Raw genomic sequence first — 57,671 nt, 5'->3', positions numbered from 1 at the left:
CGGCATGAGTAAAAAAACTATCAAAAACGACGTAAGAGATGCCATCAATGTCCTAAATGTTATGTATTTGAACAAATTAAAACCAAAAAATAAATCTCTCAACGGAAAGAATATTTCATAAAGCATTTATATACTACCCCCACTTGCTAGTTCTACTGCTTTTAAAACCACTTTTGCCTTATTAAGTGTTTCAAAATATTCACTTTCAGGCACAGAATCATAAACTACCCCTGCTCCTGCCTGCACAAAAGCATTGTTACCTTTAGCAACCATACTTCTCAAAGTAATAGCTGAATCCATATTACCATTAAATCCTAGATACATAACAGCACCAGCGTAAGGTCCTCTTCTAACATTTTCAAATTTATCAATTATTTCCATAGCTCTTATCTTAGGTGATCCAGAAACAGTACCTGCAGGAAATACCGATTTCATAATTTCAATAGGTTTTATACCCCTTCTGGCTCTTCCTTTAACACTCGAAACTATATGCATAACATGAGAGTACCTCTCTACAACCATATATTCCTCAACTCTAACACTACCATACTCTGATATTCTACCTATATCATTTCTACCTAGATCTACAAGCATTACATGCTCAGCAAGTTCTTTCTGATCCGAAAGAAGTTCTCTTTCCAACATTCTATCTTCATCAGAATTCTTACCCCTAGGTCTGGTACCCGCTATAGGTCTTGTCTCAACTATACCATCCCAAAATTTAACTAACATCTCAGGTGAAGACCCAGAGATAACCACATCTTCAAAATTTATATGGTACATATAAGGGGAAGGATTTATCATTCTCAATCTTCTATAAACCTCAAATGGATCAACATCAATGTTAAAACTCAATCTTTGGGACAATACAACTTGGAATATATCACCATTTTCTATGTACTTTTTAGACTTCTCAATCATATTGACAAACTCATCTTTAGTGAAGTTAGACTTCCAAGAAATAGGCCTACTACCAACATTTCTATCTGAGTAGATATTCAAAGGAGACTTTATTACTTCAACAACCTCTTCTATCTTTCTATTTGAATTAACTACAGCATCACTCTCGTAAGATAAAATTGGCTCAACTGATATAACCTTAATCAATTTCGATATATTATCAACACATAGAAGTATTGATGGGAATACAAAGTAAAACTCAGGAAGTCCCATCGGATCTGGATTTTTATCAGGTATCTTCTCTATGTATCTTATTGCATCATAAGAAAGATAACCTACAGCACCCCCGTAAAAAGGTATCTCAAAAGGATTTCCAAAAACCTTTACAATTTCAGCTTCTGAAAGTCCCTGTAACACTCCAAAAGGATCATCTGTAATACCAACTATACTCTCCACTCCATCTACACTATAACTCGCTACACTTCTATTATTAATTGTTTCTTTTTTCAAAGCTTTAAATACAAGAAAAGGTTTAATCCCTATAAACGAATATCTACCCACGATCTCATTACCGACAACGCTCTCAAGAAGAAATGAGTAGAGAGATAAGTCTTTTAACTTCAGATAAAGTGAAACAGGAGTTTCTACATCTCCTGGAAGTGTTTTTTCATTAATAACTAGCTTCATAAAACTATTTTGAAAGCAATTCTTCAACTATTCTCTTTACAAGATTCCCATCTACCCTACCCTTTACTTTAGGCATAATTTCCTTCATAACCCTTCCCACATCAGAAGGAGATGCTGCACCAATTGAAGATATTATCTCATTAGCAATGTTTCTTATTTCATCTTCAGATAGTTGTTTAGGTAAATAACTTTCAAGGATACTAACCTCTTGTTTCTCTTTCTGCACTAAGTCATTTCTACCACCTTTTTCATAAAGTTCTATAGCTTCTTTTCTCTTCTTTATTTCCTTTTGTATAACTGATATAATCTCTTCCTCAGTTAATTCCTTATTGCTTACTCTCAATTCTATCTCTCTGTACTTTATAGCAGACTTAAGCATATTAAGAGTTTCCCTTTTAACTTCATCTTTATTCTTAACAGCATCCTTGTAGTCTTCATTTATTCTATCAAGTATCATAGCTACCTCCAAACTGAAAATGAATTTTAATCTTTATCACCTACATTTTTCTAGTTGATATCTTGCTAGAAGTAAACCATAAAACTAAAAAAGATCACTTTTAACAACACCCTAAGAAGTAAGTAATTCCTCAAGAAATAACAAATATTAACTACTGTCCTTCTGGCTTTTTAGCTTTAGGGAAAATGTATTTTATCTTGTCTTTTCCCACAATATTATTATACCTAACTCTGACCTCAACATCAACTACCCTTTCATCAGGATATACAGTCTCATAAACACTTTTGAAAACAACAAGATATCTAAAAACTTTATTCTTATTAAAATCCTCTAAAAAAATGTCAGGTGAAAGAAAAACAGTCTTATTGTAGTACTTACCACCAACAGAAGAGGTCAACATTTCCATTTCCTTGCTATTGTTTATTGATATTACATAAATAGGTATATAGTTGTAATATGAATAATCAATAACATTATATATATTTCTATAAGATGTATCCCTTTCTAGGTTTCCAGATGTTATTAGCAAAACCACATTATTTCTTACAGAATAAAATAATTCAGTGATTGCTTTAGAAACACCATCAAAAGTGTTATAACTACTATCAGGTTTTGAAAAATTTTTGTCTATAAAATCCAAAGGATACAACACAGAAATATTTCTTTGTCCCATACTTACTAAGTTTTCACCAGCAATAGTAATATTAACGTAATCAGAAGCATCAAGCCTATTTAGAATGTATCTAACAAAACTCTTGATTTCATCAATATACTCATAAACCTCTCGGCTTTTCTCTATAACTATATGTAGATTTTTCTTTTTCAAAAAAGAATATGTCATTTCAACTTCTGGCATAAAAACATTTACTCCAGATTCTAAAACCTCAAAGTTTCCTCTATTAAGATTATGAATAATATTTTGATTAATATCTCTAACACCCACTAGCATTCCTATAACTGGGAACTTACCAACGAAAATTCCTTTGATATCAACATCTAAGTTATGAGTCAATTGATAAACATTACCAAAAACTTCCATTTCATTTCGTTTGGTACTTATAGCATATATTTTATCTTCATTACCCATTACAACATCATCGTAAGGTTTATCACTTACAATTTGGTACTTATTATCTCTTAAGTTGTAAATTATCAAACCATTATCCGTAGCTAGGATAAACCCATCCTTGTAAACACAAAAACCATTCAAATTATAGGGAAACTCAAATTGCCTTAGTATTTCACCATATTTACCAAAAACTTTCACTGTCTTGCTATCCGAAACTAGTATATTTTCTCCATCTTTCTCAAGATCAGTAGGTGCGTCAAAAGGTCTTTCTGGGAATGTCATCATAACTTTACCATCATACTTACTTACAATCAGTATCTTCTTTGAAATCTCATCAAGCACATACAAAAACTCTCCAATTTCAACTATTCTTTTGAAATTAACACCGCTATAAGAAAACTCCACAAGAGTATTTAAACCGAAGACATTAAGGTTAAACCATCCTGGCTGATATTTATAAATCTCTGAAAATGTTATAATCCAAAAAGAATTATCACTATCTTGATAAACTACATCAATAACCCTCTTACCAAGATTAAAGTTTTTAAATGAAAGTTGGTTATCCACGGTAAGAAACAAATTGTCAGAAAAAGAATTCAAAACAATTCCCAGATCCTTTGCAAACCTTATACTGCTAGGCAACGCAAAAAATCTGTTTCTACCTTGTATACCCGAAATATTGGTTATTGAGTAATATTCTATTGGAGGATTATATCCAAACGATAGTGACAATCTAGAATAAATAGAGGATAATTTGGGTAATACAAAACTCGATAAATCGGTATTCTTTATCTCTTCGAAAATATCTATAGAGTTTTTAATAAAACCAGCGTTAAGATAAGACTTTGCCAAGAAATACTTAGTCTCTGGAGGAATAGGATTGTAAAAAATTGACTTATTAAATGAATATATAGCTCTATCATAGTTCATAGTAGATAAGAAATCTACTCCCTCTATAAAGAACTTTTCCCCTAAACCAAACTTCACATCTTTAAACTTCTCAACTTGCTCAAGTATTGATGATCGTTTAGAAGTATCAGACCCCGAAACAATATTCTCTGAAAAATGTGCTTTAGTCTGTTCATCCGTAACTTGCTCACATCCTAAAATTGCCACTATTAGTAACAGAGATAATAATCTATACCTCAATTTCCATACCTTCCCTAGCAACATAAACCCTATTCTCTATGCCTTTCATCTTAAAGTAATTTTCAATGTAATGCTCTATAAGCATCATATCTTCATCCTTCCTAGAAGGATCTAAATGAAATAATACTATTCTTTTGGATTTTGCTTTAAAACCTATATTTATAGCACTAGGAATAGAAGAATGTCCCCACCCCCTTTTGGTTTGATACTCAGCCTTAGTATATTGAGCATCTATGATAAGTACGTCAGCATCACTAGCAAAACTTACAATATCCTCTATCTTTGGAACTTTTTCCCTACCGATTATCCTAACCATTTGATTGAAATAATTACCACTAATTATTAAATCTCTATCAATATCAGCCTCAAAATCAAAAAGAACAACAACTTTTTTACTCTTATACTCAAAGGAATACCCTAAACAAGCAGTTGGATGATATAGGTATATGGAAGAGATTTTTGTATCTCCTATTCTGAAAACTTCTGCTTCTAGCTCCCTAAACTCAATATAAGAAGCTAAGTCATCAGTTTTAACTGGAAAGTAAATATATCCCATCTGGCCACTTATTGTATTTTTCAATTTTCCTAACATACTTGGCCCATGTATAATGATTTTGTACCTATAATCGAATATAGGAGAAAAAAAAGGTAATCCTTGAATATGATCCCAATGAGTGTGAGTTAGAAATAAATTTATCTCGTACTTTTGTAAGTTAGACTTTATACTATCTCCTAATAACCTAATTCCGGAACCAGCATCAATTACAAATATATCCTCTCCATTTTTTATTTCTATACAAGATGTATTACCTCCATAGACAGCAGTATGAAGCCCAGGAACAGGTATTGATCCTCTAACGCCCCAAAATTTTACAATCATTATTACTATTTCTCCTTTTTAGCCCCTCCTAGGTATACAATAGCATTCTCTATCTCTAAATTCACCCATTTCTCAAATTTACCACTTTTCAAAACCTCAGATAATGTTTTAATAGCTTCTATTTTACCTATATTCTTGAATGCTTTTACTACTTCAAAAGCAATCATATTATTATCAGTAGTCCTTATGATAGTATCTAGAAAAACAAATGCTTTATCGGAATCTTTACCTAGCTTTGATACTGCTCTTATTGTCTCAATTCTATAAGGCACGGAGTTAAACCTATTATAGTTATCGATTAATGGATCTAATGCTCTCTTATCACCTATCTCCCCCAAAGACCAAACTGAAGCAAGTATAACATCTTCAAATCCTTTCTGAACAAATGTACCAAACGTGAGGAATATCGAGATAAGTCTATAAAAAGCATTTGTAGCTTTTATCTGCCCAAGCCTATACACTGCTTTTTGAGCTATTCTGAAGTTATCAGAATACGTAAGGTCTATAAGTAGCTGAGTATCTTCAAGCCCCATAGAGAATATAACATCCGAAGGATCATGTTTATCTTTTTTATCTTCTTTGATTTGAGAATAACCCAAACCACAAGATATTAACAAAATAGCAATCAATAAAACAACATTTTTCATACCCCCCCCAATTAACTTACTTATTACTTCTTCAGAAAGACCTTTTCAAACCAATCCATAGTAGTTTGCATACCCTGTGTAATAAATAAAGTCATTATGAAATACGACTGGAGTAAAAATACACTCCAAAATGCTCTAGATCTTTCGACAGGTTCACCCTGAATAAACAAAGCAAATAAAACAACAAAAGTAAGCCATATAAATAATAGAGAAAATGAAAAGTTCATATCTTTTTTGACAAGCCCTATTAGTCCAGGTATCAATAACACATATAAAACTATATGAAACTGCTGTAAATGTATCTTTATAAGATCCCACATCTGCAAGAGATTGTAATAAAGTGGAGTACCTGAAATACCACCATACTGCTTTCTTAATATATGCGTCCATAAAACATCCAGAGTTCTTATCTCCCCCCAAGTCAGTATTCTTATTTCTGCTTCAGGCATCTCATAAATCATAACACTCCTTATCCAAAGATATCCATAGAAAACAACTATGGGTATCATAAACAGTAAAATACCCCAGAAAGACACCTGTAGTATTTCTTTGATCCATTTATCTTCTTTTCTTTCAGGGTAAAGATAACCAGCAATACCTGCAAATAACATGGGTATGAAAGGTGCTATAGTAATTATGTATGCTTGCTGAGAAGATATAGGACCTATAACACGCCATCCATTATAGTAGAAAAGTATTATAGCAACTAATAAGAGTATTAAAAATCCTATAAGCAACAAAAATCCTGTTGATAAAACATCTTTCCAGCTTATCGACACCTTACCCCACAAAGCAGAAAATATAACTAATACTATAACCAAACTTATAGGTATTATGTAACCCGCAGACAGATGATGATCTGTCAAACTTAATCCCATAGTAAAAAACAATAACATTAGGTATCTACTACCTATATATGGCTCTTTAGTATGATAGTAGTTAAAAACTACATCTTCATACCATAACATAAAAACTATGAGAATAAGTCCATTGAGAAAACTGTGTAACGAATAAACTTCACCTATTATAGATTGATCCCAAAGAAGATTTGAAAAACCAAGCAGTAATGCTCCAAGTATAGCAGGTATATATATCCTTAAGTCAAATCCCTGAGTATTTCGTACAATATCGGGTTTTCTAGTTATACCCAATATCTTCAACGCAAACAAGAAGAAAACAAATACGGTCGAAGCCCCAGCAAAAGCTGACATCATATTAATCCTATATGCTACGTTACCAAAAGGAAAGTATGTAAAAAACTTACCTAAAACGGCAAATATAGGGTATCCAGATGGATGAGGTGCACCAAAAGCATAAGTAGTAGCCGCTAACTCTCCATGGTCTCCAGCAGCAACTGAAGGAGTTAACGTAAGCAGATAATTAACAAAAACTACTATAAAAATTCCTACCCCTATGAAAAAATCTCTTACCCTGTAAGAGTAAAACTCATAATTTTGATACATTCCCTCCGGTATTAAAGGATTTCTAAAATTAGACATTAACAACCTCCTATAGTTACCTTATCTAGAATTATAAAAACCCTAATATCTTATATCAAATTCCAACACTAAAATCACAAAATCAACTAAACTATCATCACCAGCAAATACTATCTGTAAAAAAAAAAACCAAGATCTACTCACTCAAACAGAAAAGCATCATAAAGTTATATACATCGGAATAATCAGTAAACATAAAAAGATAAAACTCTCAAGGTATAGGTTCTATCCATTCAAAATCCCTTAATCTTTTAAGCTTCTCTCTGTTTAAAGAAATTTTTTTCAAAAGTCTTTTTATAGTAACATCGTAATAAATCTCACCATTCAGGAGTTTTCTATACTCATCTTCCATATAGTATAGAGTAGTAGCATAAACTTGAGAATCAAACTTTGAAACCAATTTAGCATATCTCTTCGCAATTTCAAACCAACCTAAGGCAGATTTAAAATAAGTTTCCGCTATATCATACCCCTCCAAAAGCTCTTTCTCATACTCTTTGCTATAAAAGTGTATATTATCCTTGTAGAACTGCTTTCCAAAGTCAAGATAGTTTTTAGTAAGTAGCAATGCTATATGAGTTTTCACAAGTAACTTGTACCTTTGCCAATGCATCTCATTGCTTATAGGTGTCATAGCTCTAATAGGATGATCAAATGGCAAAACCCATGCAAGCTCAAGAAAGTATATATTCCTTGAAATGTTGTCAAGATCTTGGTACAGCCATTCATTGTATATCTTAAAAAAATCCTCAACATACTTAAGACGTTTATTTATAGCCTTAAACTTAAAATCATCAGAATCTGAAAAAATATTTCCCATATTGAAAATAACTAGTAAAGTTAAAATAAATATGAAACAAAAAAATTTTCTCATACACATAGATATTCGGATTAATACAAATTAATAAAATTTAGTATTTGGAAAGATTAGAATAACATTGTATAAAATATCGCATACCAGTAGTTATATGTTTGAAAAAGAGTTAAAAGAAAGAATTTTTATTTCCATAGTCATAGCACCACTCGTAATAATTTCGTCGCTACCTATTTGGAATATACCTATATACATAGCATTCATATATTTGTTTTTCATCTCAATCCTACTTATAATAATGTTTGAAACCATTAGAATGTTTGAAAGCAAATATTTCTACATACCAAAAATTAAAAAAACACTATTTATTATTTTCTCACTAATCTCAGTTGTTACTATATCCTCGTTGAGCCTTTTTAATATAGAGTTTTTTGATGTAAAAGCAGACATAGGTTCAGTCTTTACAATAGTTTTCTCACTATACATAATCTTTGTATTGCTAAACTTAGCTATTTCATCTTTGAACGTATCAAAACACAATTATCTTATTGTAGACGGCGTTTTCTCAACCTTTTTAATCTACTTGGTAGTAACAATAGGATCAATGTTAGTTCTAAGACTCATCGACATAGAAAATGGAACATTTTTCCTAGCTTTTACGCTTGGTGTAGGATGGTTTTCAGAAGCAGGTGGTTTGATAATAGGCAAAACCATAGGAAGAATAAAACTCTCAGCAATCTCAAGTTCTAACAAAACATTAGAAGGTACTATTGGTATGATTATATTTGGAATACTAGGTGGGATAATTTTCAAGTTGGCAGTTAACATCTTTGGATATGAAAATCCTATCTTCCTAAGCTCGTATGAAGAAACCATAATCTTGTCTTCTATAGTAGTTTTATTCTGCTTCTTTGGAGACATAATTGAATCCACAATCAAAAGGTTTTTTGAAGCTAAAGACTCTAGTAATATACTTATGTCACTTGGTGGAGTTTTTGATGTATTTGACGGGGTAATGTTTGCTAGCTTCGGAGTTTTACTATACTATTTCGTAATAATAGTGTAACAATCAAAACCCACACAACTATCATCAATTAACTATGCTTCTCTGAATTCATCCGCAACTTAGAAAATACAAACCTGGTAAGTAGAAACATAAAAATCGAAAAGCTAACCTCTTATTGAAACAAATTCTTTCAAAAAATACCTAACATCAAACAAAACTCAATACAGCTTAACAAGTTTTACATCATCGTAGTAATACATAATTATTTCTTTATAGCTATACCCTTGTTTAGCCATTTTATTGGCTCCCCATTGAGACATACCAACCCCATGTCCCCATCCAATCCCTCTGAAATTAATAACACCACCATTTATGTCAATCTCAAATTTAGGACTCATTATAACAGGAAAAATTCCTCTCAACTCACTGATAGATAATACCTTAGAATAAGTAGTCCTATTATCCTTTACTAATACTTCAACTTGTGTTACTGATCCTGAAGGAAGTCGCTTAGGTAGATTTATACTAACAAGTTTGAGATCTCTCCTACCAAAAAGTTTATAAACAAACTCATCACTATCTATACTACTACTCCAATAAGACCTAAAAGTATTTCTTGAAAAATTGTCCCTCATAGGCTTGAGATACGGTAATTTTCTACCTCCTATTACCTCAGGAGTTTCTATAAGTCCTCCAGAATTCGCATGAAAAAATGCCAATATTATCTCATCGTTGTGAGTAATAACTACACCGCGAGTATCTCTAACTGCTTTCGTAGTCCTCGGGTGAACCCTTTTTCTACCTGAGTAAACTTGAGACATATACGTTGAAACAACATCATAATCTTTATTTTTATTATCTATCATCTTTCTAATCGCGTATGTCCTTGAAACAATTGCTTGAGCCCTAAGTACTTCTATAGGCCACAGAGCTGGTACCTCAGAAGGTACCACAGATTCTAAATATTCCTCTATATCAACATTATTTACAACCATTACAGATTTGTTTGTAAATATAAGAGTTATGGTACCCGAATACTCTGTACCTCTGTAAGATATATAATCATCAGAATATATTTCTACCTTCTTATCCTTCTGAATACCATTTATAACCATACATGAATTACTAATTTCTACTACAATTTCACCATCAAAAGGAATACCATCAACAAGAAAAAATCCTCTAGACAATAAACTAAACCTCTCTTTCTCATTACCTATCAAAACTCGTATAACTTGATTATCAACGTAAGACTTTAAACTACTCTTGGGAATACAACTAAATATCACAGTACTTACAATAACCAACATAATACCAACAATTATGTGTCTTACACAACACCTCATAAATTCCTCTAAACTAAAAATTATTTATAGAATCATAAACAAAAGCTAACGGTTATGGCAATATAGAAGTAGGAAACCAAAAACAAAACACCCAGAAAGAACTTAAAACAAAAGTAAAGAAAATATTTTTGAGATTTATACTTGATGTTTTATTTTTTCAATATACTTCTCGGCGGCAACAGCTGCAATTGCTCCTTCTCCTGCAGCAGTTATTGCCTGTCTTAGGAATTTATCAACACAATCACCAGCAGCAAAAACACCCGGTATATTAGTACTCATATCATACAAATTAACCTTGATATAACCATTTTCATTCTTCTCAATTTCAGTAAAAATAGACGTATTTGGAACCATACCTATAAAAACAAAAACACCTTCTGTCTCTAAAATCTTCTCCTCTCCGTTTACTAGATTCTTTATCCTAACTGCTTCAACTCTATCGTTTCCAAGTATCTCTTCAACAACACTATTCCAGATAAATTTGAATTTAGGATGATTAAACGCTCTTTCTTGTAATATTTTTTCAGCTCTTAGAGTATCCCTTCTGTGTATTAAAGTTATACTTTTTACAAATCTAGTCAAGAAAAGCCCTTCATCTAAAGCAGTATTACCACCGCCAACTATAACAATATCCTTGTCCTTAAAAAAGGCACCGTCACAAGTAGCACAAAAAGAAACCCCTTTACCTAAAAACTTATCTTCACCCGGAACTCCTAACTTCTTATAATTAGCCCCAGTAGATATTATAACAGAATAAGATTTCAAAGTTTTACCGCTAGCAAGATTTACTCTTTTTACTTCATCCCCAAGATGAACCGAAATAACTTCATCCAACAAAACATTAAGACCGTGCTTTTTTGCTTGCTCTTCAATTCTAATAGAAAGCTCATATCCGTTTATTTCAGGAATACCAGGATAATTTTCAACTAAATCCGTAGTTGCAATCTGCCCCCCAGGTCCTAACTTTTCAACAAGTATAGTATCTAACTTTGCTCTAGAAGCATACAAACCAGCAGAAAAACCAGCAACTCCACCACCTATTATTATAAGATCATATATGTGATCTTCACTAATTTCAGATTTACTAGGCTTTACAAAAGTCCCCAACTTAATATCCATAAAACATCCTCCATACTCTATACGGGGTATGTAAATATAACAATTTTCCAACTCCATGTCAAATTAACCATAATAATTCTGTAAACTTTATTATTTTTTCAAATAGTTTTCACCCAAACCAAGATGTTTCTACAATTGCCCTCTCGAAAATACTCTTAGTACTCTACTATAGACAGGTGAATAATAATTAAAAATTGTTTTATTAACAAGGTCAAGTTTTATAGAAGATGAATTTTGCGTATAAAGGTATAAATAATATTAATCTAAGGTGGTAGAACATGAAAAAGAATAATTTCTATTTAGTTATTCACGGACATTTTTACCAACCTCCTAGAGAAGATCCATATACACAAGAAATAGACTTACAAGATAGTGCTCATCCTTGGCACGACTGGAATGACAGAATAACAGAGGAATGCTACACTTCAAATGCATTTTCAAGAGTACTCGACAATTTTGGTCACATCCAAGAAATAATTAACAACTACGAGTACATAAGTTTTAATTTTGGACCTACTCTACTTACATATCTAGAGAAATATCACAGAAGAACTTATGAAAAAATACTCGAGGCAGATTTCAAAAGTAGAGAAAGAAACAACGGGCATGGAAACGCAATAGCTCAAGCATATAATCATATGATTCTACCATTGGCATCAGATAAAGACAAAATAACTCAAATAGAATGGGGAATAAGAGACTTTGAGAAACGTTTTGAGAGATATCCTGAAGGAATATGGTTACCAGAGACTGCAGTAAATGACGTTGTGGTACAATTTTTGATACAATATGGAATAAAGTTTATAATACTTTCACCACATCAAGCTGAAAAAATACGATTTATAAATGGAAAAGAGTGGATTGATGTTTCAAAAGGTAACATTGATTTTTCTGAACCATACATAATAAGGCAACCTAACGGTGAAATCGTAGCATTCTTCTATAATGGCCCCTTATCACACGCTGTTAGTTTTAATCATCTCCTGAGGAATTCCGAAAGTTTTAGAGATGCTATACTATCATATAGAAATCCTAACAAAGATGATTTCTTACTCTCAATAGCAACCGATGGTGAAATTTACGGACATCACGAACCATTTGCAGATATGTGTCTTTCATCACTCATCTATAGGAATAGATTTGAAAACAACTTTATTTTCACAAACTTCGGTAACGTGCTTGAGATTATAAAGCCAAGGTATGAGGTAGTACTCAAGAAGGGAAACAATAACCTTGGTACTTCCTGGAGTTGTGCACACGGAGTTGACAGATGGTACAGAGATTGTGGATGTACAACAGGATCACAACCGGGATGGAATCAGTCCTGGAGAGAACCTTTAAGAAATGCTCTTGATTACCTAAGAGAAGAATTATACTCCTTAGCAGAAGAAGAAACAAAAGATCTAATAAACAATGTATGGAAGGCAAGAAACGACTATATTGACGTTGTCTTCATAAGATCTTCTCTCAAACCCAGTAAATGGAAGTCAAAGTTAGAAGAATTCCTTTCCAAACATAAAAAGAAAGAATTATCAATAGGCGAAAAAATAAAAGTACTAAAGTTTATGGAAGCACTCTATAACGAAATGCTTATGTATACAAGTTGTGGATGGTTTTTTGCAGATATATCAGGTATAGAAACAGTACAAGTAATGAGATACTCATCATATATTTTCTTCCTACTAAATGAGTACATAAGACCTGAGATAAAAGAACACTTTCTGGAAATACTATCTAAAGCCAAAAGTAACATAAGACAATTCAATGACGGTAGATGGATATTTGAAAACTGGATAGAGAAATATAAATTTACTCCCGAAAGACTACTTTCTCAATTCATACTATATAAATTCTTAGTCAACGATGGTAAAATATCATCAAATGAAGATTACTACTTCTATACAATATCTGTATATAACCCTTCTTCTTTTGAAATACACAACTTTAAAGTATTTTCAGGAATAGCAGATATATTCAACAATATAACATTAGAGAACCAAAAATTTATCTACTATATATTTGTTTCATTCGCTACAGGCGAAGTACACATATACGCAAAAGAGTACATGTACGAAGGAATAGAAACATACATACAAAAAGTGGTAAAAGAACTACCTTTCAGCAAGGTTAGAAGATTTTTTGATGATTGGTTTTCAGGAGGATATTCGCTAATAGATATCAAGTATGAAGTAAGAGAAAAAATTCTATACAAAATATTCGAAAGCAAGTTCAAATCTCTCAGAGCAAAGTCTGATTTTGAGATGGAAGAGTATATAAAGATAATAGAAAGTTACTCAATCCTAGGAGTTAAACTCCCTAAAAATGAAAGAACGCTTATATCCTACCTTTTCAAAGAATACATAGATAAACAAGCAGAAAACATACTGAAAGGACAAGACATCGACACAATTTACCTATCTAAAGTTATGAAAGTCATAAAAGAAAACAATCTCGATATATCATTCCTAAACCTAGAAAATTCATTGTATCATTACCTTCTGAACAAAATTGAGAAGGTACTTATAAGTCTAAATGAAGATGAGATTGAAAAACTGTCAACAGTCATGGATTTCATAACAAAAAACGGTATTCAAATACATAACAGAAGAGAGTTAGAAAATAAAATATACGAATTTCTATCTTCTAAAGATCTAAAAGATAAAATGGAAATTTGGAGAAGCCAGAAAAGAGATAAAGATATCTTAAAGCTACTTGATGTGTTTGAGAAATTTAATATCTCAACACTAAAATTTAGAACAATAGTGTAGCATTAAAAATCCCGATCTTATATTGATTAATGTATAAAAACCCTAGAAGGACATTGAAACTCAATCCCCAGTTTGAAAATTCCAAACCAAATATAGATAAATTTACCTAAATATCTTCTAGTAGAGAAATAACTACTCTTACAAAAGATAAAAGAGGAGCTTTGCTCCTCTTTTAAATATTACATAAAACTATACTCAAAACCAACCCATAACCATCTACCTGGCATCTCTACCCTATTTATGTCTTCGTACTTTACATTACCTAAATTGTACCCTTCAACAAACAATCTACCCCCAGTTATAACTTCGTAAGAAACCTTTCCATTAATCAATGTGTAAGTAGTATAAGGTAATAAACTACCATCCAAAGCCTTTCCTTCAAATCTGTTTCTTAAGCTTGTCATCAAATATAACTGAAAACCTTTAAATTTCTGTAATATAGATAAATTTAACTGATGCTCAAGATACTTGTCGTATCTGAATGTAAATTCATTAGGAGCTCCAGAATCAAACTTTGAATAACTATAAAATAGCTTTATATTACCGTTCTCACCTATAACTTGCGTAGTATCAAAATTCAAACCTACTTCAACTCCACCACCACTAATCCATCTTATATTAACAGCTTCAAACCTCGATCCCGGAATAGTCTTATTATCGGCAAAATCAATTATATTCAGAGCATCACGCCAAAATCCTGAAATGTACAAAAAGGTTTCTTTACTTCCATCAAAGTAATAATTCATGGTCATCTCATAGTCCCACCCTTCCTCTGGCTTCAAGTTGGTATTACCAAATGCAACTCCATCATAGTAATACAACTCAACATAAGTAGGCACTCTGAAAAACCTATTAGCGTTAAGAGAAACTTTAAACTCAGGAGTGATATAGTAATAACCTTTGAAAGAAGGCGAAACAATCGTTCCATATTGCCTATCACCAAAATACCAAAAGTCACTTCTTATCCCAAAACCAACAAAACTTCCATCTACTGGCGAAACTCCATATTCCCCAACAATAGCCATAGGTACATCATACCTATTACCTAAAAGATTTGTGATATTGCCAGAAATATTCGCAGTACTATCTATACCATTCCATCTAGCTTCTAACCTTACAAATAGATTACCAAAATTTCCAAAATCAAACAAACTACTTACATCAGTACCTACAGATTGTTTGTAGTGATTGTTAACCTGTGAAGAAGGAATAGTTATATTAACAACATAGTTATCTAAACTAGATTTGTAGAAAAAGTTAAATTTTAGCATTCCATAGTCAACATTCAGCATTGCTAAGTTAACAAACTCTTTTTCTTTTGCTTCGGTACCATAAAACCTACTAGCTCCATATTTCTTCTCGAGATGTCCTAAGAATAGCATAGTATTAGCACCATAGAGTTTGGATACTATTTTTGCATTTACAACCCAACTCTCAAATTCAGTATTGAACTTATATCCATCACTTCGTTTCTTATCAAACGAAAGTACAACTCCAAAAGGACCAAATCCCTTAGAAATAGAACCAACACCTCCAAACAATCCATAGTCGCCAGAGTAAATCTTAAACTTTAAATTCTCTTCTACTGAATCAGAAATCCTAAAATCCACTACTCCACCTATAGTATCACTACCATACATGGTAGAATTACCAGACTTCTGAATTCCTACATGATCAATATCATATACAGTAATAGGTAAAGATAAATTCAAATGCCCGCTCTGAATATCATTCAGAACAACCCCATTTAGCGCAACAGACGTTTGACTAAACCTAGTACCTCTTATAGTTAAGTCACTTTGAATATCAAAAATTTGCCTATTCTGTAAGTAAATACCAGCCTCTTCAAGAGGTGACACTATACTACCACCAATGGACCTCGAACTGAAATCCTTAACCACTTCAACATTAGCACTACTCTCTAATCCTACCTTCGTATCAATCACATACTTTTCAAACATCCCAAACCCTAAGCTAAACAAACAGCTAAACATCAAAATCAACACTACTTTCCTCATAACTACCTCCTTAAAATCGAGTACAATAATAATTGTTAACTTTTATTCTTTTCAAGTTAACTAAAAATACATCAAACAATGCATACTTATCATACCAAACTTCTAGCAACTTTCACATCCTTCACTTCTAATCTCCTCACAAATCTCTTAAAATGAGTTATCACCTGCTCAATCTTGTATTTATCTCTATCGTACTGGTACTTGCAATTCCTAAAATCTCTCTCGCATTTCTTCCTCAAAGGATATTTCATCTTGTTATGTATTCTATTCCTGATAAACATGCTATATTGTTACATACTCTCTCCTTCAATGCTTTCTCAATAAAACTCCTCCTGTCCAGAAACACCTTCTTCTACTCAGAGCATACTACTCTTGTCAAACTTTCAACAACCCTAGCCTTACCCTTTTTTACTAATACCTGTCATCACACCAATCTTGATATCTCTTTGACTTTCCTAATATTTATTTATTCTAACACTCTCATCACCATCATAGTATGCTAAAAAATTTTTGTTTGATATGTATATATCTATCCCCAATTGTTCCTACACAACTAACCTTACTTCCCTACAAGAAAACTTTCTAACTCCACAAAACACCTATTCTGCATCTATTTTTGCGGTAATCTTCATAGATTATTCTCTGTATATAGATATAAATTTCTCTGATATTCCTCATAAGAGAGATTATATCCGATTTCATAGAAACGTCAATTTTAATATACTTTCACAAAAACATTTCTCTCATGCCTAATTTTAAGGTATACAGCAATTCTTTAAACACACTTATCAAAAGTTGATAAAAACAGAATGCATTATATATAGTGTTTTTATGAATACAGCTAAAATTCCGCTAACAACTTTTTATATTGTACTTCTCTTAAGTCTTTCTCAAAATATTTTTCCGCAGTATGGTGAACAATATACGGAAGTTGGTGGTTTCCCACCATCTCCCACATACTCCCAGGTTTCTTCTAAAAAAGTACCTAAATTTTATTTTCTTGAGCTATCAAACATACTTACAAACAAGATAAACATTAATTTTGATAATGTAGATATTAAGTACATTTTGAACTTTCTTAAAACTCAAATACCTATACCAACAATTATATCTCCACAGATACCATCAAAAAGCATATCTGTTTCCTCTAAGGATGTACCAATATTCAATGTTATTCAAACAATACTCAAAGTATCTGATATTTATATTCTATACGATGGTAATACACTAATTTTTTTACCCTACCAGGAGTATGAAAAAACTCTAAGAGAAAATTTCCTTTCAACCAAAGTCTACGATATGAAGTTTGTAAACCCCAAAGAAATAAAAGAAATCATAAAACCCTATTTAACTCCTCTAGGTGAAGTTATAATTGACATAGAAAACAACACTATGGTAGTAAGAGATGTAACGATGAACTTTGAAAATATAGAAAAATTTCTAAGAGATGTCGGAGTATCACCTAGGGTAGTCATGATAAAAGTTGATATCATACAAGTTGACAGAAACAACACTTTAGATTATGGATTTGACATAACACTTGATAATATAATAAAAGGTATAACATCTCTATCTTTCCAATCTGCTCCTGTTAATGTTTCTGGGACTGGTTTATTCAGTGTTAAATTTTCTTCTGGAACTTTGGAAAGTGGCAGCATTGTCTCAGGATTAATAAAAACTCTATCAACATATGGTGATGTAAAACTTCTATCATCACCTAGAGTTGTCTGCAGAAATGGTCAAAAAGCAAAAATACTCATAGGCGACAAGGTACCATATGTAAAAAGTATAATTCAAGAACAAACACAAACTAGTACGACAACATCACAAATTGACTTCATAGAAGCAGGTATAAAGCTGGAAGTAGAACCTAGAATAACTCTTCAAGGTGAAATATCAATTGATGTTAAGGTAGGTATTTCTTCTTACAGATTTATTGAGTTAACATCAACATTAAAGTCCCCTCAAATAAACACTACTGAAGGTGAGATAAAAGCTGTAGTAAAAGATGGAGTACCACTAGTTATAGGTGGACTTGAGAAAACTTCAGACATTCTTAAGAAATCTGGTATTCCATTCCTTATGGATATACCCATCTTAGGAGATATTTTCTTCGCTAACATATCAAAATCAACTACAAGATCAACAATAATCATAGTACTAACTCCAGAAATCATTGATTATTCAATACCCAGAAGCATAACTAATGAGTAAGCATTACAGGTAAAACTTAAATTCAATACACCATATCAAATTCTAAAATAATGTTTTACCTTCGACATTACAAATACATCATAAAATGCTTATATATGTTAAAAAGTTATTATAATTTCAGAAAACATCATAAGTCGAAATTACTAGATTTGTAAATATGTTTCTAAGTTGAACATCAACTATTTTATTTTACAAACTTCTTTGAGATTTCAGGCAATAAAATGAAACTAGCTGTAGTTGGAGTAGGTCATGCATTAGGTGGTGATGACTTTGTCGGAATAAAAGTCGTTGAAGAACTCTCGGAAGAGATAAAAAATAGTAATATCGAATTTATAACCACTATGGATCCATCTAGAATCATATCTATACTCGAAGACTATGATTTTGTTGTGATAGTTGATGCGGTTTTTGGGGAGAAAGCAGGTGACATTGTACTAATAGATTACAAAAACTATCCAACCTCTCTAAAACCTATATCTTCTCACGGTTTTGAAGTACCACTCGCCATAGAAACTGCTAAAAAGCTTGGTATAGATGTTGATAAAAAGGTTAGGATAATAGGGATAACTATCACAGAGATAGTTTTATATGAAGATACACTATCTAAAGAAGTTAATTTGTCAGTAAACGAAGCAAAAAACGTTATAAAAAGTATCATAAGCAACCTAAATAACAAAAACTATCAAAACCTTACTAAAAATTCTAATTGACATTCAAGTATTTGTAAAAAATATAAAACCGTCGTTTGATGGCGGTATTAAGCTCAAATTGGTAATAACGAGTAGCAACAAGATTGGGCGGGCGACGGGACTCGAACCCGCAACAACTGGAGCCACAGTCCAGTGCTCTAACCGATTGAGCTACGCCCGCCATAAAATGACACTTGAATTATAAAAATTCTTCTAATGACACTGCAAATATAAACATTTTGAAGTTTCTCAGATCAGCTTTTTAAGAGTTACCTTAAAAGCCAGAATACTTTTCCAGAAAGAAACACCAAACCTTCAGCAAAATTCAAAATAAATTTAATTGAATTACATGAAGTTAATTACTTAGAATTCTACCGTGGTTAGGAGAGGAAGATGAGAAGATCTGGTAGATATCTCTTTACATCTGAATCAGTAACTGAAGGACATCCTGATAAGATAGCAGATCAAATATCTGACATGGTACTTGATGAGTTTATATCAGGAGATCCAAACTCAAGAGTTGCATGTGAAACTGTTGTCACAACAGGTTTGGTTTTTGTAACTGGAGAAATAACTTCAAATATCCACAATATTGATCTTGACGAAAAAATAAGAGAAAAGATAAGGGAAATAGGCTACACTGATAGCTTCATGGGGTTTGATTATAAAAGCGTAGGTATAATATCAAGTATCAAGAAGCAATCTCCTGATATTGCAATGGGAGTTGACACAGGTGGTGCAGGTGACCAGGGCATGATGTTTGGCTATGCTACTGATGAGACACCTGATTATATGCCGCTTACTATATATTTAGCACACAAATTAACCAGAGAATTAGCAAAAGCAAGAAAAACAAAAGAAATACCATTCCTAAGACCCGATGGCAAAAGCCAAGTTACAGTAGAATATGAAGATGGAGTCCCCACAAGGGTTAAAAATGTTGTAATTGCTGCTCAACACTCTGAGGACATATCCCAAGAAGAAATCAGAGAAACAATAATAAACAAGATAATAAAAAAGGTAATTCCCTCAAACTATCTAGATGAAGATACAGAATACTTTATAAATGCTACAGGTAAATTTGTCATAGGAGGCCCCCAAGGCGATGCAGGACTTACTGGAAGAAAGATTATAGCAGACACTTATGGAGGTTGGGCAAGACACGGTGGAGGAGCATTCTCTGGTAAAGATCCTACTAAAGTCGACAGAAGTGCTGCATATATGATGAGATATATAGCTAAAAATATTGTAGCATCAGGTATAGCAAAAGAATGTGAAATTCAGGTAGCATATGTAATCGGAGTTGCTCAACCTGTATCATTGGTTGTGAATACTTTCGGAACAGGAAAAGTTCCTGAAGAAGTAATCGAAAAGGCAATATGGAAAAACTTTGATCTTACACCAAAAGGTATAATAGAGTATCTCAAGCTAAAAAGACCAATATACCAAAAAACAGCAGTTTATGGACATTTTGGTAGAAATCCAAACGAAGAACCTGAATTTACATGGGAAAAAATAGATAAGGTTAACATATTTAAATCCATCTAAACTGCTATGATAATTAGTACTGTTGAATAAAAACAAATTTTATTAGTTTACCAGTACAGGAACTGGTAACAATGAAAAGAATGTTTTATATTGATTTGAGATCTGGAGGGAAGTATGAAAGAATTAGATACAAACACTTTCGAAGAAACCATAAATAAATCGCCTATATGTTTAGTTGACTTTTGGGCTGAATGGTGTGTACCCTGTAAAAGGATTGCACCCATATTAGAAGAACTCTCAAAAGAATATGAAGGTAAAGTCGAGTTTTTTAAAATCAACGTTGATGAAAATCCAGAAATAGCCTCAAAGTACAAAATAACCAGTATACCAACGCTGTTATTTTTCAAAAATGGTCAACCTGTCGACAAAGCAGTAGGCGCTCTACCAAAACAAAATATAAAGCAATTTATAGATACAAATCTGTAATAACAAAATTTGAAGATTAATAGATAAAAATATTTCAAAATCCAATAAATTCCGTTACACATAGAGTTGAATCAACTAGCGAACTATTAATCAGAATAATACTTAAACCAATTTGGTTTGCTGCCAAATTAACTACTAAGGATATTCGTATAGATATGAAATATTTCAAAACTAATAAATTAGAAACAAAATGTCTAGATCTTTTACTTTTAGTATATGACGAACAATAAAACGATCAAGATACGAGGTAAAGAATTTGATTTTTCAATCCACAAATACTGCATGGGTGTTTTAAACATAACTCCAGACTCATTTTACAGTAACAGTAGAGTAAGCATTGACAGTATTCTAAAAGTAGTTGAGAAAATGGTTTCAGATGGAGTTGATATTATTGATATTGGCGGAGAATCAACTCGACCGGGATCTGATCCAGTACCAACTGAAGAAGAACTACAAAGAGTTATACCAGCAATTAAAGAAATCAGGAAACATTTTCCTGAACTACCAATTTCAGTTGATACCTACAAATCCAAAGTAGCAGCTATAGCTCTAGATGAAGGAGCAGATATTATAAATGACATATCTTCAGGAACATTCGATGAAGAGATGGTAAAAGTAATCTCAAAATATCAATGTCCTGTCATACTAATGCATATAAAAGGAACCCCAAAAAACATGCAAGAAAATCCTCAATACAAGGATGTAGTAAGAGAGATAAAAGAGTTTCTAAGAGCAAGAGTAGAAATTTACGAAAACATGGGGACAAAACCAGAAAATATAATAATCGATCCAGGTATAGGATTCGGCAAAAAACTAGAACATAATATACTAATAATAAGACGACTAGCAGAACTAAAACAACTTGAAAAACCAATATTAATCGGCATCTCAAGAAAATCTATGATAGGAATGATGTTAGATGGAATACCACCCGAAGAAAGATTACCAGGAACAATTGTGTTAAATACTATATCACTCCTTAACGGAGCATCAATAATAAGAGTACACGATGTCAAAGAAGGTAAGCAAACCTGTAGAATAGTAGAACAAATCATCTCATACAACACTTTAAAATAAAACAAAACTCTACTCAACTTACAATCTACACACTAAAACCCCTTTTTAACCACCAAACTTATTGAATTAAAGAAATGAATTTTTTATATTTTCTGAAATGGAGAAAACTATGAGAAAATTCACAATTATACTTTTACTTGTTTTCTCAATCAATCTAGTATTCGCAGTTGATTTTTGGCAGTTTAGAACTTCAGTCGGTAGCATATACAATACTGATCTTGAGAGAAAAATGTTTGAAGAATATATAAAAACCAAACGAATTGGAGACATTGAAACCTGGCTTATATTGGCATCAGGAACATATGATCCCAATAGGATATTATACTACAAATCTCTAATAGACAAAATGTCATCTGAAATAAGTAACTCAGTAAAAGATAAGAGAGTATCAAGATATGATTTGGCCAAACTTATTTTTGACTATCTACATCAAAACGTATTTAAGTCATACCTCGAACGATCAACCGACCTAGATCAACTTTTTGATACAGGATACTACAATTGCGTAAATTCAACCGCTATCTATAACATTCTTTTAAAGAGATTTGGTTTCGATCCAAAAGTTGTCCAATTACCAGATCATATTTTTTCGGTAATATATCTAGACAACTATAAAATAGAAATCGAAACAACTGCCAGAAAAGGCTTTGATGTAGTTAGGAACCCAGAAGCAATAAAGGAATTAAGAGAAAGAACATCTTATGTTTATATACCTGAAGGTAAAGGATTTAGAGTAGAAATAGGTGACGAAGGATTAATAGCTTCTATGTACGCAAATCAGGTTTTAAATTATAAGGATACAGGAAACTACACAGAAATACTAAAGGCTTCCATAAAAGCATTGATACTTGAAACAAATTTATTTCTGGCTTATACAAACTTAAGAAGTTCATATATAGGGATTTTTACAGACTATGTTAAAAAGAAAGATTACGAAAATGCCATTCTCTTCGCAGAAGAATCACTACAAATATTCAAAAATGATAGAGAAATAAAAGAACTTTTGTCCTCTTTTTACTATAATCTAGTATTAACCCAAATAGAAACAAAAGATTTTCCAAAGGCTATCAAAACAGCATACTACATAAAGACCAACAAAACCGAATACTATAGTAGTGTAGCAGAACTCACAGATTATCTAGTTATAAACTGGGCAAAAGCTGAAATCCAGAAAGGTAACTACGATAAAGTATTTAATATATTTTCTATCTCATCAAACATAGACAGGAAAAGAACATATAACGCAGGAGTAAACGCTCTAATAGAAATATCCAAAATACTAGCTAATATGAAAGAATATGACAAAGTTATACAATACCACAAAGAGTTTCTTAAGATGTTTCCAGAAGGTAAAGAAGCTGAACAAAATCTTGGCTACTATTATAACTTGTGGGGAGTAGATCTTATGAATATAAGCAAACTTGAAGAAGCAGTGATAGTATTTGAAGATGGTATGAAATCACTTCCAAAAGATAATATACTTAGACAAAACGCTTCAATAGCATATGCTAGACTAGCTCAAATACACTTTGACAAAAAAGATTTTGAAAACTCTCTCAAGTCTATAGAAAGATCAATAGAACTCAACAACTCAAAGCAACTTGATAACATAAGAAGAAACATATACATTGGCTGGGCCAGACACATAGCATTTAGTGAAGAAAATTTCAGAAAAGCAAAAGAAATAACTTCAAAAGGCCTTGAATACTATCCTAATGATCCAGAACTCAAAAGAATATATGACTACGTATCAAAAAAATAGCACTAAATATAGTAATCAAATCAAACATTACCAAACTTAGAAATACTATCTTTTCTGGCATACGCTTAATAGTGTCTCAAAACAAAAATACCACCAAGAAATGAGAAAGAGCGATGGTATAATCACAGTGCGGAGAGGGTGGGATTCGAACCCACGGTAGCACCTTTCGGTACTACGACGGTTTAGCAAACCGTTGCCTTAGACCTCTCGGCCACCTCTCCTAAATTGTTTGCTAAGTATAAACTAATTTACTTTTTTTCTTCAACATTACTCTGAAAAACAGATACTACAAAATCCTTACCTATCTCCACAACAGTATCTTTTGATATTTTTGCTTTTATTATTCCTTTTTCCTCATCTCTTGAGACAAATTCTGCTATTATACCACCTGCTGTAACAAACCTATCACCTTCTTTCATCTGACTTATCTGCTGCATAAGTTTCTTCCTTCTTCTATTTTCTGGAAATATTATAAGGAAGTAAAAAACTACAAACATAAGTATCATTAGTATTAGAAAAGAAATTCCACCATCCTGCATAAAACACCTCTTAATTTTATTATAAATCATAACAAATCTCAATTTCTAAATAAAAAACTAAAGGTAAGATTTTCAGCAAATTTTAATCATTCAAAGAAAGGTTTATTCAAATTATACATAAAACAGCAAAATCACTTTTTACCCGAGTATATAGAAAAATCTATCTGGTTCTTTACATTGTTTAATGCTCTAGTCATAATAATAGCTCTCTTCTGAATAGACTTAGGCGCTGAATGGATCTTATCCAAAACTGAACTATAAGCAGCCTTATATGAATCAAACTTATTCATAATATCAAAATCAGAAGAATCAATAAAATCTAATGGTGTGTGTTTAACATGGAAGAGAAGAAGTTTTTCATACTCATGGAATATTTTTCTAAACTCTCTATAGATTACTTTCAGATAATCCTTGACTATTTGATCAAATTCATCAATCCTATCCAGTAACTCAACCAACAACGACATTTTTTCTACAACAAACTTATAATCTCTCGAATTCGACAAAGCATACTTTATTTTCATAAACGTGTTTGACAAAAACTGGTTATCAACCTCAAAAATTCTCATCTCTCCATCATAATAAATTTCCACACTTTTAGAAAACTTCGACATATTATCAGAAACTAGTATACCAAGATCTGCCAATATCGATATCACATTTGTTTGCCATTCATTTCTGGATATAGCTTCTGTAAGTTTTTTCACATGTTGTGATATATAATCTTTATAATTTTCATTTTCTCTATAGTATATCTCATAAACTTTAAGCTTGCCTCCCTTAAATTCTATTTCACCATTGAACAAGAATTTTATTGTTTTGACAAAATTCGTTCTAGGTTTTGTTGAATTCAAAAACTTGTGATATGTACTTTGATCAATTACAATTTTTGTCTTGCTTGGAGATATAGAATTTGCTCTTGACTGCAACCTTGAAGCAAGGTTCATCAATATCCCTTGAACATCTCCCGACTCACTTATAATCAAAGGAGTAGTAGAATACCCTCCCACTATACCACCAGATATCTCAAAAGGTGGTAAAAAAGGTTCCTCACCATTTTCAACGTTGGATAGTTTGATACTTTTTGAAAACAAATTTACAACATCAAAAGTAGCATTAATTATATCAACAGGATCAGCACCTACTAGTATAACTTCATCACCTCTCTCTCTTCTCGATATAACTCCATATTTTTTGGTTGTACTTTTTATTGTACTTTCAACAAATCTATCAAGACGATGTAATGAATTTATATTCTTACGAGTTTTTTGGCAAAACGCAGTATACCCATGGATGTCAAGAAGAGAAATATATAAATTTGGTATTATTATACTCTTCTTTATGTCTCCGTAGAGAGATGGATATTTCTGATCTGGTATAACTAAAAGCTTCCATAACTCTGTGTAATCATCAAAGTTTAAATCACTAAATATCCCCCAGTATAACCTTTTGATAAGTTTGAAAAGAATATCTAACTCTTGCTTTGAAATCTTCGCTGAAACATTCTTAGCCAAAAATTCTTTTAATGATGAAAACGTTGTAATTTTAGAACCTAAAATGAGGTTAACAATCTCTAAAAAATTACTCATTACAAAAAGTAAAAGGGGGATACCCCCCTTTTAGCTACTCGCTTATAGCATCTTCAACATCAAGTTGAAGCTCTTTTAAAGCTTTATCAGCCTTCATATCATTGTTAAGTACTTTCTGTATGTACTCATCAAGTATATCTCTTATTTCAACCCATTTTACAGGCCTTTTGAAATCTGTAACATATTGTAAAGCATCAAGATAAACTTTACTGTCAACCTGTGGTTGGTTTCTAACAATTGCTGATGCTTTTAAGAATGCATCACTATAGGCAACAGACTTTCTAATAGGTATAGCAAGACCACTGTTAGCAACATCTTTTTGAATCTCAGGACTTGATAAGAACTTAACAAGCTTCCAAGATAACTCTGGATTCTTAGTTGTAGAATATATACAATATGCTACAGTAAATAGAGTTGATGCTCTCTTAACTTTACCTTTTGGCATTTGTGCAACATTCCATTTGAACTTAGTTATATCTCTAAATCTCAAAGTAGCCCATCTCCCATAAGCAGCCATACCTGCTCTACCATCAACGAACATAGCTTCTCCACCACCAAAATCTCTAGAAGCAGTTATCTTAGGAACAACTTTATGAACCCAAATTAGGTCTGCTAAGAATTGTATTGCTTCAGCATTAGCTTTGAGATAAGGCTCCTTACCCAAAACAAAGTTTCCATCCTTATCAAAGAAAGTACCACCGTTAGCGTAAACCCAATTTCTCCACCAGTTAGCCCAAGTCTCTAATACAAAACCATATTGATCAATATTACCATCTCCATTCAAATCCTTGGTAAGCTTCTTAGCAGCATTTAAAAAATCATCCCATCCCCAGTTATCATTAGGATAACTAACTCCAAATTTGTCAAACATATCAATATTGTAATAAAGAACAAGAGTTGTAAAGTCCTTTGCTATACCATATAACCTTCCTTTGTATCTAAATTCATTAAATGGTGCCTCAAAGAAATCAGGAACATTAACCTCATCTTTATCTCTGTTCAAGAAATCGTCAAGTTGTAGCAAATGTCCCCTTGAAACAAGTCCAGCAAAATCCTCTATATCAAGGTAAAAAACATCAGGAGGAGTACCACCAGCTATCATAGTTTTTAGTTTTTGTCCAAAACTTAATGAATCAACATGTATTCCTTCTATCTCAACTCCAGGATTTTGTTGGATAAAATTGCTTATATACCCAAGAACAACTTCTTTCTCTTCAGGAGTACCCCAATACATAAAAACTAACTTATTCTGTGGAGCACCACACGACCATAACACAACACTCGTAGCTAACACAAGAAGCATGAATAAATATTTTACCCTATACATACATACCTCCTCTCAAGTTAACCATAATTATAAATATGAAGGTAGTACTTGTAAAGAAAATCTTGTAAAAATCTATTCTCTGCTAATCAAACTTAAATTTTATCATAAAACATAAAAAACTGTGAAAAACAAGATACCTAACATTTAAAATCTTCGGCAGTTTAGAGGACATATGAGAGTCGTAATTTTTTTTAATCTCATCTTATTGATTTTAGCAAATATAGCAATAGGAAATGACACAATAATAGTAAAAGCGGTCGGAGATACCATGCTAGGGTCAGTAACTCCAAAAACAATTCTTCCCCCAAGACAAGGAGAAGAATTCGTAGAAAGTATAGGAGATTATCTAAAAGGAGCAGACATAGTATTAGCCAATCTTGAAGGTGCGTTCATAAAAGATGGATTCAGACCATCAAAGTGTGGAGGCAAAAAAAACTCTTGTTACGAGTTTGGTATGCCAACATACTTAACAAATGCGTTTAAAAAATTGGGTTTCAATGTAGTATCTTTCAACAATAACCATGTTATGGACTACGGTAGAGATGGATATAATTATACACTCCATCTCATAGAAAAATTAGGAATGAAGTATGCAGATATGGAAAACTATGCTGTAATGAATGTAAAAGGTAAACAAGTCTGCATAGTTGCATTTGGATTCAGTGGAGGTAAATACTCAATACTAGATGTACCAAAAGCAAAACAAACGATAACTTCACTGAAAGAGAAGTACGATATTGTAATAGTATCTTTTCACGGGGGTGCCGAAGGTAACTCAGCCATACACACTAAAGATATTAACGAATACTTCCTTGGTAGTAATAGAGGTAACGTTGTCAAATTTGCAAGAGGTGTAATTGATGCAGGAGCAGATCTCGTAATAGGACATGGACCACATGTTCTAAGAGCAATTGAGATATACAAAGGTAAACTTATAGCATATTCTCTCGGTAATTTCCTAACCTATGGAAACTTTAATATAAAAGGTAACGGAGGTATAGGTGGAATACTTGAAGTTCATCTAACAGCAAAGGGTGAGTTTATAAAAGCAAACTTTATACCAACTATACAAATACCTCCAGGAATACCAGTATATGATAGAGAGAAAAGGGGTATATCTCTAATAAATAGGCTAGGCAAAGAAGACTTCCCACAATCTTATTATAAGTTTGAATAAATAACATATCAATAAAACAAACGTGGAATAAAGCTATTGAAAAATAGAAAGTATAAATTTTGAGCAAAAATTTATTTAAAAAATCATTAAACTACATGATTTAAACGAAATTGTACAATACAAAGTAGTTATCAACTTAAAGTATTATCATATCAGTTGTTAAACTTGTTAAAACTTCCGAGGAATTTTTCTTAACAAAAACCATATTTTCTATTCTTACACCAAATTCATTAGGAATGTAAATACCTGGTTCGATTGTTACAACCATTCCCTCTTTTAGTTCATCTTCGTTGTCTTTTGATATAAAAGGATATTCATGTATCTCAAGACCTACGCCATGTCCTGTGGAATGAGTAAAGTATTCACCATAACCGTACTTCTCTATAACACTTCTAACCCTCTTGTCAAGATCTTCAATTTTTATACCACTTCTAACATAAGCAATACCTTCATTAAGAGCTTCAAGAACTATGTTGTACACATCTTTCATTTTCTGAGTCGGAGTACCCAGAAAAACAGTCCTAGTTGTATCGGTACAATACATATCCTTCTTTATACCAAAATCGATAACTATTGGCTCTCCATTTGATATAACCTTATTAGAAGCTCTACCATGAGGCATTGAAGATCTAATACCAGAAGCAACTATTGTTTGAAATGACATTTCATCTGCGCCCTTAAGTTTTAAGTAATACTCCATTTCTATTGAAATCTCTCTCTCCGTAACACCAGGTTTTATAAATTTGAGTATGTATAAAAAACCCTCATCAGAAAGAAGTAAATTATTCCTCAAAATATTCAACTCATTCTCATCCTTGACTGATCTTACTTTATCTGAAAGATACTCTCTAAAATATATCTTCACATTTCCTACAGAAAAATGATCATCCCTTAGAGATAAAAGCTTTTTATTAAGACCAAATAATCTTTTATCTTTTGCTGTATCAATAACCTTTATAAAATTACTAACTCCTGCATTTGTAGAACATATAAATATTTCAGGAGATTGTATGTCTATAAGTATATCGATAAGCTCAGAAAAAATCTTTGATTTATCTACTAACCTAACGTCAAAAATAGAAGTATCCACAGAACTATTCACTTCATTCAAGAACATTTTAGTCGTTATCAAATAAGATTTAGGATTACTCAACACAAGATAGCCAAAATCACCAGTAAACCCTGAAAAGTAAAACAAATCTTCAAGTTTTGATGTTATGAAAGGGCTACCTGCTGTCTGAATCAACATTCTATCAATTCTCGATCTATATATATTAGACATAGTTACCTCAAAACTTAGTTTTTTTAATTATTAATTATCAAACTCTTAAAACTTTCGTTTCAAAAAAACTCCATTGGAAAACGAATAAAATTACCAAATAAGTCAACACCTAACAAAGTACAATGAAAGATTACATTTCTTTAATTATAGAAGAGATTTCCTCTAAACTCGTGAAAGAATTTATAAATATATCAACTAATTCAGGGTCGAGCTGTGTACCCTTTGATTTTTTAATTTCTTCTAACGCAAATTCGAAAGGCAATCCTTTTCTATAAGGCCTATCTGAAGTCATAGCATCCAAAGTATCCGCTATAGAGATTATTCTAGCAAATATAGGTATTTCTTGACCTTTTAGTCCATCAGGGTATCCTTTACCATCAAATCTTTCATGATGGTATTTTATACCCTCCAAAACTTCATCCAACCCATCTATAGAACTAAGTATATTGTATCCTATCACTGGATGCTTTTTTATTACTTCAAACTCTTCATCAGTTAAGGTACCAGGTTTTCTCAAAATACTATCAGGTACTCCTATCTTACCTATATCATGAAGTATTGCCGATAATTCAAGTTGTTTTATCCTTTTTTGAGAAAATCTCAAAGCATTACCGAGTTTAATGGAGTATATTTGAACCCTAAATGAGTGTCCTTTTGTATATTCATCCCTAGCTTCCAAAGCAGTTATAAGAGACTTTATTATACTACTCGATATACTGTTTAACCTTTCATAGAGAAGAGAATTTATTATATTGATTCCCAAGACTTCACTAATAGTTTCTAATATTCTAAGATCATCATCTGAAAATTCTGTTTCCTTAAGTTTATTTATTACCTCAATAACACCTATTATTTTCCCAAGAGGTCTTATAGGAACAGACATTAAAGATTTAGTAATAAAACCACTCTTTTCATCAACTCCACTATAGAAATCTGGGTGATTACTAACATCATTAACTATGAGAGATTTACCAGTTCTAACAGTATAACCAGCTACACCTTTATCTATTGGTACTCTTATTTCTTTTATTCTATCACTCTTTTCACTATCAACAACTTTAAAGTACAAATCATTACTTTTCTCATCTCTTAAAAGTATTGAAGAAGCTTGTACATCCAAAAGTTTCTTAGTTATACTTGTAATTTTCTCTATAACCTCATTTATATCTTCAACTTCAGTAGTCTCTTTCAATATTCCAATAAGTTCGCCAAAAACATAGTTTTTATCATATAAATCCTGAAAAGAATAAAAATTACTAACAACACTCTCTATCATACTTAACTCTTGGTCAGACAAGTTACTAGAATTAACGAAAATCCTCACTAATACTTTTTTATGTAGCTTTCTACTACTAAGTAATAAATCAAAATAATACCAACTACTTCCATCGTCAAAAGATTTAAGTTTTTTAGATATTTCACTCTCAAGGATAACATCCTTAAGAAGGAGTGATCTCTCCGACTTAAATATTGACAAAAAACCTTTACGGGTTTCTATATAAACTCCAAAAGGTATATCTTTACCTAAAGCATATGTACAAATTTCTCGAAAATCTACATCGAAAATATCATTCTTCTCCTTCAAAATATTCATGAATATATTTGTCAAACTAAATATTTTCTGAAACATACTCTTTAAGTATCTCCCTGAGATCTAGTCTTTTTATCAACTCTACTCTTCTACTTGTTTTACTCTCCCAAACTATTCCAAAAGTGTTTGATCCAGTATAGTAAAGCTTTTTATCCTCGTCAATTCTGATATTACTTTTTATAAAATTAACAACACAATCAAAATGGAAAGTATGATCAGAAATAACAATATTTGAAGGATCTTTGTAACAATTCTCACCACAGATAGGGCAAACACCTATCACTACACTAGTATCAACTGAAAAACTTACATAACTTTTAACAAACTTATTTTTTTGGTTTAGCAGTTTACGCCTTTCCTTTTTACTGTGATCATTAAAATTCTTATTTTTCATTTTATATTCTCCCACCACTTAATAAAATAATCAACATCTAATTTATACACAAGTGTTTCTAATTCCTGCTTCGACACACCTGAAAGTTTGTAAACATCATCTACTTCTGCTAGCTGTCTTGATAAAAGTTTCAAGTAATGCACATCTGAGATTTTTTTTGGTTTTCTAAACTCTCTAAGTATTCCAAATAACAACTGTTCCCTTTGGATTATACTAAGGGATTTCCAAGTTTCTACTATTCTCTTTCTAAACAGATACGGTGTTTCGATACGCCTTCTATCATAAGGTGATAAAATATTCACACAATACCAACATATCCCTTCATGATAACTAAATTGCTCAATAATTTCACTAGGAAACATATGTCTATAACAAGACTTACAAAACAGAAGCTCCTTCTTAGCAAGAGTAGCATTCTTATCATAAATTCTAAGATCTTCAGATGAATAAATACCCAAAAAATCAAACACATGCGAAGGTAAAATATCTAAAGTTATTAATCTTTCACTTATGAAAAGGTCAATGTTATTTTTGGAGTAGATTTTCTTGAACTTATTATCCTTTACAATAAACTCCGAATATATGTTATCACTCTTCCACCAAGCCTCAAGAATTGGAGTCGTATAAAAAAAATTCCAAATTTTCTGAAATGTAAAACTAGAGTCATTCATAAACCATTTAACAAAGAATATATTTTTGAAATCGTCGTAATCTTTAACTGTTTGCAAATTAATAAAAACGTATAAATTAGTTCTATTTGAAACTATTCTATAATGTGCCAAGTCTCCAACCATCACAATATAATTATCAAAAAAATCACTCGTTATCTCAAGAAAATTGATAACCGAATTTCAACTAATAACCCAAACAATTATCTGAATTTTTCTGGAAACCCCCCACCTTTTTTGAGTGTCTGAAAAATTTTTGCGTCCAGTTAGATTAGTATAATTATATTTGACTATTCAAAGTAGTCTAAAAACCATATTTTTACCGTATCTCCAGATACCAAAATGTTTTGGTATCTCCAAAAGTTCGTTTCCGGAAACCCCCAGGGGTTTTTGCAGCATCGGAGGTTTCCAGAAAAAAATGTTGCAAGTTGTAATCTCAATGTTTATAATACTTTTGTAATTATTAGTCGCTCTAAAACATATCAAATTGAATACCAAAATATTTTGTATTTATGTTATGGTTTTTACCTACCCTTTCAGGGATTGAAACCCGTAGTAGTTCATGTAAACGGCAAGATAGACTTTCCTGTTTTTACCTACCCTTTCAGGGATTGAAACTGGTAAGGACTGTATGCCAAAGTAATTACAAAGCTTAGTTTTTACCTACCCTTTCAGGGATTGAAACATGGCTTGAAGATAGAAAACTATCTACGCAATCCTAGTTTTTACCTACCCTTTCAGGGATTGAAACTGATATACTTCATAGGCTTCATCTCTTCCTCTTTAGCATCGGTTTTTACCTACCCTTTCAGGGATTGAAACCTGGTCTTCGGATCTTTTCGCTTGATCCGAACTTTGGTTTTTACCTACCCTTTCAGGGATTGAAACTTTCAATGAGCATCCAATAGACATTCTAAAAACAAGGTGTTTTTACCTACCCTTTCAGGGATTGAAACTTTCGTCTATCCTTAGATAGACTATTCTATCTTTCATGTTTTTACCTACCCTTTCAGGGATTGAAACGTAGTATTAAAACAGTTAGAAGTTGCGTTAAAAAATGCAGGTTTTTACCTACCCTTTCAGGGATTGAAACGCCAAGAAATCGAATAGACCCATGCACGAATTATGAGTTTTTACCTACCCTTTCAGGGATTGAAACGATATTTCCAAGCTGCGTCTCATCCTTCAAGATGAGAGTTTTTACCTACCCTTTCAGGGATTGAAACAACCTTGAGCTTCATTTGCAACTTCATACACATACCTGTTTTTACCTACCCTTTCAGGGATTGAAACAGCCTATCATACGCGTCGTTGCTAATGCGCTTGAGGTTTTTACCTACCCTTTCAGGGATTGAAACTATACGAAATTCTTTTTTGAATGGCCTTCTCTAAAAAGTTTTTACCTACCCTTTCAGGGATTGAAACACGTAAACTTTTTCTTTTTTCAAATATTTTTCTACAAGTTTTTACCTACCCTTTCAGGGATTGAAACCGGGTTCGAAATAAACGATATCCTTCTCCTCGCTCATATACACGTTTTTACCTACCCTTTCAGGGATTGAAACTACTGCAAGAAGTCCTGAAAGCGATGTAAGAAGATGGAGGTTTTTACCTACCCTTTCAGGGATTGAAACATATTACCAAGGATGGCTTGCTGAAATTGCTAGCAACCAGTTTTTACCTACCCTTTCAGGGATTGAAACTGCAAAAGCTATGACCACAAGCATAGATGCTATCCTTGGAGGTTTTTACCTACCCTTTCAGGGATTGAAACCCTCAAAGAGAAGAATATCTGAATATCATCTCCGAAATGTTTTTACCTACCCTTTCAGGGATTGAAACTGTACATACGAGAGTGTTTTGAATTTTCGTTTACCATTTCTTGGCGTTAGGTATTGAGGTGTTTGTCAGACTTTAATCTTTGAGTTTGTGTATAATGACAAATGGAAAACTTTTGGTAGTATGTTTTATATTTGTTATGTATAACCATCGTTTGAATTCTATGTAAGAGTCTTGGTGGTATATGTATATATCCTACACAAAAGAGTTAATATTGCAATACTTCATGCCATTGTTTGTGTGTCTTGCTATTTTACTTCTGGCTTTTTTGCTCTTTCCGAATGTTTATCAAAAAATGTTTGTATCGGATCCAAACCCTGGATTTGGAGATACACCATATTACATCGGTATTGCCAAAGATGGATACTCAAATCCTGCAGAATGGGCTTATTATCCATTATATCCATTGTTTACCAAAGTTTTTGGTATCTTATTACCTCTACCTTTGGAAAAGATTTCTGTAGTTTTGTCTATTTCGGTATTTTTGGTTTCTATTCCAGTAACTGTTGTTGTCTTCAAGAAACTACTCCATGAAAAATTGTATCTCATATTTATTCTGCTATACCTTACAAATCCAATGATAATTTTTCATTACCTAGGATATACTGAGAGTCTTTTTTCTTTATTGCTTATTATTTACATCTACTTTTTATCTTCAGCTAAACCAAGTTTGTTCTTAAAAGTTCCATTAATCTTTATACTTTCAATTCTCATAAGCCTTACAAGACCTGTATTGTTACAATTCATCTTTTCGGTCTTACTTGCTTTGTCATTGATGTATATTATCAGAAAAGAAACAAGTAGAGAAGAGTTTATTTTGGGAATAGTGTCAGTCGCAGGAGTATTAGTGGGATATATGATTTTTGGAGTGTATGCGTGGTATTTAACTGGGGATTTTTTTAAACCGTTCACAGTTCAGTCTTTGTGGGATAAAAAAGTTGGTTTATACCTCCATAATCTGTGGGCCAAAGGTACAACTATGGATATAATAGCATTGTATATGGGAATATTTATATCGATATACTTGGTGTATAAAGTGCTTAAGTATTTAAAGTCTGGAGAGACAGAGTTTGTACCGAAAAAGTTTGAATTTTGGTTCTCAATAGGAATTTTGATATCTCATGTAGCTATTGTTTTCTTTACACAAGATGGTGATTTAAGAAGTTTGGGTAGGTATGTCTTTTCAATACCTACTACATTCCTAGCACTGGGAATGCTTATCCCCAAACCTAGTAGGTTGAGTTTCGTTATTCTCTACTTTACAATTTTCTTGTCTTCGATTAGCCTTTTGTACTGGTTTTATATGTATTCTAATACTCTATGGGTTGGTTGATTTTCTTATGTTCTGACTTCTTAAACATTGTAATTGCTAGATTGGAATTTTGAAAATTTAGTTATATGAGTAATAGATTTGTGGAAATAGGTAAGATAGTTGATAAATTTAAGTTAGATAACCAAATAAAAGTAGAGCCTCTTGTAGATGATAAGTACTACCTTAAGGAAGTTAAAGAGTTCTACATAAAAACGCTAACAGGTTTTAAGGAATTGCATCTATCTTTTGATTTTTTCTCTTCAGAGAATGTTATTTTCAGAGTTGAGAATGTCAGACCAGAATTGTTAGATTTCCTTAAAGGAAAATTTATCTATACAAAATACGAAAACCTACCTAAGCTCAAAGATAATCAGTACTACATAGCAGACTTAGAAGAATGTGTAGTCTATGAATATAATGGAGATAATCTAGGTAAAATCAGTAGGATACTCACAGATGGTAGATTATTCTTCTTAGAATTTTCTTCTTTTATCATACCATTTACACCTAGATATGTTGAGAAAGTTGATGTAGAGTCAAAAATCATAAAATTAACAAAAGTTTTTTCAGATGAGAAGGATTATCTTAAATAGCTAGATTTTTTGAAACTTTACCGAAACTTCATATTATGAAAAGTGAAATAATGTTTTCAATAGTTGTAATATCTGTTTCAATCTTAGCTTTGGTAGTTTCGATATCTTTTGTTTTCTCAAGAGGTGGTATTATCGATACTATAAAGAAAGAGAGAGAAATAGCATATCTTAAAGAGCAGGTTGTCCGTTTGGAAAAAATGAATCAAGATAAGAAGAAACAGTTGGAAATGTTGAAAAATGATGTGGAGTACAGAAAATCAATAACAAAAGGATTGGGTATAGATGTTGAAGAAGGAGAGTATGTTTTTAGGTTTGAAGATTACAAGGGAAACGTTATTATTGATTCCCAAAAACCCCAAAGCTTGTTTATAGATAAGATTTCACTATTTATAGCAGTTATTTTCTCTATACAAGTTTTGGTTTTTTTATTGATTTTGTCAAGATATGTGATTAGGACTATTAAGGATAATAGGAATTAGCTATCTTGAAGTGTTTTTTATTAAACCTGAATATTCAATCTACGTGATTTTTGATTTTATATCTTCTAATATTTTTAATGCTTCTACTGGTGTAGTTGAGTTTATGTCAATCGATTTTATATATTCTAGTAATTCTTTTATGTTTTCCGGAATGTTGTATGAGAAGAGAGGGAGTTGTATTAGAGTGCTTAACTGTTCTTTTGAAAGATTTTCACTGAGTATTTTTTGAGTTTTTTCGAGTTGATATAGAATATCATTTGCTTTATTGATTACAGGTGTTGGTATTCCTGCTATTTTAGCTACAAATATTCCATAGCTTTTGTTTGCTATACCTTTAACGACTTTTTTCAGAAATATTATCTCTCCTTTGTACTCTCTAACGGCCATAGTGTAATTTTTAATACCTCTTTTTTCATCATCACCCAACCTTGTGAGCTCATGGTAATGCGTTGCGAATAGAGTTTTCCCATACTTCTGTGGATTGTTTGCTATGTAGTCAATTACAGCCCAAGCAATTGAAACACCATCAAAAGTTGATGTACCTCTACCTACTTCGTCCATCACTATAAGACTTCTAGGAGTTGCATTTTTGAGAATATTTGATACCTCTATCATCTCGACAAGGAACGTACTCTGACCTAATGCTATGTAGTCACTAGCACCTATCCTTGTGAATATCTTATCTATGATACCTAGTCTAAATTCTTTCGCGGGTACAAAAGATCCTATGTGAGCCATTATAGCAAGTAGTGCATTCTGACGTAGATAAGTTGATTTACCTGCCATGTTTGGCCCTGTAAGTATTATTATTCTATTACTGTAGTTATCCATGTACGTGTCATTGGGTACAAATTCTCCTTTCGGAAGGTACATCTCAACAACAGGATGTCTTCCCATTTTAACTATAAATTCAGTTCCATCAGTAAATTCCGGCTTACAGTAGTCATTCTCAATTGCTAAAACTCCAAATCCTGAAAATACATCTATCTCACTTACTACGTCGGAAATTTTCTTAATGTCCTTGTAATACTTAGAAACTTCTGATAAAAGATATGAATATATCTCTTTCTCCAAAAATTCTATTCTTTCAGAGGAGTAAACGACCTTGTATTCAAGTTCTTTTAGTTCTTGTGTTATAAATCTCTCTGCGTTTACAAGTGTTTGTTTCCTTTCGTAGTCAGATGGTACAAGATTAAGATTTGGTTTTGATACTTCTATATAAAAACCCATAACCTTATTATATCCTACCTTGAGAGAACTAATACCGGTTCTGATTCTCTCTCTTTCTTGGATTTTCTCAATATAGTCTTTTACATTTTTAGTAATCTCTCTCAGTTCATCGAGTTCATTGTTTACTCGTTCTTTTATTACGCCACCGTTTTCAAAACTATTTGGAGGATTGTCTACTAAAATGGTATCTATAAGCTTGTAGATTTGTTCTGTAGTTTCTGGAATTGATACATCAAAGTTTCTCATGTAATCACCAAGTAAAGTTGCTAGTTTGATGAAAGCCTTGATAGAATTCTTCAGGTTTATAAGTTCTTTAGGTGTTGCTCTTTTGAAAGATATTCTACTACTTATTCTCTCTATGTCTGCTATCTCCGAAAGTAAAGATCTTATATCATTCAATCTTGTGTGATTGTTAACAAAATACTCTGTTTTTTTTAGTCTATTGCTTATAACTTCAATGTTTATAGGGGGGTTTAGTATCATCTTTCGTAGTAGTCTTCCTCCCATAGGGGTTATAGTTTTGTCCATTACCTCAAGCAAAGTGTACTTTCTACTACCATCGAGTAAGTTGGAAACTAACTCAAGGTTCCTTATTGAAAAGTCATCTATCTCCATGTATGTTTTGTTGTCAATAAAAGAGATACTTGATATACCTACATCTTCTGACATCTGAGTTTCTTCAAAGTATCTTACAGTTGCTCCTATTGCTATTTTCTCTTCTTCATTCAGGGTGCCGTTTATGTTAGCATTTTGAGAGTGTTTTTCAAAAAACTTAATGCACTCGTCTTTGTCGAAAAACCATTCGGGATAGGATGTTATTGTTATGCTTTTAAAACCAGATAGAATTGGAGAAATTATATGGTTTGAAAGTAGATTGCTAGGTATCAAAACTTCTGCTGGCTGGTATTTCGTGAAAAGTTCCGTGAATTCTTTCTTTAGTTTGTACATTTCTTCTTCATCTGATACTTTGGATATCTCTTTAGACAGTCTTACTTTTTCAACTAGTATTTCTCCTGTTGATAAATCTCCAAATACTCCTATTATATAGTTCCCTATTGAATAAATTGTTAGTAGAAAGTTGTTTAATTTTGTTTCAAGTACGTCAACATCTGTTATAGTACCTGGAGTGATTATTTGGACTACTCCTCTCTTAACTATACCCTTTGCTAGAGATGGATCTTCTAATTGCTCACATATTGCTATTTTGTACCCACTTTTTACAAGCTTGTAGATGTAGTTCTTTGAAGAATGTGCTGGAAACCCACACATTGGTAAATCATTCCTAGAAGTTAAAACTATGTTTAGTATTCTTGAAGCTTCGTACGCATCATCTCCAAAAAGTTCGTAGAAATCACCTAACCTAAAAAGTAACAATTTATCTTTGTGCTTCTCTTTTATTGAAAAATATTGTCTTATCATTGGAGTTGAAACTTTAACATCAATTAGACTAATTTCCTCTCTGTTGTTACTCATACTCAAGATATTATAAAACCTCAATGTGTTGTCTAAAAAAATTTTTTTAGACAAGAGTTAGATACTGGAAGACAATATAACAGACAAATCGTAATCTTGGAGATTTAGACCTAGTGATAGTGTACTATGAATATTTCAGTTACATTCAATTTGGTTTTCACCAAGTTATTAAATGAATAGTCTTACTGATTTCCTATTAGTTTGTGTTTAGTTGTATAATCATCTGGGCCTAGAGATATGAGTTCACTATCTTTATTGTTTACTTCTATTTCCATTTTCTTTTGAAATTCTTTTAGTTTTTTTCTTAGATCTGGGTATTTTATAGATAATATTTTTACTGCTAATATACCTGCATTTTTTGCGTTGTTTATAGCGACAGTTGCTACAGGTACACCTGCCGGCATTTGAACTATTGAGAGCAATGAATCTAATCCATTTAGATTAGTTGTTTTTACAGGTACTCCTATTACGGGTAGTGTTGTGATTGATGCTGTCATTCCTGGTAAATGAGCTGCTCCACCTGCTCCTGCTATTATAACTTCTATACCTCTTTCTTCAGCTGTTTTAGCATACTCAAACATTTTCTGAGGTGTTCTATGCGCAGATACAATCCTAATCTCGTAGTCTATTCCAAACTCTTCAAGTACTTTAGCTGCTTCTTTCATAATAGGTAAGTCTGAATCGCTACCCATTATTATTCCTACCTTCATATCTATCTCCTTTTGCCTTTATTTTGCTCTTTACAAGATTTGCTTTTTGTATAAGATTGTCTATATCTCTGTCAATTATTGTAATGTGTCCTAATTTTCTTAAAGGAAAAGTTTCTTGTTTTCCATAGATATGTAAGTATGTTCCAGGTATTGACAATACTTCCTCTACACCTTCATATACAACATCTCCGTAGTATCCTTCCTCCCCAAGAATATTTATTGTAACTGCAGGTATGAGTAGTTCTGTGCTACCAAGTGGTAATCCTAATATTGCTCTTACATGTTGCTCAAACTGACTTGTAGCACATGCTTCTATAGTATAATGTCCTGAATTGTGTGGTCTAGGTGCTATTTCGTTTACCAAAACTTTTCCATCTTTTGTCAAGAAAAATTCAATTCCAAAAACTCCAACACCATCAAGTGCTTCAATAGTCCGTATTGCTAATTCTTTAACCTCATTCTCAACCGATTCTTCTATTCTAGCAGGTGCTAGAAGAAAATCAAGTATGTTGCCTTTGGGATTGAATACCATTTCAACAACAGGAAAAACTTGAACCTGCCCTTTCGTATTTCTAGCAACAATCGTTGCTAATTCTTTATCTATCTCGACAAACTCTTCAACGTAGGAAGGAGACTTTATAGCATTTTTCAAATCATCCTTACTTTTTATTACAAATGTGCCTCTTCCGTCATATCCTCCTCTTCTTGCCTTCTGTACGCATGGAAATATCTCTATTTCTTCTACACTGTTTATTACCTTAAATTGTGGTGTAGGTATATTGTTGCTTTTTAAAAACTCCTTTTGTATTAGTTTGTCTTGAATTGTTTCTAAAACCTTTGGTGATGGAAATACTTTTTCTGAAAAGGAATGTAGTATAGATGTATCAACGTTTTCAAGATCGTATGTTATAACATCTGAGACTTCTATTATTTTTTCGATGTCTTTTGGATTTTTGTAGTCTCCTAGTATATGTTTTGCTACCATACCTGCCGGCGCGTCTGGTTTTGGATCCAATACTACAACATTAAACCCCATCTTTCTAGCTTCTTGGGAAGTCATCTTAGCTAATTGTCCACCACCTAGTATTCCTATGGTTAAGTTCATATCGCTAATTATTATGAATTATTTGATGCTTACAATGATAAATTAAGATTTTTAAACTCAACTAAAGCTGTGTACCTTTTAATTCTAGGTTAGAAGGTTTAGATGGTAGTAGATTATTTTTTAAATTTTACTTTATTGAATTGATATCTAGGAATTCATCAAATAATATTGATATTGCCATACTTCCATATATTGTATCAAGTATAGCTTCTACATACTGTTTGTGAGAGAGTAATGTACCATCTTTGTTTATCAGGACGAGAGGTGGTGAAATTTGAATTTTTACACCAGAATTATATAAAGAAGAAATTGCATTCCCGCTTATTTGGTTTGCTATTTCTCCTATAACATCTCTAAATAATTCCTTAAATTCTTCATTTGACATGTTCTCAATTGATTTTCCATAGACTTCTTTAACCATGTTATCAACCATTTTTACTGATAAGCCTCTATCGAATTCAAATATTATATACCCCTTTATATCTTCTTTGAATTCTATTAAAACGGCAACAGATTTGCTTATCTTTTTTTGCTTTTTTATTGATGTTTTATTTCTGTAGAGCTCAAGTCCACTTAAGTCTTTAACTACCTTTATGCTTGATGAGACAAATTCCAGTACTATTTTGGGATCCATAGGATAATTATCTATGACTTATTAGACTTACTTTAATGAAAATGTTCAATGAAATTAAAATAAATGTTAAAAGATTATGTGTAAGATTTAAATCACACTTTTCGATGTACATGAAAGTAATTTAAAAACACCTATTCTCGCTTTGATACTTACATAAGGAGTTTTATGTTTTTCATTTATCTAACTTTATAAATTATCTTTGTAATCATTTAAAATTCTTAAAAAGAGGTAAAAGTTATGGATTTCCTCCTGAGTCTTGTTGTTGTTATATTGATAAGTGGTATTTTTGGTGTTTTATGGAACTTTATAAGCGAGAAGTTCTACTATAGAAGTGTTCTTTTGGGGTATTTAGGTGCGGCTGGATTATCAATACTTGGAGGGGTTATAGGGTTTTATTATTTGGGATTTATAGTTAACTTTTTGGTGATGGGTACTAATATAAATTTCATAGCTGTTCTTTTGGGAGCGTCTATAGTGTTATGGATTGCGTCAAAAGTAAATCCCGTAAATAAGTAATGATTTAATGAGGTTATTCTTAAGCTATATAAAAAAACATAAGATACTACTTTCAGTAAGTGTGTTGCTAACTATCATAACTACTTTGACAACTGTAGTTTTACCTGTACTAGCTGGTAGAATGCTAGGTGGTATATTCAATCCGCAAGTTCTTATAGAGAATACAATAAGAGTAGTAATTGTTGGTCTTCCTGTAATAGCTGTTTGGTCATTGTCAAAGTACTTTTCATCTCTGTCTATAGTTGTGTTAGCACAAAAAGTTGTTTTTGACATAAGGAATGAAATGTATAGAAAGTTAACTGATATTAAACCTTTGGTTTTCAAACAGAAAAGTGGTGGTGAGTTTATATCTAATATCCTTAACGATGTTCAAGTCTTAGAGAATTTTATAACAACAGGATTTCTTGAGCTTGTTAAAAATCCGTTGATAATAGTTGGTTGCATAATACTACTAGTCTATACTAGTTGGAAGTTAACTCTTGTTATACTACTTATAAGTCCTATATTTGGTATTGTTTTGCTAATTGGTAATTTAGCTAAGAAGGTTTCTGAAGACATACAGAGCAGAATATCGGATACTACGTCATTGATGAGTGAATCAATATACGGTATAGAAACGATAAAAAGTTTTGGTGTTGAAGGTAAGTTTAGAGATAAATTTTTTAGTTATAGTTCTGAATATACTTCTTCACAGATAAAGTTTAGTAGATTTGGAGTATTACCAGTTCCGGTATCAGATTTCTTCGGAGCTTTAGCGGTTGTAATTGTAGTTGTTGTAGGGGCTCTTGAAATAAAAAGTGGTAATTTATCTTATGAGAATTTTGCAACATTTATAACTACTATATTTTTTATTTCTCAGCCTCTAGCTATAATGGGTAGTCAGTTTGTGTTACTGCAAAGAGCGCTTACAGCATTGGAAAGAATTCAAAAACTTTTCTCATTAGATGATGAGAAAAACATTGATGGAATAAAAAGCGTTAAGAATGGTAAGGTTGAGTTTAAGAGAGTGTTTTTTGCTTATGAAGGAGAAAGGTTTGTATTAAATGATATAAGCCTTAAAATAGAAGATGGAGAGATGGTAGCTCTTATAGGTCCTTCGGGTAGTGGAAAATCTACTATGGTATCGGCAATTATGGGATTTGTAATACCTACCAAGGGTAAGTTACTTGTAGGAGATGTGGATATTAAAGAATATGATCTGAAAGAGTATAGAAAGTATCTTTCAATTGTACCACAGGATATTGTACTTTTTTCAACAACTATAAAAGAAAATATTGACTTTGGTGGTGGATTTAGTGATGATGAAATTATGGAGGCTAGTGTACTTGCAAATGCTCATGAGTTTATTCAGAGACTACCAAAAAAGTATGATACAATTTTAGGCGAAGGTGGTGTTAAATTGTCTGGTGGTGAACGACAAAGAATAGCATTAGCAAGAGCATTGGTTAGAAAACCTAAAATTCTAATACTGGATGAACCTACGTCTTCTCTTGATCCTGTTTCTGAGACTTATATAAATGATTCTCTAAACAAAATAAAAGGTAGGCATACAATAATAGTTATAGCACATAAACTTTCAACAGTGTTTATAGCTGATAAAATAGTTGTTATGAAGGAAGGAAGAATAGTTGAAATTGGTACTCACAAAGAACTTGTTGAAAATAAAGGAGAATATTTCAAACTCTTGTCTAGCTATTCATCGCTTTCTAACTAGCAGATTCAGAAATGTAATTTTTAGTAGTAATTAGATTTGATTTAGTTTGTTTGACCCTTTGCCTTTTTGGAATATTACAGATGAGTTTTGGGTAAATTATAGATTTCTGAAGTTTAGAAAAAGTTGTAAAGATTGTAATTGTATGAAAATATGTTAGTTGTTTGGGATTTAGTTTGAAATGATTAAGGATAATTTGTAATACTTTATATCAGATTTATGAAATCTGTTTTCGTTAAGGTTTTCCTTGATAATAATGTTGTACCATTTATAGTAAATGGTGATGAAAGCCTTGATTTTGGAGATTATGTTGTTATCCAAACAAAGTATGGCAAAGATTTGGGTAAAGTTATGTCTAAACCTTCTGATGTAATGAATGTAGAAAATAGTATAATTTCAAAAGCAACTGAAGAGGAGATAAATAATTTCAAAAAGAATCGTATCAAGGATTTAAAGGAAGAGAATAATATAAAATCTATACTATCAAAGCATAATCCTGAAGCACACTTTGTAAGTTGTTACTTTTTGCTTAACAATGCTAGGTTAATCGTAAATTTTTTCAGTGATAAAAGAATTGATTTTAGAGAGGCAGTTAAAGATCTAGCAAGTGTTTACAAAACAAGAATCGAGATGAGACAAATATCAAATAGAGAAGCTTTCAAACTAAAAGGTGGAATAGGAATATGTGGTATGGAAACTTGTTGTTCTAGATTTAATCATCTAAAGCAACATATAACCGCCAGTATGGTTAGGGAACAAGGATTAACGGAAAGTAATGCCAAGACTATAGGACCCTGCGGTAAATTAGTGTGTTGTCTTGCCTATGAAGCACATTGTTACATATGTGGTAAAAACATTATTTTTGATAATTCCTCACAAGAAGTAATTTATGGATAGGTTTATAACAATTCCAAATATAATATCTCTTGTTAGAATATATTTGACTGTACCTATAGTTTATCTGATGTGGAAGGGTAGTGAATATTATATAGTTTGTTTAATATTGATAATAGTTGCTTATTTGTCAGATGCAGTTGATGGAATCATTGCAAGAAACTTTAATCAGGTATCCGAGTGGGGTAAAGTTTTAGATCCATTAGGTGATAAGATACTTTCAACGGGACTTGTAATTACTTTTTCTCAACTGGGTTTTCTGTCAGTAATATTTGCTTTTATAGTTATTTTGAGAGATTTTGTTATATCGTTAATTTCAACTAAAGTTATCAAAGAGACAAATTCAGTTAGACAAGCTTCAATACTAGGTAAAGTGACAACTTTTGTGCTGTTTGTTGTTTACACTATTGCTATGATGGCAATGATCGGATTAGTATCTCATATCGTTGTAAAAAAGCTTCAAGTTGTAGCAACGTTTTTAGTTATTGTTTCAGGAGTTTATTATTTGTTTTCTTATACTTTGGTTGTAAGGAAGAATAAAAATGCTTAGGCATGATATTTTTTCAATACCTTTGTCTAGAGTGCTTCAGAATATGGGTTATTGGATAACTACTAGTTCTCGTTTTATGACTACTTTTTGTAATACCAGAAACAGACTTGTATTTTCAGGAAGTGTAATTTTTGAAGTAAGTATGACTGATTCTTCTATAGATATGGATTTAGTGAAATCAAAGCAGTTCTCATTTGCTTTAGTTTCAAAAGAAAAAATATTTGTAGGTAATAGCGACAGTAGAATTATTTTAATTCCTAATTTTGAGAAGTTGGTGCTTATCGAGAACTTAAAGCTATCGGAAAAAGTAATAAAAAAACTCTCAATTTTGAAGGAGAATATAAAACCTCAAGATTTAATTTCGAAAATCTCGGAAATGTTTAGAGCTGAAAAGGTAACTGTTATATCTAAAAGGAATTTTTATTACTTTAGAGAACTGGGATATCTTAGATCAGATATTAGGAATATAGAGCTATATCTGTCTAGGATATTCTGTAATATGGTAGACTTCTCTGATGAAGATATCTGGAAAGCTAAAACAGTTTTGTATGAATTGTTTGATAACTCACTTGAGCATGGGAGTAAATTTGATAAAAACAAGATTATAAAAGTTGAAACTCTTATAAGTAATAATGGACTTCATGTTATAGTTTCGGATCAAGGGGAGGGTTTTAACATTTCGAAGGTAGATTTGACTTTTAACCATAATAAAACGACAGGAAGAGGTATAATGATGATAAAAACACTATCTGATATTTTCTCTATCAAAGATAGTGGAAGGACGGCTGGTGTGTTCATAAGTAGAGAAAAATCTCAATATATACCTTTTATAGTTTAGCTACCTATGTATTTTCTGTAGAGGTATTCAGATTCTTCTTTTGAATTTGAGCTTGAGATTATCAATCTACCATTTCTGAATACAAACATAGTTTTGTTTTCTGCAACAAAGTTAATATAGTCTGAAGTAGAATCAAGTATTTTTATACCATTTCTTACAAAAATATTGTGAAGTAACATGATATCAACTTGCCTGTCGTCTATTGGAAATACCATAGAAGAGTTATCGTTACAGTTTTCATTTATTATCTCTCCATATTCTCCGGATATGAAATTGTAATTTCCATCTATGCATGAACTACATCCTTTGCTGAAGTCAAATTCTTTTATATCGTTTTCTGATATGATGTAACTTTTGTTGCTACTGATAGCCGTAGATATTGCTTCGGATAAAATATTCAAGTTTGGTATCATTTCCTTGACTACAAAATAGTTTGAAAACGTCCTGTTATTTTCTATAAGGCATCTTACGCAGCTTCCTTTACTGACTCTCTTAACTACAATTTTTGAGTTGTATACTACTAGTGATATAAGGTTATTACTTAATTTTAGGCATATGTCGTTTATCATGAGAGATGATATTGAGTTGAATGTTAGGTCTATGACATGAGTTTTTTTTCTGGGTATAGAATTTTTTAAGGAAATATGGTTTATTGAGATATTTTTGTGCTTTGGACCTACTTTATTAGGGTATGGACCTAATAATAACTCTGCGTTAAAATTTTCTGAGATACTTATGGATATGTCGTTAACTCCTAATATTACCATTATTTTATGAGTTCTGGTATGTGCTTTTTTACCAAACTTATCATTTCTTCTTGAGATAGAGAACCTACTTTACCTTTTTCGTACATTTCAAGTACATCTTCGTATATTGCTTTGATACCTTTATGATCCTTTGATAATCTTTTTTCACCTTCTAGGTTAAAGTAAGTATTGATCCAATATGCGATTCCTGCACTGCCTGACTTGTCTGTTATTATAACGAGAGGTTTCCTACCTAGTATTTTTTCAGTATCGAATATATTGTATATTTCTGGATCTTTCATGAGTCCATCTGCGTGTATTCCTGCTCTTGTTACGTTGAAAGTATCACCTACGAAAGGTTTTTGGGGATCAATTTTGTCTCCTATTTCTTTTTCGAAATATTCCTTGATTTTTGTAATGACTTTTAGATTCATATTGCCAATATTACCTTTTATTCCATAATACCAGAATATAATTTGTTCTAATGGTGCATTGCCTGTTCTTTCGCCTGTTCCGAGTAGAGACGCGTTTATTGAAGATGCCCCATACAACCATCCGGCTACAGAGTTTGCAATGACTACTCCAAAATCGTTGTGCATATGCATTTCAAGTAATTCCGAAGGAACTCCTGCTTCTTCTCTTAGATAGTAAACTAGTTTAGGTACTCCTCTTGGTAAAGCTGCTGATGGATAAGGTACACCATACCCCATTGTATCGCACAACCTTATTGTTATCTTCATTCCGCTTTCTTGAGATATCTTCATGAGTTTCTGTGCGAAAGGTATCACAAAACCGAAAATATCTGCTCTTGTTATATCCTCAAAATGACATCTTATCTCTGAGTAACCTAACTCCGCTGCCTTTCTAGCAACCGATAGATACATTTCTTCAACTCTTTTTCTATCTAAGTTTAGCTTTTTGTATATGTGGTAGTCTGATACTGAAGTTAAAATTCCTGTTTTTCTTATACCTAAGTTTATAGGAATTGTTATATCTTTTTCTGTTGCTCTAACCCAACCTGTGATTCTAGGATATTTTGCTCCTAGCTCCATACACTTTTGAACTGCTTCTCTGTCTTTATGTGTGTAAACAAAAAACTCAGTTTCTTTAATTATTCCACTGTTGTTGTCTAGCTCAACCAGCATTTTGTATAGATCATATATCTGATTTATAGTGTATGGATCTCTTCCTTGTTGTCCATCTCTGAATGTGGTATCCGTTATCCATATTTCGTCTGGTATGTTTTGTGGAGGTATTAGATTATCGAATTCTATTATGGGGGGCTCGGTGTACGGGAATATCTCCCTATAATACTCTTCTTTATCGTATATTGTTTGATATTCTTTTGTTATTTTGATACCTTGGTATTTGTTCCATTTCATTTCTTATCCTCCAAAGTATTTAATGTTTTATGATGAATTAAAAATTTTTCAACTAGTAGAGAAGTTAATAAGACATTTATTATTACTAGAATATGTTTCTTAATGTTCTTTTTCCTGTGATTATAATAATTGTCATTTCTTTTATGCTTTCGAAGTTTAGGAAAATAGATCCTTACAATCTAACAGTCTTGGCTATATATATCCTTACGCCTGGATTAATACTTAGGTCATTTGATATAAATGGATCAGTTTTGCTACAAAACTTTTTAATAACACTATTGCATCTTATTATTCAATCTGTGGTTATGTATTTAATCTCAAGGTATGTGGCATCTTTTATTAAGTTATCAGTTAGATCAAGATATGCTTTTATTTTACTTTCATTTTTACCTAATACAGGTAATATAGGTATTCCTGTAATTGAACTGTATCTTGGAGCTAGTGCTAGTAGTTATGCTGCTCTTATACTAGTATTGACGTCAATAGCAACGCAAACTTATGGAATTTACTTAGTTTCAAGAGGTGTTAATAGCTCTGAAAGCCCTATTAGAAACCTAAAAAAATCAATTGCTGATATACTTAAACTTCCTCTTGTATATGTAGTTTTTGTATCTATAGTCTTATCCATGTTTAATATAAAATTACCACAATTTATAAGAGAACCTGTATATGGACTTGGTGTTTCTGCGCTTATTTTGGGACTTATTCAATTAGGGATAGTTTTGGGTGAGATAAAAATAAAGCTTATACCTGTAAAATTTGTTGTTGCTGTTACGATTATGAAACTTATAATATCTCCATTGATTGCCTTGGGAATAGGAATTTTGTTAGGAATAAATGGTACTGAACTAAAAGTTGTGGTTATGCAATATGCTATGCCTTCTGCGCTATACTGTAGTATTTTAGCCACTTTTTTTAGGTTAATTCCTAGAACAGTAGGAATTTCTGTGTTTTTTTCAACAATAGCTAGTTTTGTGACATTATATGTTTTGATGGAGATACTTAATCTTTTTTGAAATTTATACAACAAATAATTATGAAATGTTTAAGTATTTGCTAGTTGCTGGTGATTTTTTGAAGTTTCATGTTTGTCTTTTTATTTGTATTATGTTGTTAGAGATAAAAAGATTTGATTGTTCTAAATAATCCGCATAGGGCTATTGCTATTGCGTCTGCGCAATCATCTGGTTTTGGTATTTCGTCTAAGTTTAGTAGTAATTTTACTATGTTTTGTATCTGAGTTTTTGGATGGAATCCCTTGCTACCTGTTATGCATTTTTTTACCTCAAGTGGTGTGATACTTAGAATCTCTATGCCTGACTTTAAGACTTCTATTTTTACAACCCCTACAGCTTGAGCTACTTTTGTGGCAGTTTTTACATTCTTGCCAAAAAATACCTCTTCTATGAATACGATATCTGGATGGTAATTTTTTATTAAAGAGTTGATAAAGTTATGGATTTCCAACAGTTTTTCATTGAAATCTTTATTATCAGATGTATCTAGAACTCCTGCTTTTATAAGGTTAAGTTTGTTTTCCTTGTTTTCTACAATGCCATATCCTAGGATTGAATATCCAGGATCTATTCCTAAGACTTTCATAGATATTTTGAATACTTATCTTGGTTTTTCATCATTTTAACAAGTTCTCTTATAGTTTGATCTTCAGATTTTTTGGTTATTAATATACTATCTCCTTCTTTGATTATTATCATATCTTCTAGTGAACTGACTGCGATAACCCCATCGTTTTCTCCTATTATTAAGGAGTTTTTGACATTATGAGATATAACGTTGCCTTCGATTACATTTCCGTTATCATCTTTATCGTTGAGTCTATAAACAGCTGACCAAGATCCGATATCATCCCATATAAAGTCACTCTTAACGCATAAAACAGATTTACTTTTTTCCATAACTCCATAGTCAATTGATATACCCTCTATTTTTTCGAACTCCTCAATTATAACATCGCTTTCGTAGTCTTTACCTATAGCATCTTCGATGATTGTAAGAGCTTCCCATAGGTTTGGCATGTGCTTTGATATTTCTTCAAGTATTGTTGATACCTTCCATATAAACATTCCACTATTCCAAAAGAATTTACCCTTACTTAGATATTCAACAGCTTTTTCGTGGTTAGGTTTCTCAACAAATCTCTTGACTTCAAATATATTCTTGCTGAAGAAGGTATCTATTATATTCCCAACCTCTATATATCCGTAACCGGTGTCAGGTCTTGAAGGTTTTATACCTAATGTGATTAGAGATAGGTATTTTTCGGCTGCCTCAAATCCCGCTTCAACAACGTCGTAAAATTTGTTCAGATCATCTACATAGTGATCTGAAGGCATGACGAACATTGTGTAGTCACCAAAGTATTTTCTTATGTAAGTTGCTGCTAATCCTATAGCAGGTGCAGTGTTTTTAGGTAATGGTTCAATTATTATGTTACTTTGGGGTATTTTGGGTATTTGTTCTTCCACAAGGTTAACTAGGTCAGATGATGTAACTATAAATATCCTATTCTTGTCAACAATGTCAAGAGCTCTTTCGTATGCATACTGGAGCATTGATTTATCGCCAATTAGGTTAAGAAATTGTTTCGGATAATTCCTCCTACTTTTAGGCCAAAACCTTTCTCCACGGCCACCTGCCATTATTACAACACACCGCATATATCGAACCTCTTAGTTTGTAATTTTAACAAACCTCTCATACTGTGCGTCAAACAAACTCTTGCTACTTTCGTAATCGATCGCAAATATAACTTTTCTGATGGTATCGTAGCAGTAAAAATTTGTTTTTATCTTATCCAAAACCATAAGTGTCATTTCATTATAACCATTGTAAAGCTTAATCTGTGAGATTGGGGTATTTGTTTTTAAAATAAGATTTTTGTACAATTTGTTGTCTTGGTCAATGAAGTGTTCTATTGCCAAGCTCCTTAGATTTTTTAGAAATTCATTTTCAATAAATATACTGTCAACTTCTTTTTCAATAGGTATTACCGAGAACCACTTGTTATTTTTGTTAGTAAAGATAATCTTTGGAAAACTTATTGGTTTATATTCAATACCAGTAATGTTAGTCCATTCATGGGTGAATATGTTTTTGTCTCTTATTTCTTCTGGATACTTAAGTATGTTATCGATTTTATAGGCATATACAAGATAAATAGTTTCGTAATTTCCGTTAAGGGTGACATAGTAGTAATCTTTTGTTGGTGCAAGATTTCCGACAAGTATTTCATTTGTTATGTTATTTGCCACAAAAGTTATTCTAGCATTTGGTCTTGAAAATCCAAAACTGTTTATTATATCTTCAACTTCGTTTGATGAGATACTTCCTAGATTTTCAATATCTCCTATTATGTTTGCTACGAAATTTGCAAGTTTATATTCTACTCTATCGATGATGTTTGAATATGATACAAACCAAAGATTGTTAGATTTGATAATAAAGTACTCATATTCTTTTGTTCTGTCGTAGTAATCTCTGAAATATATCCCTAGATATGAAATATCATCAGAAGAGAATTTCCCTACAAGGTAGTCCCTTTTTTTTATTACCTTGACTTCTCCTCTGTCGATTATTAAGAAAAAAACAACCAACCCTAGTAAGATAGCTGAGAGGGAGAGTATTAAAAGAGCCTTTCCCCTCATTTTATAATTCCTTTTATTTCTTAGTTTTCTTACCTAGTCTATGAGGTCTGGGACCTTTTCTAGTTCTAGCATTTGTTCTGGTTCTTTGTCCTCTTACAGGTAAACCTTTTTTATGCCTTTGTCCTCTATAACATCCTATATCTATTAATCTCTTTATGTTTAACCTGATTTCAGTTCTCAAATCTCCTTCAAGTTTATAATTCTTTTCAATTTCGTTTTTTAATTTGTTAAACTCTTCTTCAGATAGTTCAGAAACTTTCTTATTAGGATCTATCCCTAACTTTTTTGGAATACTATAAGCAAGAGACTTACCTATGCCGAAGATATATCTCAATGCTACTAAAAGCCTTTTGTTGGGTAGTTCAACACCTGCTATACGTGCCATGAAATTCTACCTCCTTTTTGCCTTTGTTTATGTTTAGGGTTTTCACATATTACCATGATTCTACCTTTTCTCTTTATTACTTTACACTTTTCGCAGATAGGTTTTACTGAAGCTTTGACCTTCATAATAACTCCTTTTACCATAAATTTTATACAAACTTTCGAAAAAAAATCAAACTAATAACTGGATTTTGTAAATTAAATATTTTCTCTCAAATTTTCCCCTTTATCTGGAAAAACTATTGGGTATTAGGGTATAGAATTTTAAAGAGAAAATTTGGTTTGTTTTTAATTATCTAGTAGCTTAGTTTATATAACTTGCTTTTCAAGGATGACTTGTAGTAAGTTTATCATCAAGGTATATGAAGTATGTAAGGCTATTTGGGGTTTTGTTATTTTACGGTGTTACTTTTAATATTTGGCCTGTGCAATTTGAGTTCCTAAGTCAAGGAGCAAAAAATATAGCGGTTGGAAGGAGTGGTGCAAATCTTTTCAAGGATCCTACTTCTACGATTATAAATCCTTCTTCTTTATCGCTTGAGAATAGCTATATGCTTTTGTACTACGAGGCTAGTTCGTCTGTGAATGTAGGGAATATAATGGAGTTGTATAGTAAAAGATTTGTTTTTGATCCTGCGAATATAGGAGTAAGTTTAAGAATTAATAATCTGACAAGATTTTCTATTTTGTATACATCCTACATACACGATTTTGATAGTCCAGAAACAATATACAAACCTTTACTTTTCGGGGTATCTGGTAAAATAGCTCCATTTATCCTAGTAGGTATATCTGTAGGCCCTGTTTTGGGTATAAATGATGTAGTTCCGGTATTTTCTTTTATGGCAGTTGGTGGAGCTAAGTTTAAGTTTGAAGAAAGTTTAAGTATATCTTTTGTCATAAAGTCTCCTTTTTCAACGTCGTATTACAATACTTTTTACGGAGAGATAACTCAAACATTTCCACCTATACTGTCGATAGGGGGAGCATTTCATATATATAACGGTATAATACTATCTAGTGTCTTAGAGATAGTGTTTCTAAACTTTGTTTCTGCAAAGTCAGGTAGTGCTGAGATATTTCTATTTAGAGATAAAATACATGATTACATTTTCCCTAAAATTGGCCTAGTATACTACGATAATGTATCAGGATATAGAATTATGGCAGGATTTTCTAAAACACAGATAGAAGTAATCTCGAGGTCTATACCACAATATCATTTGAGTGCAGGAGTTACTTTCTTTATAAAAATACCGAACTTAAATGAGTTTGAGGTTAACTTTTGCCTTGATGATCAAATACTTCTTAATATTTTAAGAATATTTCCGGAAAATTCTAGGAAGATATCACTTCATGTAAGTGGAGAGATTAGGTTTTAGAAATTACATACTTTCAGGTGCCGAAACTCCTATGATCCATAATCCTTTCCTAAGTACATTTTTAATAGCCTTAACAAGTATTTTTCTACCTGTTAGTACTTTGTTATTGTCGATGACTCTGTATTCGGAGTAGAATTTGTGAAATAGTGTTGCTAGCTCATGAAGATAGTTTGTCATTCTTTGGGGATCTAATGATAAAGTTATATCTATTATTTCTTCTGGAAACCTTATAATCATTACGGCTATTTCTCTTGCTATCTGATTATCTATTATTGGAGTTTCAATTATTCCAAGACCTTGTGAATTTCGTATTATTCCTGCAATTCTTGCATGAGCGTATTGGAGATAGTATACAGGGTTTTCGTCACTTTGTTTTTTAGCTATTTCTAGATCAAAGTTAATATGTGTATCAACTTTTTTTGAAATCATGAAGTATCTAACAGCGTCTGTTCCTACTTCTTCAATAACTTCTCTCAAGGTAATTATATCTCCAGTTCTTTTTGACATTCTGACAGGATCTCCACCTCTGAAGAGTGAAACTAGTTGACCTAATATTATTTCAATTTTGACATCTTTGTGGATTGAAGTGACAGCAGAAGTAAGTCTTTTCACATATCCGTGATGATCTGCACCCCATATGTTTATCAACCTGCTATATCCTCTTTTTATTTTGTTTAGATGGTATGCTATATCTACTCCAAAGTAGGTATATTCACCGTTTGATTTTTTTACAACTCTATCTTTGTCATCTCCAAAGTCAGTACTCTTAAACCACAGTGCACCTTCCTTTTCATAGACGAGTCCTTTTTCACTCAAGATTTTTAAAGTTTCTTCAACTTCTCCATTTCTGTGAAGTGATAGTTCGGAAAACCAGTTATCAAAGTGTACTCTAAACTCTTTAAGATCTTCTTTATGCCACTCTAGTATAATATCAATAGGAGATTTGTTTATTCTTGCAAGTTCATTTATGTAATATCCGTGATATCCGTTTTCAGGTATTTTTTCACCTTTTCTAACTGCTTCAACTGAATCTATCAAAAGTTCCACTTGTTTTCCGGCGTCATTTATGTAGAACTCTGTATCAATGTCGTATCCAGCAGTTTTAAAACATCTGTAAAGAGTATCTCCTATAGCTGCCCATCTTGCGTGACCTATATGTAAAGGTCCTGTAGGATTTGCGCTTACATATTCTAGTAGAATTTTCCCCTTACCTTTACCAAAATCTGATTCACCGTAGTTTTCGTTGTTAGCAACTTCTTTGATTAGTTTTTCTAAAGAATCATTAGATATACATAAGTTAATAAATCCGCCATTTGCTACTTTTATACTGTCAAAGATATTGTTATTTTTACTTTCAAGTCCTTCTTTTATAGTATTTGCTATGTTTGGCAATGCAATGGTTTGGCCTTTTGCTTTTAATTCTTTTGCTATTTTAAATGGTATCGTTGTTGAATAATCACCGAAATTTTTGTTTTCAGGATATTCAATGGCTATTTCATCTTCTGTGTAATTAATTCCAAATTGTTCCTTAACAATATCAGCTATCCATCCTTTTAGTATATCCCTTACAACCATAACAAAAATTATAATTAACTCAGATATATAGTTTAAATTTTGAAAGTTGTTTGTTGTTTCTCTTCCGGATGTTGGTAGTAACACTTTTTAGTTAATCTCTTAGTAATTGTCACTTTACATTAATTTCCTTCGTTAGTAAATATTGGAGGATAAATTATGAATATTTTTAGGATATTCCTAATTATTCTAATAGGGGTGTCAATAGTAGTTGGGTGCCAGAAAATGCCAACGCTTGAAAATATATCTAATCTTGACTTAGGTTCTACTACATCTGACGTAGATACTCAAGAACCATTTGTTAACTTTGTTTCTCCTAAGGATACTGCAGTAGTTAATCAGGTGTTTTCATATTTGGCTTTTGTAAGTGACAATAAAGGTATAAGCAGAGTTGTTTTTATAACTCCTTCGGATAGGATAGAGATAGATGGAAAGGATCTTGAAATCGTAAAAACACCTCAAGGAATTGTTTATTCACAATTAAGTGGATTTTTTGCCCTGTCAACAAAGGGTACTAATATTATAAAAGTTTTTGCTGTGGATTCAAGTGGTAACTATAGTTTTACGAACTCGATTAGGGTTATAGTCGATGTTTCCAATCCTACTGTGAGCATAGTGGGTTTTGAAAATACTTCTCTAAAGATAGTATCTACGAATTTTGAGTTGTCGATTCTAGCAAGTGATGATACAGAAATTGATGGTATTTTCGTGTCTGTAAATAAGAGTAATTATGCTAGAGTTTCATCTAGCTTTACATTCTATTCAAACTTAGTTTTTGTTAACAATTCTACCAACACTGTAAGTGTTTATGTAAAAGATGCTTCTGGTAAGTTAAGTGAGATAAGAGAAGTTACTGTTATTGTTGATCAAGATATTCCTGTAGTATTTATAACTGAACCTTCGGATTATGTATTTTTTAACACATCTAATATAGTTATCAAAGGTAGTGTAAGCACGTCAAGTGGTATGAGTATTACAAAGCTGTTTTTCAACATAGATAACTCATATTGGGAAGAGATGGTAAATCCACCTATGCAGTGGACTATTCAGAAGACTATTAACATGCAAAGTAGTAATATAGTATTAAGAGTTAAGGTAAGGGATAGTAACAATAGAGAGAGTTCTGAGGTTATTAAAGTTTTTGGAATCGATTATACCAAACCTACTTTGTCTATTAATACTCCTGCTAACGACTTTATCACAACAAATAGTAGTATAACTATTTCTGGTACTGCTGGTGATAACATAGGTGTTAAGCAAGTTATGGTCAGACTCAATAATGGTAATTATGAAGAAGCCATTGGATATACATCGTGGAGTAAGTTGATATCACTTGTTGACGGCACTAATAGTGTGTACGTAAAAGTTATTGATTTTGCTGGTAATTTTGCTGAGAGTAGCATATCAGTAATTAAACAAGTTCCTGGAGGTTCTGGTGGAGGTTCTGGAGGTAGTACGATATCTTTTCCAGGTGACGATGAAGATCCTAGGGATTGGAGAGTGTATTTTGTTATGACTGATAGATTTGTTGATGGATTTTCTGGTAATAACAATATTTATGGTGATGAGTATAGAGCACCTAATAATGATAGCTCAGATGCCCTAAGGTATTATAACGGTGGTGATTTTAAAGGTCTCATAAATAATCTTGACTACATAAAGAATATGGGCTTCAATGCTATTTGGATTACTCCTGTTGTAAAGCAACCACCAGGAAGATATGTCAACAGTGGTCAAACCTATGACGCAGCTGGTTATCATGGATACTGGGGATATGATTTTGATAGTATTGATCCACATTTAGAATCTCCAGGTGCAACATTTGATGACCTAATAAGAGAAGCACACAATAGAGGTATAAAAATAATACTTGACATTGTTCCTAACCACGCTCATGGTGGTGATGCGCATCCAAGTGTTAAGTGGTTTAATGATAGGCTAAAGGTTAAGTTTGATGGACAGTGGTGGGAGGTGTCCTTTATTCCACATTTAACCCTCCCGACGGGCGATCTAG

At 32.1% G+C, this 57,671-nt stretch carries 51 protein-coding genes, 2 tRNA genes and 1 CRISPR repeat array (1 of these 54 running past the window's edge); of the genes, 20 read left to right on the top strand and 33 right to left on the bottom strand.

Going from position 1 to position 57,671, the window contains the following annotated elements:
- From mraY to N2712_03355, 9 genes are all read right to left on the bottom strand, one after another.
- On the bottom strand, window positions 1-126 hold the 5' portion of the coding sequence (gene mraY / locus N2712_03395) for a phospho-N-acetylmuramoyl-pentapeptide-transferase (protein MCX8029020.1). Its footprint begins 966 nt before the window's first position; only the first 126 of its 1,092 coding nucleotides appear in the window; it begins with the start codon at window positions 124-126; its stop codon lies beyond the left edge, outside the window.
- Window positions 127-1,587, bottom strand: coding sequence for an anthranilate synthase component I (gene trpE / locus N2712_03390; protein MCX8029019.1), 1,461 nt, complete (start codon window positions 1,585-1,587; stop codon window positions 127-129). It lies immediately after the preceding gene.
- Window positions 1,588-1,591: 4 nt separating this feature from the next.
- On the bottom strand, window positions 1,592-2,044 hold the full coding sequence (locus N2712_03385) for a GatB/YqeY domain-containing protein (protein ID MCX8029018.1): 453 nt from the start codon (window positions 2,042-2,044) through the stop codon (window positions 1,592-1,594).
- A gap of 151 nt (window positions 2,045-2,195) precedes the next feature.
- On the bottom strand, window positions 2,196-4,286 hold the full coding sequence (locus N2712_03380; protein MCX8029017.1) for a hypothetical protein: 2,091 nt from the start codon (window positions 4,284-4,286) through the stop codon (window positions 2,196-2,198).
- Window positions 4,252-5,142, bottom strand: coding sequence for an MBL fold metallo-hydrolase (locus N2712_03375; protein ID MCX8029016.1), 891 nt, complete (start codon window positions 5,140-5,142; stop codon window positions 4,252-4,254). The genes N2712_03380 and N2712_03375 overlap by 35 nt, the downstream gene beginning before the upstream one ends.
- Window positions 5,143-5,147: 5 nt before the next feature.
- On the bottom strand, window positions 5,148-5,789 hold the full coding sequence (locus N2712_03370) for a hypothetical protein (protein ID MCX8029015.1): 642 nt from the start codon (window positions 5,787-5,789) through the stop codon (window positions 5,148-5,150).
- A gap of 23 nt (window positions 5,790-5,812) precedes the next feature.
- Window positions 5,813-7,288: a DUF2723 domain-containing protein gene (locus tag N2712_03365; protein ID MCX8029014.1), complete on the bottom strand. Its 1,476-nt coding sequence runs from the start codon at window positions 7,286-7,288 to the stop codon at window positions 5,813-5,815.
- 211 nt (window positions 7,289-7,499) lie between these two features.
- Window positions 7,500-8,108, bottom strand: coding sequence for a hypothetical protein (locus tag N2712_03360; GenBank protein ID MCX8029013.1), 609 nt, complete (start codon window positions 8,106-8,108; stop codon window positions 7,500-7,502).
- Window positions 8,109-8,252: 144 nt separating this feature from the next.
- Entirely contained in the window at window positions 8,253-8,381 is a 129-nt protein-coding gene (locus N2712_03355; GenBank protein MCX8029012.1) for a hypothetical protein, read from the bottom strand.
- On the opposite strand from N2712_03355, the gene N2712_03350 reads away from it, so the two are divergent.
- Window positions 8,320-9,168 carry a phosphatidate cytidylyltransferase gene (locus N2712_03350; GenBank protein MCX8029011.1) on the top strand — a complete coding sequence of 283 codons (849 nt, stop codon included), beginning with the start codon at window positions 8,320-8,322 and terminating at the stop codon, window positions 9,166-9,168. The genes N2712_03355 and N2712_03350 overlap by 62 nt on opposite strands.
- A 158-nt stretch (window positions 9,169-9,326) precedes the next feature.
- Here the strand turns inward: N2712_03350 and N2712_03345 are convergent, their stop codons facing one another.
- A complete protein-coding gene (locus N2712_03345) occupies window positions 9,327-10,454 on the bottom strand; it encodes a SpoIID/LytB domain-containing protein (protein ID MCX8029010.1) in 1,128 nt (375 codons plus the stop codon).
- A 135-nt stretch (window positions 10,455-10,589) separates the two neighbouring features.
- Entirely contained in the window at window positions 10,590-11,573 is a 984-nt protein-coding gene (trxB, locus tag N2712_03340; protein MCX8029009.1) for a thioredoxin-disulfide reductase, read from the bottom strand.
- A 278-nt stretch (window positions 11,574-11,851) separates the two neighbouring features.
- Here trxB and N2712_03335 point away from each other — a divergent pair, with 278 nt between their 5' ends.
- On the top strand, window positions 11,852-14,341 hold the full coding sequence (locus N2712_03335; protein ID MCX8029008.1) for a DUF3536 domain-containing protein: 2,490 nt from the start codon (window positions 11,852-11,854) through the stop codon (window positions 14,339-14,341).
- A 179-nt stretch (window positions 14,342-14,520) separates the two neighbouring features.
- On the opposite strand, the gene N2712_03330 is transcribed toward N2712_03335, so the two are convergent.
- Window positions 14,521-16,359, bottom strand: coding sequence for a TonB-dependent receptor (locus N2712_03330; protein MCX8029007.1), 1,839 nt, complete (start codon window positions 16,357-16,359; stop codon window positions 14,521-14,523).
- 831 nt (window positions 16,360-17,190) lie between these two features.
- On the opposite strand from N2712_03330, the gene N2712_03325 reads away from it, so the two are divergent.
- Both N2712_03325 and N2712_03320 read left to right on the top strand, forming a co-directional pair.
- Window positions 17,191-18,573 (top strand): hypothetical protein, encoded by a 1,383-nt coding sequence (locus N2712_03325; protein ID MCX8029006.1) that lies wholly within the window; start codon window positions 17,191-17,193, stop codon window positions 18,571-18,573.
- A 221-nt stretch (window positions 18,574-18,794) separates the two neighbouring features.
- Window positions 18,795-19,283, top strand: coding sequence for a hydrogenase maturation protease (locus N2712_03320; GenBank protein ID MCX8029005.1), 489 nt, complete (start codon window positions 18,795-18,797; stop codon window positions 19,281-19,283).
- Between the two features lie 86 nt (window positions 19,284-19,369).
- On the opposite strand, the gene N2712_03315 is transcribed toward N2712_03320, so the two are convergent.
- A tRNA-His gene (locus N2712_03315) sits at window positions 19,370-19,443 on the bottom strand.
- Window positions 19,444-19,655: 212 nt separating this feature from the next.
- On the opposite strand from N2712_03315, the gene metK reads away from it, so the two are divergent.
- From metK to N2712_03295, 4 genes are all read left to right on the top strand, one after another.
- Window positions 19,656-20,810, top strand: a complete 1,155-nt coding sequence (gene metK / locus N2712_03310) for a methionine adenosyltransferase (GenBank protein ID MCX8029004.1) — start codon at window positions 19,656-19,658, stop codon at window positions 20,808-20,810.
- Between the two features lie 114 nt (window positions 20,811-20,924).
- Window positions 20,925-21,236, top strand: coding sequence for a thioredoxin (trxA, locus tag N2712_03305; protein ID MCX8029003.1), 312 nt, complete (start codon window positions 20,925-20,927; stop codon window positions 21,234-21,236).
- 216 nt (window positions 21,237-21,452) lie between these two features.
- Complete coding sequence (gene folP, locus N2712_03300) at window positions 21,453-22,313, top strand: dihydropteroate synthase (protein MCX8029002.1); 861 nt, start codon at window positions 21,453-21,455, stop codon at window positions 22,311-22,313.
- Between the two features lie 109 nt (window positions 22,314-22,422).
- Window positions 22,423-24,075, top strand: a complete 1,653-nt coding sequence (locus tag N2712_03295; GenBank protein ID MCX8029001.1) for a hypothetical protein — start codon at window positions 22,423-22,425, stop codon at window positions 24,073-24,075.
- Window positions 24,076-24,205: 130 nt separating this feature from the next.
- Here N2712_03295 and N2712_03290 read toward each other — a convergent pair.
- The 4 genes from N2712_03290 to N2712_03275 all read right to left on the bottom strand — a co-directional run bounded on the left by N2712_03290 (window position 24,206) and on the right by N2712_03275 (window position 27,530).
- Window positions 24,206-24,296 (bottom strand) — tRNA-Ser (locus tag N2712_03290).
- Between the two features lie 27 nt (window positions 24,297-24,323).
- Complete coding sequence (yajC, locus tag N2712_03285; protein ID MCX8029000.1) at window positions 24,324-24,614, bottom strand: preprotein translocase subunit YajC; 291 nt, start codon at window positions 24,612-24,614, stop codon at window positions 24,324-24,326.
- 131 nt (window positions 24,615-24,745) lie between these two features.
- Window positions 24,746-26,203 (bottom strand): hypothetical protein, encoded by a 1,458-nt coding sequence (locus N2712_03280; protein ID MCX8028999.1) that lies wholly within the window; start codon window positions 26,201-26,203, stop codon window positions 24,746-24,748.
- A gap of 34 nt (window positions 26,204-26,237) precedes the next feature.
- Entirely contained in the window at window positions 26,238-27,530 is a 1,293-nt protein-coding gene (locus tag N2712_03275; protein MCX8028998.1) for a sugar ABC transporter substrate-binding protein, read from the bottom strand.
- A 172-nt stretch (window positions 27,531-27,702) separates the two neighbouring features.
- On the opposite strand from N2712_03275, the gene N2712_03270 reads away from it, so the two are divergent.
- Window positions 27,703-28,707 (top strand): CapA family protein, encoded by a 1,005-nt coding sequence (locus N2712_03270; protein ID MCX8028997.1) that lies wholly within the window; start codon window positions 27,703-27,705, stop codon window positions 28,705-28,707.
- A gap of 136 nt (window positions 28,708-28,843) precedes the next feature.
- On the opposite strand, the gene N2712_03265 is transcribed toward N2712_03270, so the two are convergent.
- The 4 genes from N2712_03265 to N2712_03250 all read right to left on the bottom strand — a co-directional run bounded on the left by N2712_03265 (window position 28,844) and on the right by N2712_03250 (window position 32,768).
- A complete protein-coding gene (locus tag N2712_03265; GenBank protein MCX8028996.1) occupies window positions 28,844-29,989 on the bottom strand; it encodes an aminopeptidase P family protein in 1,146 nt (381 codons plus the stop codon).
- A 130-nt stretch (window positions 29,990-30,119) separates the two neighbouring features.
- Window positions 30,120-31,619, bottom strand: coding sequence for an HD domain-containing protein (locus N2712_03260; GenBank protein ID MCX8028995.1), 1,500 nt, complete (start codon window positions 31,617-31,619; stop codon window positions 30,120-30,122).
- A complete protein-coding gene (locus N2712_03255; GenBank protein MCX8028994.1) occupies window positions 31,600-31,974 on the bottom strand; it encodes a hypothetical protein in 375 nt (124 codons plus the stop codon). Before N2712_03255 ends, N2712_03260 begins: the two co-directional genes overlap by 20 nt.
- Window positions 31,971-32,768: a hypothetical protein gene (locus tag N2712_03250; protein ID MCX8028993.1), complete on the bottom strand. Its 798-nt coding sequence runs from the start codon at window positions 32,766-32,768 to the stop codon at window positions 31,971-31,973. The genes N2712_03255 and N2712_03250 overlap by 4 nt, the downstream gene beginning before the upstream one ends.
- Before the next feature lie 394 nt (window positions 32,769-33,162).
- Window positions 33,163-34,484: a CRISPR direct-repeat array (repeat unit 30 nt; unit sequence GTTTTTACCTACCCTTTCAGGGATTGAAAC).
- A gap of 181 nt (window positions 34,485-34,665) precedes the next feature.
- On the opposite strand from N2712_03250, the gene N2712_03245 reads away from it, so the two are divergent.
- The 3 genes from N2712_03245 to N2712_03235 all read left to right on the top strand — a co-directional run bounded on the left by N2712_03245 (window position 34,666) and on the right by N2712_03235 (window position 36,865).
- Window positions 34,666-35,814, top strand: coding sequence for a hypothetical protein (locus tag N2712_03245; protein MCX8028992.1), 1,149 nt, complete (start codon window positions 34,666-34,668; stop codon window positions 35,812-35,814).
- A 65-nt stretch (window positions 35,815-35,879) separates the two neighbouring features.
- Window positions 35,880-36,386, top strand: coding sequence for a ribosome maturation factor RimM (rimM, locus tag N2712_03240; protein MCX8028991.1), 507 nt, complete (start codon window positions 35,880-35,882; stop codon window positions 36,384-36,386).
- Between the two features lie 35 nt (window positions 36,387-36,421).
- Complete coding sequence (locus tag N2712_03235) at window positions 36,422-36,865, top strand: septum formation initiator family protein (GenBank protein MCX8028990.1); 444 nt, start codon at window positions 36,422-36,424, stop codon at window positions 36,863-36,865.
- Between the two features lie 39 nt (window positions 36,866-36,904).
- On the opposite strand, the gene mutS is transcribed toward N2712_03235, so the two are convergent.
- The 4 genes from mutS to N2712_03215 form a co-directional block, all read right to left on the bottom strand.
- A complete protein-coding gene (gene mutS, locus N2712_03230) occupies window positions 36,905-39,568 on the bottom strand; it encodes a DNA mismatch repair protein MutS (GenBank protein MCX8028989.1) in 2,664 nt (887 codons plus the stop codon).
- 182 nt (window positions 39,569-39,750) lie between these two features.
- Window positions 39,751-40,278 (bottom strand): 5-(carboxyamino)imidazole ribonucleotide mutase, encoded by a 528-nt coding sequence (gene purE / locus N2712_03225; protein MCX8028988.1) that lies wholly within the window; start codon window positions 40,276-40,278, stop codon window positions 39,751-39,753.
- Complete coding sequence (locus N2712_03220) at window positions 40,253-41,383, bottom strand: 5-(carboxyamino)imidazole ribonucleotide synthase (protein ID MCX8028987.1); 1,131 nt, start codon at window positions 41,381-41,383, stop codon at window positions 40,253-40,255. The genes purE and N2712_03220 overlap by 26 nt, the downstream gene beginning before the upstream one ends.
- A 127-nt stretch (window positions 41,384-41,510) precedes the next feature.
- Window positions 41,511-42,017, bottom strand: coding sequence for a chemotaxis protein CheX (locus tag N2712_03215; GenBank protein MCX8028986.1), 507 nt, complete (start codon window positions 42,015-42,017; stop codon window positions 41,511-41,513).
- 237 nt (window positions 42,018-42,254) lie between these two features.
- Here N2712_03215 and N2712_03210 point away from each other — a divergent pair, with 237 nt between their 5' ends.
- From N2712_03210 to N2712_03190, 5 genes are all read left to right on the top strand, one after another.
- The gene (locus tag N2712_03210) at window positions 42,255-42,533 is read left to right on the top strand and encodes a hypothetical protein (protein ID MCX8028985.1); all 279 of its coding nucleotides are present in this window, start codon (window positions 42,255-42,257) and stop codon (window positions 42,531-42,533) included.
- Window positions 42,534-42,540: 7 nt separating this feature from the next.
- The gene (locus N2712_03205; protein MCX8028984.1) at window positions 42,541-44,247 is read left to right on the top strand and encodes an ABC transporter ATP-binding protein/permease; all 1,707 of its coding nucleotides are present in this window, start codon (window positions 42,541-42,543) and stop codon (window positions 44,245-44,247) included.
- 216 nt (window positions 44,248-44,463) lie between these two features.
- Window positions 44,464-45,141: a hypothetical protein gene (locus tag N2712_03200; protein ID MCX8028983.1), complete on the top strand. Its 678-nt coding sequence runs from the start codon at window positions 44,464-44,466 to the stop codon at window positions 45,139-45,141.
- Window positions 45,134-45,688, top strand: coding sequence for a CDP-alcohol phosphatidyltransferase family protein (locus N2712_03195; protein ID MCX8028982.1), 555 nt, complete (start codon window positions 45,134-45,136; stop codon window positions 45,686-45,688). The genes N2712_03200 and N2712_03195 overlap by 8 nt, the downstream gene beginning before the upstream one ends.
- Window positions 45,681-46,526, top strand: coding sequence for an ATP-binding protein (locus N2712_03190; GenBank protein ID MCX8028981.1), 846 nt, complete (start codon window positions 45,681-45,683; stop codon window positions 46,524-46,526). Before N2712_03195 ends, N2712_03190 begins: the two co-directional genes overlap by 8 nt.
- Here the strand turns inward: N2712_03190 and N2712_03185 are convergent.
- Together N2712_03185 and N2712_03180 are read right to left on the bottom strand one after the other, a co-directional pair.
- The gene (locus N2712_03185) at window positions 46,523-47,293 is read right to left on the bottom strand and encodes a hypothetical protein (GenBank protein MCX8028980.1); all 771 of its coding nucleotides are present in this window, start codon (window positions 47,291-47,293) and stop codon (window positions 46,523-46,525) included. The genes N2712_03190 and N2712_03185 overlap by 4 nt on opposite strands.
- The gene (locus N2712_03180) at window positions 47,293-48,654 is read right to left on the bottom strand and encodes a hypothetical protein (GenBank protein ID MCX8028979.1); all 1,362 of its coding nucleotides are present in this window, start codon (window positions 48,652-48,654) and stop codon (window positions 47,293-47,295) included. Before N2712_03180 ends, N2712_03185 begins: the two co-directional genes overlap by 1 nt.
- A gap of 92 nt (window positions 48,655-48,746) precedes the next feature.
- Between N2712_03180 and N2712_03175 the strand changes: the two genes are divergently transcribed.
- Window positions 48,747-49,670 carry an AEC family transporter gene (locus N2712_03175; GenBank protein MCX8028978.1) on the top strand — a complete coding sequence of 308 codons (924 nt, stop codon included), beginning with the start codon at window positions 48,747-48,749 and terminating at the stop codon, window positions 49,668-49,670.
- A gap of 97 nt (window positions 49,671-49,767) precedes the next feature.
- On the opposite strand, the gene ruvC is transcribed toward N2712_03175, so the two are convergent.
- The 5 genes from ruvC to rpmJ are packed head-to-tail and all read right to left on the bottom strand — an operon-like array spanning window position 49,768 to window position 52,829.
- The gene (ruvC, locus tag N2712_03170; protein ID MCX8028977.1) at window positions 49,768-50,256 is read right to left on the bottom strand and encodes a crossover junction endodeoxyribonuclease RuvC; all 489 of its coding nucleotides are present in this window, start codon (window positions 50,254-50,256) and stop codon (window positions 49,768-49,770) included.
- Window positions 50,253-51,332 carry a mannose-1-phosphate guanylyltransferase gene (locus N2712_03165; protein ID MCX8028976.1) on the bottom strand — a complete coding sequence of 360 codons (1,080 nt, stop codon included), beginning with the start codon at window positions 51,330-51,332 and terminating at the stop codon, window positions 50,253-50,255. Before N2712_03165 ends, ruvC begins: the two co-directional genes overlap by 4 nt.
- Window positions 51,333-51,344: 12 nt before the next feature.
- Window positions 51,345-52,319: a DUF4340 domain-containing protein gene (locus N2712_03160; protein MCX8028975.1), complete on the bottom strand. Its 975-nt coding sequence runs from the start codon at window positions 52,317-52,319 to the stop codon at window positions 51,345-51,347.
- Window positions 52,320-52,332: 13 nt separating this feature from the next.
- Window positions 52,333-52,704 carry a 30S ribosomal protein S13 gene (gene rpsM, locus N2712_03155; protein ID MCX8028974.1) on the bottom strand — a complete coding sequence of 124 codons (372 nt, stop codon included), beginning with the start codon at window positions 52,702-52,704 and terminating at the stop codon, window positions 52,333-52,335.
- The gene (rpmJ, locus tag N2712_03150) at window positions 52,692-52,829 is read right to left on the bottom strand and encodes a 50S ribosomal protein L36 (GenBank protein ID MCX8028973.1); all 138 of its coding nucleotides are present in this window, start codon (window positions 52,827-52,829) and stop codon (window positions 52,692-52,694) included. Before rpmJ ends, rpsM begins: the two co-directional genes overlap by 13 nt.
- A gap of 236 nt (window positions 52,830-53,065) precedes the next feature.
- Between rpmJ and N2712_03145 the strand changes: the two genes are divergently transcribed.
- Window positions 53,066-54,085 carry a hypothetical protein gene (locus N2712_03145; protein MCX8028972.1) on the top strand — a complete coding sequence of 340 codons (1,020 nt, stop codon included), beginning with the start codon at window positions 53,066-53,068 and terminating at the stop codon, window positions 54,083-54,085.
- 3 nt (window positions 54,086-54,088) lie between these two features.
- Here N2712_03145 and N2712_03140 read toward each other — a convergent pair whose 3' ends face one another.
- Window positions 54,089-55,660: an arginine--tRNA ligase gene (locus N2712_03140; GenBank protein MCX8028971.1), complete on the bottom strand. Its 1,572-nt coding sequence runs from the start codon at window positions 55,658-55,660 to the stop codon at window positions 54,089-54,091.
- Window positions 55,661-55,816: 156 nt separating this feature from the next.
- Between N2712_03140 and N2712_03135 the strand changes: the two genes are divergently transcribed.
- The coding region (locus tag N2712_03135) for an alpha-amylase family glycosyl hydrolase (GenBank protein MCX8028970.1) at window positions 55,817-57,671 on the top strand (1,855 nt) is incomplete at its 3' end.

It is taken from the genome of Brevinematales bacterium, assembly GCA_026415355.1.
Lineage (GTDB): Bacteria > Spirochaetota > Brevinematia > DTOW01 > DTOW01 > SKYB106.
The sequence above is the reverse complement of the archived record's forward strand: the minus strand, read 5'-3'. Positions and strand labels throughout refer to the sequence as shown.

Bases quoted from the DNA above. Each gene is read 5' to 3' on its own strand.
- N2712_03220 (MCX8028987.1), bottom strand. From the start codon at position 41,383: ATGAACTTAACCATAGGAATACTAGGTGGTGGACAATTAGCTAAGATG.
- rpsM (MCX8028974.1), bottom strand. From the start codon at position 52,704: ATGGCACGTATAGCAGGTGTTGAACTACCCAACAAAAGGCTTTTAGTA.
- N2712_03360 (MCX8029013.1), bottom strand. From the start codon at position 8,108: ATGGGAAATATTTTTTCAGATTCTGATGATTTTAAGTTTAAGGCTATA.
- trpE (MCX8029019.1), bottom strand. From the start codon at position 1,587: ATGAAGCTAGTTATTAATGAAAAAACACTTCCAGGAGATGTAGAAACT.
- yajC (MCX8029000.1), bottom strand. From the start codon at position 24,614: ATGCAGGATGGTGGAATTTCTTTTCTAATACTAATGATACTTATGTTT.
- N2712_03380 (MCX8029017.1), bottom strand. From the start codon at position 4,286: ATGTTGCTAGGGAAGGTATGGAAATTGAGGTATAGATTATTATCTCTG.
- N2712_03320 (MCX8029005.1), top strand. From the start codon at position 18,795: ATGAAACTAGCTGTAGTTGGAGTAGGTCATGCATTAGGTGGTGATGAC.
- N2712_03215 (MCX8028986.1), bottom strand. From the start codon at position 42,017: ATGGATCCCAAAATAGTACTGGAATTTGTCTCATCAAGCATAAAGGTA.
- N2712_03335 (MCX8029008.1), top strand. From the start codon at position 11,852: ATGAAAAAGAATAATTTCTATTTAGTTATTCACGGACATTTTTACCAA.
- rpmJ (MCX8028973.1), bottom strand. From the start codon at position 52,829: ATGAAGGTCAAAGCTTCAGTAAAACCTATCTGCGAAAAGTGTAAAGTA.
- N2712_03280 (MCX8028999.1), bottom strand. From the start codon at position 26,203: ATGAGTAATTTTTTAGAGATTGTTAACCTCATTTTAGGTTCTAAAATT.
- N2712_03165 (MCX8028976.1), bottom strand. From the start codon at position 51,332: ATGCGGTGTGTTGTAATAATGGCAGGTGGCCGTGGAGAAAGGTTTTGG.
- N2712_03365 (MCX8029014.1), bottom strand. From the start codon at position 7,288: ATGTCTAATTTTAGAAATCCTTTAATACCGGAGGGAATGTATCAAAAT.
- N2712_03325 (MCX8029006.1), top strand. From the start codon at position 17,191: ATGAATACAGCTAAAATTCCGCTAACAACTTTTTATATTGTACTTCTC.
- N2712_03385 (MCX8029018.1), bottom strand. From the start codon at position 2,044: ATGATACTTGATAGAATAAATGAAGACTACAAGGATGCTGTTAAGAAT.
- N2712_03260 (MCX8028995.1), bottom strand. From the start codon at position 31,619: ATGTTTCAGAAAATATTTAGTTTGACAAATATATTCATGAATATTTTG.
- N2712_03245 (MCX8028992.1), top strand. From the start codon at position 34,666: ATGTATATATCCTACACAAAAGAGTTAATATTGCAATACTTCATGCCA.
- N2712_03235 (MCX8028990.1), top strand. From the start codon at position 36,422: ATGAAAAGTGAAATAATGTTTTCAATAGTTGTAATATCTGTTTCAATC.
- N2712_03375 (MCX8029016.1), bottom strand. From the start codon at position 5,142: ATGATTGTAAAATTTTGGGGCGTTAGAGGATCAATACCTGTTCCTGGG.
- N2712_03250 (MCX8028993.1), bottom strand. From the start codon at position 32,768: ATGGTTGGAGACTTGGCACATTATAGAATAGTTTCAAATAGAACTAAT.
- N2712_03370 (MCX8029015.1), bottom strand. From the start codon at position 5,789: ATGAAAAATGTTGTTTTATTGATTGCTATTTTGTTAATATCTTGTGGT.
- N2712_03275 (MCX8028998.1), bottom strand. From the start codon at position 27,530: ATGTATAGGGTAAAATATTTATTCATGCTTCTTGTGTTAGCTACGAGT.
- N2712_03330 (MCX8029007.1), bottom strand. From the start codon at position 16,359: ATGAGGAAAGTAGTGTTGATTTTGATGTTTAGCTGTTTGTTTAGCTTA.
- N2712_03140 (MCX8028971.1), bottom strand. From the start codon at position 55,660: ATGGTTGTAAGGGATATACTAAAAGGATGGATAGCTGATATTGTTAAG.
- folP (MCX8029002.1), top strand. From the start codon at position 21,453: ATGACGAACAATAAAACGATCAAGATACGAGGTAAAGAATTTGATTTT.
- N2712_03295 (MCX8029001.1), top strand. From the start codon at position 22,423: ATGAGAAAATTCACAATTATACTTTTACTTGTTTTCTCAATCAATCTA.
- N2712_03205 (MCX8028984.1), top strand. From the start codon at position 42,541: ATGAGGTTATTCTTAAGCTATATAAAAAAACATAAGATACTACTTTCA.
- N2712_03210 (MCX8028985.1), top strand. From the start codon at position 42,255: ATGGATTTCCTCCTGAGTCTTGTTGTTGTTATATTGATAAGTGGTATT.
- N2712_03180 (MCX8028979.1), bottom strand. From the start codon at position 48,654: ATGAAATGGAACAAATACCAAGGTATCAAAATAACAAAAGAATATCAA.
- N2712_03185 (MCX8028980.1), bottom strand. From the start codon at position 47,293: ATGGTAATATTAGGAGTTAACGACATATCCATAAGTATCTCAGAAAAT.
- purE (MCX8028988.1), bottom strand. From the start codon at position 40,278: ATGAAGGTAGGAATAATAATGGGTAGCGATTCAGACTTACCTATTATG.
- trxB (MCX8029009.1), bottom strand. From the start codon at position 11,573: ATGGATATTAAGTTGGGGACTTTTGTAAAGCCTAGTAAATCTGAAATT.
- ruvC (MCX8028977.1), bottom strand. From the start codon at position 50,256: ATGAAAGTCTTAGGAATAGATCCTGGATATTCAATCCTAGGATATGGC.
- N2712_03355 (MCX8029012.1), bottom strand. From the start codon at position 8,381: ATGAAAAACAAATATATGAATGCTATGTATATAGGTATATTCCAAATA.
- N2712_03265 (MCX8028996.1), bottom strand. From the start codon at position 29,989: ATGTCTAATATATATAGATCGAGAATTGATAGAATGTTGATTCAGACA.
- N2712_03255 (MCX8028994.1), bottom strand. From the start codon at position 31,974: ATGAAAAATAAGAATTTTAATGATCACAGTAAAAAGGAAAGGCGTAAA.
- trxA (MCX8029003.1), top strand. From the start codon at position 20,925: ATGAAAGAATTAGATACAAACACTTTCGAAGAAACCATAAATAAATCG.
- metK (MCX8029004.1), top strand. From the start codon at position 19,656: ATGAGAAGATCTGGTAGATATCTCTTTACATCTGAATCAGTAACTGAA.
- mutS (MCX8028989.1), bottom strand. From the start codon at position 39,568: ATGAGTAACAACAGAGAGGAAATTAGTCTAATTGATGTTAAAGTTTCA.
- N2712_03190 (MCX8028981.1), top strand. From the start codon at position 45,681: ATGCTTAGGCATGATATTTTTTCAATACCTTTGTCTAGAGTGCTTCAG.
- N2712_03345 (MCX8029010.1), bottom strand. From the start codon at position 10,454: ATGAGGTGTTGTGTAAGACACATAATTGTTGGTATTATGTTGGTTATT.
- N2712_03175 (MCX8028978.1), top strand. From the start codon at position 48,747: ATGTTTCTTAATGTTCTTTTTCCTGTGATTATAATAATTGTCATTTCT.
- rimM (MCX8028991.1), top strand. From the start codon at position 35,880: ATGAGTAATAGATTTGTGGAAATAGGTAAGATAGTTGATAAATTTAAG.
- N2712_03145 (MCX8028972.1), top strand. From the start codon at position 53,066: ATGAAGTATGTAAGGCTATTTGGGGTTTTGTTATTTTACGGTGTTACT.
- N2712_03200 (MCX8028983.1), top strand. From the start codon at position 44,464: ATGAAATCTGTTTTCGTTAAGGTTTTCCTTGATAATAATGTTGTACCA.
- N2712_03160 (MCX8028975.1), bottom strand. From the start codon at position 52,319: ATGAGGGGAAAGGCTCTTTTAATACTCTCCCTCTCAGCTATCTTACTA.
- N2712_03270 (MCX8028997.1), top strand. From the start codon at position 27,703: ATGAGAGTCGTAATTTTTTTTAATCTCATCTTATTGATTTTAGCAAAT.
- N2712_03195 (MCX8028982.1), top strand. From the start codon at position 45,134: ATGGATAGGTTTATAACAATTCCAAATATAATATCTCTTGTTAGAATA.